The following is a 56,922-nucleotide window of genomic DNA, read 5'->3' as shown; positions in this document are numbered from 1 at the left end:
GCTCGTCCACAAGCAGCCCCGCGGACTTCTCCACCCAGTTGACGAGGACGCGCCCCGAGAGCTCCACGCGCTCGGGGCCGTCGCGCCAGACCAGGGCCGGTGTGGGCCGCTCGGAGACCGCTGCGAGGGCCCCTGCGAGATCGTTCGGTGTGCGTCCCACGCAGAAACTCCTTAGGGTAAGTGACCGGGCCCCGGGTGCGCGGGCGGCGCGCCGGTGAACCCGGGAAGCCCAGGATACTCGGCTTGACTACCCGGGACTTACACGCGTGTAATTAGGGGGTCCACCTGGCAGGCAGGGGTGCGTCCCGTCACGCGAACCCACTCGCAGCCGGGACAACCGGGCTGGTTGAGGACACCGAGAAGACGAATCCGCGGGACGGAAGGACAGACATGGGAGAGGCCGCACGCCGCCGCCACGACGGACGCGAGGACTCGGATGCCGGTTCCACGGACGGCACCGTCCCCGTCGACTGGTTCGTGGATCCCGTGGACCAGGCCCGCGGCACCGTCGGCGTCACCACACTGGACGACCTCGCCTCTGCTTTCCTGGCCGCTCACCCCGAGGTGGCCGGGGACGTGCTCCTGCGCTCCGACCGCAAGCAGCCCCGTGAGCCCGAGCCTCCCGCGCACACCCCCCAGGAACTGCACGACATGGAGGTCCACGACGTCCAGAGCGTGGACGCGTCCGTGTGGCAGGCCGTGGCCGGGGTGTACTCCGTGAGCGAGGGTGACGCCGAGGGCGAGCTCGCCTGGCAGACGGATGCCCTGTGCGCCCAGACGGACCCGGAGGCGTTCTTCCCCGAGAAGGGCGGCTCCACCCGGGACGCCAAGCGCGTGTGCGAAGCGTGTCCCGTGAGCGGGCAGTGCCTGGACTACGCCATGAGCAACGACGAGAAGTTCGGCATCTGGGGCGGTCTCTCCGAGCGCGAGCGGCGCAGGCTGCGCCGCCGGGGCCGGTGAGCCGCGTGGCCCAGGATCTTGCTCCGCGCCGCAGCTGCTCACGGCAGACGTGCAGCCGGGACGCCGTGTGCACACTGACCTACGTCTACGCCGACTCGACCGCGGTGATCGGTGCGCTGTCCGCGCGCAGGGAGCCGCACGCCTACGATCTCTGCCCCGTGCACGCGGACGCCCTGACCGCGCCCCGCGGTTGGCGCGTGGTGCGCCTGGAGTCCCCGGACGGCTGGGGCCGTGACGACCTCGACGCCGTGGTCCAGGCCGTCCGCCCGGACGAGGAGCCCGTGGTGCGCCGCGGCACCCGCGGCGCGTCCCTCGGTGCGGCCCAGCCCGCCGGCGCGGCCTCACCCGGGGTCCGCGTGCTGCGCGACGTCTCCTACCGGCCCGAGCCCTCGGACGAGGACGCCTCCCGTCCCGGTGCACGCGGCCACGACCCCCGCGCCGACGACGCCGCGCGCGGCGGGCAGCGCGCCGCCGACGGTCCTCGCGGCGCCGCCGATAGCGGTGTTTCCGCAGCGCATACGGAAGGGTATTCTGGGTACACCCGCCCAATTGCGAACGCAAACAGGCGTCCGCCCGAGTCAGAACGTTTCGTGCCCCTTCCGGAGGAGCTGCGGACCCCGCACCTGCGGCGGCCGTAGCAGCCGCCCACCCACGGGTGACCGGGACCGCCACCCGAAACCGGCCCTCAGCCGGGGCCGCCCGGTACCGGGCCCGTGGCTCCACCCCCGGCTTCACCCCAGTGAGGTATCCATGACCGCTTCCCACAACTCTTCTGGAACGAGCCCCGAGGGTTCCCGCCCCGGCGCATCCTTCTCCCCGTCCTCTGCCAGCCCTGCCGCCACGCCCAGCGGGGCCGACGCCGCGCGCGGCCTCACGCGCCGGCGCCTCGCCCTCGGCTCCGTCGGGCTGCTCGCTGCCGTGGGTTTGAGCGCGTGCGGCGCGGACTCTGGCGACGAGGGCAGGGCCGAGGCCTCGGGTTCCGCGGGTGCGTCGTCGACGGCGAAAGCCCCCGGCGTGACGGTGATCCCGGCGGCCGACGCCTCGATGGTCAACCCCGTGGACCCCGTGGTGGTCACCACGGACGCGGGGACGCTCACGGAGGTGACCGTGACGGCGTCGAACTCCGGTGAGAAGGCCGAGGGCGCGATCGGCAAGAACGGCACCGAGTGGCGCTCGGCCAAGCCCCTGGCGTTCAACGAGACCTACACCGTGGACTACACGGCGCGCAACAGGGGCCGTGACACCACTGGACAGAGCGTGTTCAGCACGGTGGACGCCGCGCACGAGGCGGACGTGAGCATGAACGTCAAGGACGGGCAGACCTACGGCGTGTGGCAGGTCGTGGAGTTCAACTTCTCAGAGCCGGTGAGCGCCAAGGACGCCGTGGAGAAGGCCATCTCCGTGGAGGGTGCGCACAAGGACGGTGCGTTCCGCTGGTACTCGGACCAGAAGCTGCGCTTCCGCCCGAGCGAGCCCTGGACGCCCAAGTCCACCGTGAAGGTCAGCGCGAACATCCTGGGCACGGACCTCGGCAACGGCATGATCGGCAACGGCAACAAGACGGTGTCCTTCACCACCGGCCCCGAGCAGCGCGCCTACGTGGACAACAACACCAAGACGCTGGTGGCCTACGTGGACGGCAAGGAGACGGGCACGTGGCCGGTCACCCTCGGCGACGCCGAGTGGCCATCCACCACCGGCAAGAAGGTCATCCTGGAACAGGCCGCCTCGTACAAGTTCAACGCCGGCTCCCTGAACCTCAAGCCGGGGGACTCCCACTACTACCCGCCGTTCGACGCGTCCAACGTGTCCCGGCTGACGTGGAGCGGCGAGTTCGTGCACCAGGCTTTGCCCTCCGCGTACTCCGTTCTGGGCGTGGCCAACGTGTCCCACGGCTGCGTGGGCATGCCCCCGGAGGGCGCGAGCTACATCTACAACACGTTCCGCCCGGGCGACATGGTGGAAGTGGTCAACACGAACTACCCGCAGGCGGACCCGGACGACGGGCTCGGGGACTGGAACATTCCGTTCCAGAACTACCCGAACGAGAAGTGGCACGGCAACTGGTGAGCACTTCCGCGCCCGTGCCCGCGGCCTCCGAGCCGGCCGCTTCGGCCGAAGATCCCGGCGGCTGCCTGGCAGCCTCGAACCCGGGCTCCGCGGGGGACTCCCGCGGGGCCCGGGACCCCGGCGCCGAACCGGCGCCCTCGCTGCCCCGCCGCACCGTAGTGCAGCGGTTGCTCCAGGCAGTCCTGGCGCTGTCCCTGCCCGTGCTGCTGCTGGGGCTGGGGGCGCGTCTCGTGGCGACCCCGGTCTTCCTGCAGCTCGAGTACCACCGGCCCGGCTTCCCCGCGGACCACTGGGGGATGAGCACCGAGGAACGGATGACGTTCGGCTCCTACGGGATGGACTACATCATGAACCTGGCCCCGCCGGAGTACCTGGGCGGTCTGGTGAGCCCGGAAGGCGGCCTGGCGTTCACCCCGGCCGAGGTCTCCCACATGAGCGACGTGCAGCACGTGATGCACTGGGGGCTGATGAGCGCCTTGGTGCTGCTCGTGGTGAGCGTGCTCGTCGGCTGGTGGCTGCACCGCCGCGCACCGGGGGCGGCCTCCGCGGCATGGTTCGCGGGCGCGTGGCTCACGGTGGCGCTGCTCGTGGTGGCATGCGTGGCGGCCGTGTTGGGCTGGCAGAACTTCTTCGCCGCGTTCCACTCGCTGTTCTTCAGCTCGGGCACGTGGACGTTCAGCATCTCTGACACGCTGATCCGGCTCTACCCCACGCAGTTCTGGATCGACGCCGCCATCGCGGTTGCGCTGATCACGCTCGTGGGTGCGTTCGCAGTCATGCTCGTCACTACCCGACGACGACGCCGCGCGGCCACCCCGCGGACGGCCCCCTGGGCGGGCGGCCGGGGCCGGCTCAGATCCAGGACCTGAACCACATCCGCCACCGCCAGTGCTCGTACGGGATGGTCTGGGCGGTCCACACGGGCCAGAAGAACACGGCAAGTGCCACCACGAGCACCAGGAACACGAACGTCACGGTGCACCAGCGCCGGGCCCAGCGGGCAGACACCACCCGCTCATCCGTCGCGGCCTCTGGCGTGCCCGCCGTCGCCCCGCCCCGGGGCACCGCAAGACGCCCGGTGAGCACCCCTATGGCGCCGGTGATCAACAGCACCAGCGCGGGGAAGTAGGACAGCGCGTAGAAGAAGAACATGGTCCGCTCCGGGTACAGGAACCACGGCAGGTACCCCGCCGCGTAGATTCCCACCAGGGCCCCGAAGCGCCAGTCGCGGCGCACTGCCCACAGCCAGATCCCGAACGCCAGCGCCAGAACGCCCACCCACCAGATCGCGGGATTGCCCAGGTTGAGGATCGCCTGGCTGCACGAGTCCACGGTGCACCCGTCCGTGCCCGCGGAGGGTGACTCGTAGTAGTAGGACGTGGGCCGCTGCATGAACAGCCAGCTTGCGGGACCGGCCATGTAGGTGTGGTGGGAGTCCAGCCCCGTGTGGAACGAGTACGCGGCCACGTGGTACTCCCACAGGGAGCGCAGCGCCGAGGGCAGCCACTGGGGGCCCTGCCCGGGGTTCAGCTCTGCCCAGTTGCGGTCGTAGCCGGTGCTCGTGAGCAGCCACCGTGACCACGTGAGCACGTAGGTCACCAGCCCCACGCCGATCATCGTGAGGAACCCCCACGGACCGTCCTTGAGCAGCGTCCCGGTGAACCACCGGCGGACGCCCGCCACCCGGCGAGCGTTCATGTCCCACAGCACCGCCAGCACCCCGAGCGCCGCAATGCTGAACAGCGCGTTCCACTTCACTGCGGCGGCCGCACCGCACGCGACACCCGCCGCGACCCGCCACCACCGCACTCCCAGCCACGGTCCCAGGGCGGAGCGGTTGAACCGGGCGACGAGGCGGCGTCGTCCATCGTCCCGGTCCAGCAGCACGAAGACGAACGCGAGCAGCAGGAAGAACATCAGGAAGATGTCCAGCAGCGCGAGCCGCGACTCCACCAGGTGCAGCCCGTCCAGGGAGGTCAGCAGCCCGGCCACGGTGGCGAGGCTCACAGAGCGGAACAGCAGCCAGCCCGCGAACCAGATCAGCGCAATCGAGGCCGTGCCGAACAGCGCCGCGGAGAAGCGCCAGCCGAACGGGTCGTCCCCGCCGAAGAGCCACAGTCCGACCGCGATCAGCCACTTTCCCAGCGGCGGGTGCACCACGAAGGAGGGGTGGTCCTCGACGTCCGGGATGCTGCCGGAGACGAAGCCGGCGTCCGCGCCGGAGGGCCACTGCTGCTCCGTGCCGTGCAGCAGCAGCGAGTACGAGTCCTTGAGATAGTACGTCTCGTCGAAGACCACGGCGTGCGGCGAGGACAGGCTTGTGAAGCGCAGCACCCCGCCCAGCAGGGTCACGAGCGCGAGCGGGACCCACCAGTACCGGGGCAGGCGGGTGACGGCCGGGAGAAGGAGCTCGTCCAGCGGGCGCGCGGGGGACCCGGCGCTCGGCCGGGCGGCGGGGGAGGCAGCGGTCGAAGGCACGGACCCCATGGTAGGGCGCCGGACTGGACGGGGTTCGTACAGTGGTCCTGTGACTTCGCAAGCATCTGCCCCAGCCCAGGACTCCGCCCACGGTGCGCTGGTCATCGTGGGCACCCCCATCGGCAACCTCTCCGACGCCTCCCCTCGGCTGCGGGAGATCCTGCAGAGCGCGGACGTGCTCGCCGTGGAGGACACACGCACGCTGCACCGCCTGGCCTCCGGTCTGGGCGTGGGTGTGGCAGGGCGCGTGGTCACCCACCACGAGCACAACGAGTCCGCGCGCAGCGCCGAGCTGCTGGACGAGGTGCGCGCGGGGAAGACGGTGGCCGTGCTCTCCGACGCCGGGATGCCCACCGTCTCCGACCCCGGCTTCCCGCTCGTCCGCGCGGCGGCCGAGGCGGAGCTGCCGGTGACCGTGCTGCCCGGGCCCTCGGCCGTCCTCGCGGCGCTCGCGGTCTCCGGGCTGCCCACGGACCGGTTCACGTTCGAGGGGTTCCTGGCGCGCAAGAAGGGTGAGCGGGCCGCGCAGCTCACCGACCTGGCCGCCGAACCCCGGACCATGGTGTTCTACGAGTCCCCGCACCGCCTGGCCGAGATGCTCGCCGCACTGCGGGACGCCATGGGCGGGGAGCGCCGCGCCGCGGTGTGCAGGGAGCTGACCAAGCTGCACGAGGAGGTGCTGCGCGACGACCTCGACGGTCTCGTCGCGTGGGCCGAGGGCAACCAGATCCGCGGAGAGATCGTGGTGGTCCTGCACGGGGCGGCCCCGGCGCAGGCGCCGGAGCCAGAGCAGCTGACCGCGGTGGTCGAGGAGCTCGTGGCCACCTCGGACATCAAGCTCAAGGCCGCCGCGCGGCAGGTCGCCACCGAGTACGGGGTCAGCACCCGCAGGCTCTACGACGCCGTGATCGCCGCCCGAGCCGAGCAGGGCTGAGCACGACGCCTCCCTCTCCCCGTGGTGCTGCGGGGAGCGGGCGGCGTCGTCGCACCGGGCTCAGTGGGTTCAGTGAGTCCGGTGGGCTCGTGCGCTTGGGTCTCAGCGGCGGGAGCCCCCGCGCAGCGAGGCCGGCCACCACGCGGCCCTCATACGCTTTCCCCGCGTGGCCCGGCGGCGGAACTCATTGCGGATCCGGGTCAGGTCCTCCGGGGTGGTCCGCGGCGTCCAGTCCGCGTGCGGTACCCCGTAGCCCGAGGTCTCAACGTCCTCGACCAGCCGCTCAACGGCCGACGCCGCCGCCGGGATCCCCGCGGAGAGTCTCCGTGCGGCCACGCGTGGCGTGTCCGAGGGCCGGGCGGTCACGCCGTGGTCCGCGGCGAGGGCCAGGAACTCGTCCCAGGCGGCGTTGGCGCGGCGCTGGGGCGGGAGGTTCTTGTCCTGCAGCGCGGCGATCCGCGCACGCCGGCGGCGTCGCCGCAGCCAGCGGGGCAGCGCGGCCAGGACGAGCAGCACGACAACGACGACGCCTCCGGCCAGTGCCCACCAGGGAACGACCAGGGTGGCGGGCCGCTGATCCTCGGGCGCGCCCTCCTCCGACGGCTGGGCGTCCGGGGACTGCTGGTCGGCGCCCGGGGTACTGGGCTGCTGCGACGGCTCGTCCGCGGACTGTGAGCCCTGGGACTGCGAGTCGGAGGGCTGCGCGTCCGAGGACTTCCCACCCGCGGACTCGCCCGGTGAGGGGGAGGACCCGGCGGAGGCGTCCTGCCCGGAGTCCGGCGCGTAGTCCGGGGTGCTGGGCACGCCGGGAGTGGGTTCGAAGCGCACCCATCCCACGTTCTCGAAGTACAGCTCCGGCCAGGCGTGCGAATCCCCGGTGCCCACCGGGTAGGAGCTGCCGCCGTTCGCGTCCACCGTGGCGGCGGTGGGGAGATAGCCCACGGCCACGCGGGCAGGGATGCCCAGCTCTCGAGCCATCAGTGCCATGGCCGGGGCGAAGTGGCCCGAATAGCCCGTGCGCGTCTGCAGGAACTTCTCGAGCGAGCCCATCCCGCCGGCATCGTAGCCCTGGGCCAGCGGTGCGTTGACGTCGTAGTGGAAGTCGCGGCGCAGGTGGTTCTGGAGGGCCAGCGCGCGGTCGTAGTCGGTGCCCGCGCCCCGCGCGAAGTCGCGCGCCGCGTCCGCGAGGGCCTGCGGGCGGTCCCGGGGCAGCTTCAGGTAGTCCTTCATGGCGTCGTCGGACGAGGCCGACGGCGCGCGGCGCAGGGTCTCGGGCGTGGCCTGCGGCGTCGTCGACGTCACGGTGTAGCTCGCCCCGGACATGCCCGTCGACTCGCTGTGGACGGAGAGGTCCTGCGGGTTCCAGGCCCAGCCCTGCTCACCCAGTCCGGCGACGCCCACCGGGGCGTAGGGAGCGGGCAGCCAGTGCTCGTCGTACTGGTCGAAAGTGACCTTGGTGGTGACCTCGGCGCCGCGGGGCACCGGGTTGCGGGACGCGTCCGAGAGCCCGGAGAGGTCCCCGTCCAGTCCGTCCGTCGTGGGGAACCACTCGTCCGAGGAGAAGTCCGAGAGGGTGAGAAGACGCATGTACTGCGCGCGGTCGTCCGAGGCGGTGTAGCTGAAGCGCTGCGTGTGCTCCTGCGAGCGCAGGTCCTGGCCCACCGCCCGCAGGGGCCCCACACCGGCGGCCCGCTGGGACGTGAGAGAGCTGCCCTGGGGGAACGCGCCGTTGAAGAAGCCGGGCATCACCGAGGGCACGAACAGCACCACGGCCAGCACACCGGCCACCACCAGCAGCGCACGCGGCAGGCCGCCGGGCGTGGGGGCGATCCTGCGGGCACGCGTGGCGCCCAGGCTGCGGGAACCGGCCAGCAGGGCGAGCGCGGCGAGCACCGCGGCGGCGAGCCCCAGGGGCGTGACGCTGCCCGGCAGGGTCAGCGCCGGGACCACCAGCAGGGCGACGATGCCCAGGCACGCGAGCCCCGCCATGCGCAGCCCCACCAGCACGGTCTCCATGAACACGGTGACGAGTCCCACCAGGGCGCACAGCACGAACGAGAAGCCGGGGTGGAACGGGTACGGCGCGGCCGTGCCGGCCACGAAATCACCGGAGGAGCCCCACAGCTCGGACGCGGCGCTCAGCGTGCCGGGAACGGGGATGAAGCCGAGCAGCGCCGCGGAGTGCAGGTGCACCACGGTCAGCGCGAGCAGCAGCGCGGCCAGGCCCAGCACGGTCACCACGGCGGAGGGCAGGCGCAGCCAGCGTGCCGCACCTGTCACGACTAGCACCGTGACCACGGTTGCGGCCACGGGGGCGATCCACCAGCCGCCGTCGAGCGCGCCCCCCATCCCCACGCAGCCCAGGGCGACGGCCCCGAGCAGCAGCAGGCACAGCTCCATGACGCGGGGCCGGGGCGGACGGGACAGGGGGCCCGACGCCGCTGCGGGAGCGGAGGCGCCCCGAGCGGTGGGTGACGCAGAGGGGGAATCGGCCGCGGCGGCGTCGTCGTCCCAGGGTGTCGAGCTGGGTGTCGAACGGGGGGTCGATTGGGGCGTCGAGCGGTGGGAGGAGTCGGGGGGTGTCATGCGGTGGTCCTGCCTCGGGTGCGCGCCATCATCTCGTCCATGCTCAGGCGCCGTTCACCCGGCGCGGGGGGAGGCGGTGCCATCAGGGAGCCGCCGCCCACCACGGCGAGCCACGCGGCGTCCACGTCCGTCCAGCGCGTCACGAGCACGACGGACCAGCCCGCGGCCTCGAAGACGTCGGCGCTCTGCGGTCGGGCGATGGGTGGGTCCACGACCATGACCACGGAGTGGGAGGCGCTGCCCGCGGCGGCCCGGACGTAGCGCTGCGCGCCCTCGGGGGAGAGCTTGCCGGTGAGCAGCAGCACCGGGTGGGTGAGGCCCTCGCGGTCCAGCCGCGCGGCCAGCTGGTCCTCCGCGAGCCTGGGCTCGGGGCGCTTCACGAGCGCCACCCGGGACAGCCCGTGGACCACCTCCGTGGCGGTGTCGTCCGTGACGGCGGTGTCCCGCAGCTCGGCGGTCTCGGACTCGCCCCGGGGCAGGGCACGGCCCTGGTCCTCCAGGGCGTACACCACCGTCTCGCGGCGCGTGAGGTGCTCAAGCACGGAGGCCGCCGCACCGACCGCCCACTCGAACTCCTCCGTGGACTCCAGCACGCCGGCCCACACGCGCTCGCCGGGCCAGTGCTGCTCCACGGTGTCCAGGACCAGCACGGTCCTGCGGGTGCTGCGCGGGTCCTCCTGGCGGACCATGAGCTGCCCGTGCTTCGCGGAGGCCGCCCAGTGCACCCGGCGCATGGGGTCACCGTGGCGGTACTCGCGCGTGGTCACGTTGTCCGGGCCCGGCTGCGGCTGGGCGCGGCGGGACGGGTCGCTGCCGGACTCGTGCGCCAGTGCGGCGCCGTGCTCCGTGAGCTCCTCCGGGTCCGGTGCCACGTGCAGCGACGTCCGCTCGGCCACGTCCAGCAGCTCGGAGACCACGCCGAACGGGTCGCTCACGCGCACCGTGGCGGGTCCGAGCTCGTGGATCCCACGACGCCGCGGCCGCACGGTGTACGCCACCGGCACCCCGGAGACCGGGACCGAGAAGTCCTGGTCCCGGCCCAGCAGCGGGTCCACCTTCTCGTGGACGTCCACCGCTGCGCGGTCCGCGGACGCGGTGCGACGCCACGACGCCGCGCGGGTGCCTCCCGCGGGGTCCGCACCGTTCGCGGGGCCCCCGGCCGCGGACGTGCTGCCGGGTGCGTCGCCGTCCGTCGAGGTGCCGTTCGCGGAGGCGACGTTTGGGAAGGTGCCGGGGACGGCGGCGTCGCCGGCCGAGGTGCGGGAGCGGGAGGGGAACGCCGAGCGGCGTCGCACCCGCAGGGAGACCTGCGCCGCGTCCCCCAGAGTGACCAGGGGCGGCTCGACGGAGCGCTTGAGCAGCACCCGCGGCTTCACGAGCCACATGGCCAGCGAGGACAGCAGCGGGACCATGCCGAGAAACAGGGACAGTGCGAGAACGTCCTTGCGCCCGAGCCACGTGGCCAGGGCCAGGCACACCACGGCGGCCGCCAGGAAGCACCAGCCGCGGACCGTGAACTTGGCGCGGGAGTCCACCCGCGCCTTCGAAGCGGCGGTCCTCATCGGGTGCGGGGCGCGTCTTCGGTGGGAATGCGGACGTCGTCGAGGATGGTGCGGACGATGTCCTGGGCGCTGTCCGCGCCGGAGCGGCGCTCGAGGATCAGCCGGTGGGAGAGCACGGCCACGGCGACGTCCTTGACGTCGTCCGGCAGCACGTGGGAGCGCCCGGCGAGCGCGGCCTGTGCGCGGGCTGCGGCCTGCAGCTGGAGTGCGGCGCGGGGGCTCGCGCCGAGACGCAGGTGCGGGTGCGAGCGGGTGGCCTGGCACAGCGCCACGATGTAGCGGCGCACCGCGGTGGAGACGTGCAGGGAGGCCACGTGCTGGACGAGAGCGCGAGCCTGGTCGATGTCCAGCACCGGTTCGAGCCCCTCCAGCGGGGAGCCGGAGCCGTGGTCGGTGAGCATGGCGACCTCTGCGTCAGCGTCCGGGTAGCCCATGGAGATCCGGGCGGTAAAGCGGTCGCGCTGCGCCTCCGGCAGCGGGAACGTGCCGTCCATCTCCACAGGGTTCTGCGTGGCGACCACCATGAACGGGGTGGCCAGGCGGTACGTCGTGCCGTCCGCGGTGACCTGGCCCTCCGCCATCGACTCCAGCAGCGCGGACTGCGTTTTCGCGGACGCCCGGTTGATCTCGTCCCCGATCACGATGTTCGCGAACACCGGGCCCGGCTTGAACTCGAACTCCCGGCGCACCTGGTCGTACACCGAGACACCCGTGATGTCCGTGGGCAGCAGGTCGGGGGTGAACTGGATGCGGCTGACCGTGCCGCCGATCGCCCCCGCCAGCGTCCGCGCCAGCATGGTCTTGCCCACACCCGGGACGTCCTCCACCAGCAGGTGGCCTCCGGCCAGCAGGACCGTGAGGGCCGTGCGGGTCTCTGCGGACTTGCCGTCGATGACCGCGTTCATGCGGTCCAGGACAGCCTTCGTGTGGGCGGCGAACTGCTCCATATTTCCTCGTCTCACGAGCACGGGGGTGCCAGGGGATGGCATTTCCACCATGTTCTCAGGAATTCATGGACTCGGCGGTATTGCCCGGGCACGTGGCGTGCGGTGACGGCGCGGTGACGATGACTGCTGTACTGACCGGGGACGTTGGCCAACCGTGAGAACGGCGGCTGGTTGCCGCAAGCCATGTGTGGCCGGTGGTGGTTGTCGTAGTCCAGCCGTCGAGCTCGTCCCGGCGTTCGGCTTCGGAGGCGTAGCAGCGGGCGTAGGCCCGACCGTCGGCCAGGGTTCGGTGGAAGCGTTCGATCCTGCCGTTGGTCTGCGGCCGATACGGACGGGTCCGCTTGTGCGTGACGCCGAGGTCGGCGTAGGCGACGCGGGAGTGGTCATCGGTGACGGTGTGAACCAAAGCCTTGCCCATCAACGGATGGGCGTACTTGTTGCGGGGCTTGCCCTGTGTGGCGGCCCGGTTCTTCTCGCCTTGACGGCGGCCGACGTAGCGCCAGCCTCCGCCGTCGGGGATGTTGCCGAGCTTCTTCACGTCGACGTGGAGCATCGCCCCGGGGTGGTCGTGCTCGTAGCTGCGGACGGGTTCACCGGTGGAGCGGTCGACGTGCGAGAGCCGGCTCAGGCGGGCATCGACAAGGTTCCGGTGGACCGTCGATGGCGCGATCCCCAGCCGACTGGTCAACGGGACCGGTCCTTAGCGGAGACGCAGCCGGAGCTGGATGCAGCGCTTGGTCGTGGCCTGGCTGGTCTTGTTCGGTGACCGGCCAGCCCTCCTCAACCACGGGACGGTCGGCAATCAGGCAGTGGTGGGGTGTGAGAACGGCGTTGGGGGCGGAACACGTAGAGCCATTCAGATGCGAAGTGGCCGGCGACCTTGCGGTCGCCGGCCAGCTGGCCGGTGCTGTCGCGCGGATGGTCCAGCCCCGAGACATGCACCCGCACGTCGTTTCGGCACACTGGGGGCATCCGGGCGTGGGCCGGCGGGGCGTCACCAGGTGGGAAGCTCGCCCCGGCCTGGGGTGACGCGTCGCTCCTCCTGGCCGATGGGACGGTCGTTGATGCTGGCCTCGCGATGGGTCATGTAGCCCTGTGCGTCGAAGCGCCACAGTTCGTTGCCGTAGGAGCGCCACCACTGTCCGTCATGGCCGTGCCATTCGTACTGGAATCGCACGGCGATCTGGTCGTCGGTGAACGCCCACAGGTTCTTGCGGAGTTGGTAGTCGAGTTCCCGATCCCATTTGGCGGTGAGGAAGGCGATCACCTGGTTGCGGCCGGTGATCGTCTGGTCACGGTTTCGCCAGACGGTGTCGACGCTGTAGGCCTGCGCGACCTTCTCGGGCTCGCGCGTGTTCCACGCGTCCTCGGCGGCCTGTACCTTCCGGGCGGCGGTTTCGGCGGTGAACGGTGGGATGGGGTTACGGGTTTCGGTCATGTGAGTACTCCGTGATCTGGGAATGGGATGTGTCAGTGGTTTGTGGGCATTGGCGACGTGCGCGGCGCCGGGTGGTACTCGACACCGTCCTGTACTTGTCGGGCGCGTTCGGGGCTGGCGAGTCGTCCGACGAGGTGAAGGGCCATGTCGATGCCTGCCGAGACGCCGGCGGCGGTGACGATCTGCCCATCGTCAACCCAGCGCTGGTCAGGGCATGGCGTGATGGTCGGGTCGAGGGCGAGGAGTTCCTCGAACGCTGCGTGGTGGGTGGTGGCGGGGCGTCCGCGCAGGAGCCCTGCGGCGGCAAGTACCAGGGCCCCGGTGCAGACACTGCTCACCAGGGCACGGTTCTCGGCGGCATCTTGTAGCCACCGCAGGTGATCAGTGTCCGCGAGGCGTGCCCTGGCGCCGCGTCCTCCCGGCTCCACGATGAGGTCGGGGCGCGGCACGTCGGCCTTGGCTCCGGTGGGCACCACCTGGAGTCCCTTGGCGCACCGGCGGGTCTGGCCGTCATCGGTGACGAGGTCCACCCGCCAGCCATCCTCCGGATACGCCTGGGTCCAGTACGACAGCACTTCCCACGGGCCGACGGCGTCGAGTTCCTCCGCACCGTCGAACAGGTCGATCACTATGCGCTTGCTCATGGCCTCAACCCTGCCGGGGCACCCCGTCCACTGCGAGCAGCTGGAATGACGCAGTGCACGCAATTCCTGCCATGATCGCTGCATGCCACACCACGTCGTCGCCCTCGCCCTGCCCGGAGTGGTTGCCTTCGACCTGTCGACGGTTGCCCAGGTCTTCGGGCACCCCGCGGAGGAGGAGTACACCTTCGAGGTGGTGACGCCCGATGGTGACGACGTCATGACCTCCAGCGGATTCAGCATTGGTGCCGTCCATGGCCTGGATGCGCTGGACCACGCCCACACGATCATCATCCCCGGCTACCGACCTCACGAACGGCCACAGCTCGCGACACTCGAGGCAGTTCGCGATGCACACCGGAGGGGTGCGCGCATCGCGTCGGTGTGCACTGGCGCCTTCGCCCTCGCTGCAACCGGGCTCCTTGACGGGCTGACGGCCACCACGCACTGGCAGGACGCCGTGGAGTTGCAGCGGTTGTACCCCAACTTCACGGTGCAGCCCGATGTGCTCTACGTCGACCACGGACAGGTCGCCACCAGTGCCGGCGTGGCCGCCGGAATCGACATGTGCCTGCACCTGGTGCGCGAGGACCTTGGGGCGCGGGTCGCCACCCGTATCGCCCGCCGCATGGTGGTACCGCCCCACCGGGCAGGTGGCCAGGCCCAATACATCGAGCCAGCGGCAGCTCCCACAGCACATGGCTTCGCCGAACTCACCGACTGGATCGTGGACCACCTCGACCAGAGCCTCACCGTTGCCGACCTGGCCCGCCATGCGCACTTGTCCGAGCGGCAGCTCGCGCGATGCTTCGCTGCCGAGACGGGGCAGAGCCCCCTGCAATGGATCCTGCACCAGCGAGTCCTTGCCGCCCGACACCTGCTGGAGAACAGCCACCTGCCAGTCGACGTCATTGCCCAGCGCACCGGCCTGGGAACAGCCAGCACGCTACGGCGTCACCTGCGGCGAGAGATCGACGTGACTCCCACGAACTACCGGCGCACGTTCCGCGCTGGCTAAGGACGGGTCGATCAACCTCTCCGGTCAGGACATGGTCGCCTATCGTGGGAGGGTGATCGAGACGCCCCTGACCGAGACCGTGTTCCGAGCCGATGCACCCCGCGAGGCGGTGGTCGGCGAGACCCCGTGGGCCTACCGCCCGGAGCGCTACACGCTGGACGCCGGGGAGGATGTCGCCAGCGGCGAGGGCACCGAGCGGCGGGCGCACACCGACCCGCAGGGCCAGCGCCGCAACCTCGTGTTCCCGGCACTGCCGGCGCCGCTGCCGCACCCGGTGGTGGACAACCACACGCACCTGGACATGCAGGACGGACTCGTGCGGGTCTCCGTGGCGGACGCCGTGGGCACCGCGCGGGGCGCCTCCGTGGCCGGGGTGGTGCAGGCGGGGTGCGACGTCGAGTCCTCCCGCTTCGCCGTGGACGCCGCCCAGGCCGTGCCCGGTGTGCTCGCCGGGGTGGCAGTGCACCCGAACGAGACACCGGAGCTCGCGCTCGTGGGAACCCTCGAGGACGCGCTGCGGGAGATCGACGCGCTGGCCGCCGAAGACCGGGTGCGGGTGGTCGGGGAGACCGGCATGGACCGCGCCCAGACGTCCGAGCAGGGCATCCCCGCGCAGGAGGAGTCCTTCCGCGCGCACATCGAGATCGCCAAGCGCCACGGGCTGGCCATGCAGATCCACGACCGGGACGCCCACGCGGACGTGCTGCGCGTCCTGGGCGATGCCGGGGCACCCGAGCGCACGGTGTTCCACTGCTTCTCCGGGGACCCCGAGCTTGCGCGGGTGTGCAACGAGAACGGGTGGTACATGTCCTTCGCCGGGACCGTGACGTTCAAGAATGCGAAACCCCTGCAGGCGGCCCTGCGGGTGGCTGACCCGGTGCTGGTGCTGTGCGAGACGGACGCCCCCTTCCTCACTCCCCACCCGTTCCGCGGCCGCCCGAACGCCCCCTACATGGTCAACTACACGGTGCGGGGCATGGCCGAGCAGCTGGAGACGGACCTGGAGACTCTGTGCGGGCGGATCTGGGACAACTCGGAGCGGGTCTACGGGCAGTTCTAGAGGGGCTTCTGAGATCTGCGACAGCTGTGCCGCGTTCCACAGTGACGGGGTCCTCTGGGTAGCAAAGCGGCGTGTGGACAGGTGGCGGGTCAGCCACGTCAGCCACTCGTCACGAGGCGGGGTCCCTCAGGTCATCGTGGACCAGCATCCCCGCAAGGCCCACCTCTCGTCCCGCAGGACTTCCAGCCTGTGCATCTCGTCCTTGCAGGCGCCGTGGTCCTGGCCGTGGACCCGACCGTTGAACTCGAGAGCGGTCATGCTCTGCAGCCAGGCGAAGTCCAGGTGCCGGTCGCCGTAGCCGGTGGCCACTCTGTGGTCCATGATCGGTGGGGGAAACCCCGCGTGCACCGAGATCAGCCGCACGAGCGTCTTCATGGGCGACCACGTCCCGGCAGCGCTGCGCTGCAGTGCCGCACGGACCGCCACGACAGCTCGGGAGGCGGGCGGCAGCCGGAGGAGACGGTTCTCGATGAGGCAGACGGACCACGCCGGGGGTCACCACCAGAGCCTCCCCTGGATCGGTCAGCAGGGTTCCTTACGGGCCCCTCACCGGATCCAGGCCGTAGGACCTGGTGCTGCGGACCCCCTCGAGCCCGCAGTGGTGTCGGGTGCGCCATGCCAGGTGCACCCACCACTCCCGGGCCCGCCTGAGATCACTGCCCCGAGGAGGATGTCTCTCGCCAAGGAGTTCCATCACCCACCGGCCACCCCCTGCCGGTCGCTGCCGGAGTCCGACGGGGGTGCACCAGACCGGGCTGGATTCCGCAGTGCCCCCGCTGCGGAACATCTACGGCACGAAGTGCCCGCTGCATCGAACGCCTGCCGGGCGTTTCGCGCCTCGGGTGTTGCACGGGCCCCGGGCAACCCCACCGTGCCCTGCCCGCCCTGCCCGCCCTGCCCGTAGGATTGTCCGGTGACCGAGCACAGCACAGACGGACCGCTCCTGGGGCCCGCGGAGATCAGGGAACTCGCCGAGCAAGCGGGCATCCGCCCCACCAAGACCCTGGGTCAGAACTTCGTGATCGACCCGAACACCATCCGGCGCATCGTGGCGGCCGCCCACCTGGGACCTGAGGAGCACGTCCTGGAGGTGGGGCCCGGGCTGGGGTCGCTGACGCTGGGGCTGCTGGCGGCGGCGTCGTCCGTGACCGCAGTGGAGATCGACCCGCCCCTGGCCCGGCAGCTGCCCGCGACCGTGGCCCGGTTCTTCCCGGAGGCCGCGGACCGTCTGACGGTGGTGGAGGCCGATGCTGCCCGCGTCCGGGACCTGGGGGACGGCCCGGAACCCACGGCGCTCGTCGCGAACCTGCCCTACAACGTGGCCGTGCCCGTGCTGCTGCACATCCTGGAGACGTTCCCCACGGTGCGCCACGGGCTGGTGATGGTCCAGGACGAGGTCGCGGACCGTCTGGCCGCCGGTCCCGGGTCCCGCGTGTACGGCGTGCCGTCCGTGAAGGCCTCCTGGTACGCGGACGTGCGCAAGGCCGGGGTGATCGGCAAGAACGTGTTCTGGCCCGCGCCCAAGATCGCGTCCGGGCTCGTGCGCCTCGACCGCCGGGAGCCTCCCGCCGACGAGAGCCTGCGCGTACCCACGTTCGCCGTGGTCGACGCCGCGTTCGCCCAGCGCCGCAAGACCCTTCGCGCGGCCCTGAGCGGCTGGGCGGGCTCCGGTGCGCGGGCCGAGCGGGTGCTGCGCGCAGCGGGGGTGGAGCCCACCGAGCGCGGAGAGAAGCTGGACGTCGCGGACTTCGCGCGCATTGCCGAGGCCGACGCCGCCGTCCCCGAAGATGCGCCGGACGGCACCGCTGCACCGCTCGCCTCCACCGCGCCGCTGGACGCCCCCACCCCGTCGTTCACGTCCGACGAGCACCCAGAGGAAGGGGCATGACCGGGGCCGCCGCAACCGCCGCCGAGACCCACCCCACCGTCACGGCGAGCGCACCTGCCAAGACGAACCTCGTCCTCCACGTGGGCAGCCCCACCGCGGACGGCTACCACCCGCTGGAGACGCTGTTCGTGGCGGTGGACCTGCGGGAGACGGTGTCCGCGAGCCTGGACCCGGCTCTGGCGCGGCGCGGCAGCGGCGCCGTCGTCACGGTCGAACCGGCTCCGGGCAGCGCGTACGAGCGGATGGTGGAGGAGGGAACGGCCCGCCTGGCTGACATTCCGCTGGACGAGAGCAACCTGGCGGTGCGTGCCGCGCTCGCGGTGTGTGCGGAGCTCGGGATTCCCGTGCCGGGGCTGCGCCTGCACCTGCGCAAGGCGGTGCCGGTCGCGGGAGGAATGGGCGGCGGGTCCGCGGACGCGGCGGCCGCTCTGGTCGCGGTCAACCAGCTGCTGGCCTCCCACCTGGGAACCCGGCCGCTGACGGCTGAGGAGCTGCACCGGATCGGGGCGGCGCTCGGCGCGGACGTGCCCTTCATGCTCCTCGGGGGTGCGGCGATCGGCCGCGGCACGGGCACCGAACTTGAGCCCGTTGCGGCGCACGCCCGGTTGCACCTCGTCTTCGTCCCCCAGGACCAGGGGCTCTCGACGCCGGCGGTCTACCGGCAGTGGGACGCGGCGAACGGCGTTCCGGGACTGACCTCGGGAGACCGCACCGTCATGATCCCCCGCATCGTGGAGCAGCAACCCGCCGGCACCGCCCCGGACCCCGTCTCCGCCGAGGTCCTCGACGCGCTGGCCCACGGCAGCGCGCCCCGGTTGGCAGCTCTCGTCCGCAACGACCTCCAGGCCCCGGCAGTCCACCTCCTCCCCGAACTGGCGACCCTGCTGGAGCACGGGGTGGAACTGGGAGCTGTGGTGGGGTGGGTCTCCGGATCAGGGCCCACGGTGTGCTTCCTGGCCGCCACGGCCGAGGACGCGCAGGCGTTCGTCGGCGCGTTCGGGCGGGAAGGACGTCGTGCGCTCGCCGTGGTCGCCCCGGCACCGGGCGCGCGGGTCGAATCCGCCGGGTGACTGGTGGCCCGGCGCGGGCGGGGGCACAATCGGGACAGCACGGCCGCGTCACCACGGTGTCGGGTCCCGGGGCCTGACCCCGGTGCCCGGTGGGGCGCGGTTCCGCCGCCGGTGAGGAGTCAGCATGGCCATCCGTCCGCAGCAGGCCCGTCCCGTTCCGCCACCGCTCGTCGCCGCGCTGGACGCCCTGCGTCGTGAGCTGGGCATCCCTGACGACTTCCCGCCGGAGGTCCACGCCGCCGCCATCCGGGCCGCAGCCGCATTCCCACCGGGTGCTCCGGGCTCCCCGGTCCGGAAGGAGGAGCGGGCCGACCACACCGACCTCGCCCTGGTGACCATCGACCCCGAGGGATCTCGGGACCTCGACCAGGCGGTGTTCATCGAGCAGACGGAGGGCGGTTTCACGGTCTGGTACGCCATCGCGGACGTCGCGGCGTTCGTGACGGCGGGGGACCCCGTGGACCTCGAGGCGCACCGCCGCGGCCAGACCCTCTATGCGCCGCACCAGCGCACACCGCTGCACCCACCGGAGCTCTCGGAGGACACGGCGAGCCTGCTGCCCGGGCAGGACCGTCCCGCCGTGCTGTGGTGCCTGGGGCTGGATGCCCGCGGCGAGCTGCAGAGCACCTCCGTCACGCGTTCGCTGGTGCGCAGCCGTGTCCAGCTGACCTACCGCGAGGTGCAGGAGCAGCTGGACGCGGGGACCGCCCCGCGGGCGTGGCAGCTGCTGCGCACCGTGGGGCAGCTGCGGGAGCGGATCGAGCGTGAGCGCGGCGGCGTGAGCCTGCGCATCCCGGAGCAGGAGGTGGTGGTGGAGCAGGAACAGTGGCACGTGGTGCACCGCAGCGCCCTGCCGGTGGAGGGCTGGAACGCCCAGATCTCCCTGCTCACGGGGATCGCCGCCGCACGTCTGATGCTCGACGCCCGCGTGGGCCTGCTGCGCACGCTGCCACCCGCCGCGGAGTCCTCCGTCCGCAAGCTGCGAACCACGGCCGAGGCCCTGAGCATCCCGTGGCCCGGGGACATGAGCTATCCGGACTTCGTGCACGGACTCGACCCCGAGATTGGGGCGCACGCCGCAATGCTGTACTCGTGCACCCTGCTGTTCCGGGGCGCCGGCTACGAGGCCTTCAACGGTGCGCTCCCCGAGCAGCGCGCCCACTCCGCACTGGCGACGCCGTACGCCCACGTGACCGCGCCCCTGCGCCGTCTCGTGGACCGCTACGGCAGCGAAATCTGCCTGGCGATCAGCGCGGGGCGCCCCGTTCCCGACTGGGTGCTCGCCGCCCTGCCGCAGCTTCCGGCGGAGATGGCCGCGTCCAGCCGCACGGCCTCCGCCTACGAGCGGGGCATCGTGAACATGGTCGAGGCCATGGCCCTCGCACCCCACGCGGGGGAGGCCTTCACAGCCACGGTCGTAGACGTGAAGCCGGACGGCTCGCGTGGCACCATCGTGATCCGGGACCCCGCGGTGGAGGTCTCCCTGGCCGTCCCCGGCCTGCCGCTGGGCGGCGCCATCACCGTGCGGCTCGCCAACGTGGACGTCTCCGAGGGACGCAGCGAGTTCGAGCTGGTGCAGGGGACGACGCCGCGGCAGGCCCCGGAGGCGACGCCCGGTCAGAGCCCTGTCCCGCAGCACTGAGTGCCCCCTACCGCACAGGAGGACCACATGCACAAGATCACCGCTGGAGAACAGGCACCGCTGCTTGGCAGCCACGACGTCGAGGTCGTCGGGGCCGGAACCTCCGGGCTCACCGCCGCCGATCTGCTCGCCGCGAGCCTCGGGCTGCAGACCTTCACCATGTACGACGACGACGACGACGACGACGCCGCCCGGTCCGGTTCCGCCGCGCACCTCACGCCAGCTCGTGGGGGCTGTGCCTACAGTGGACGGGTCAGCACACCGACGAGGAGGCACAGATGTCCGTCGTGAAGATCAACGCCATTGAGGTCCCGGAGGGATCGGGCCAGGAGCTGGAGGCGCGCTTCGCCGCCCGCAAGCACACAGTGGACGGCCAGGCCGGTTTCGAGGGCTTCCAGCTGCTGCGGCCGGTGGCGGGGGAGAACCGCTACTTCGTGGTGACGACGTGGGCCACGCAGCAGGACTTCGAAGCGTGGCGTGACGGCAACGCCAAGGCCGCCCACGCTGGCGGGAACGGCGGCGGCAAGAAGCCCGTGGCCACGGGGGCGTCCCTGCTGGAGTTCGAGGTCGTGGACCTCGGCGCGTAACACCCACCCACGCACAACCATCGAAGGAGAACCGACATGACAGATACCGTCGCAGGAATCGCGGTGCCGGACACCGCACTGACCCGCGAGATCACCGAGTACATCCGTGACACCGAGGACGACCTGCTCTACCACCACTCCCGCCGGGTCTTCTTCTTCGGTGCGCTGGTGGGTCAGGCGCAGGAGCTCAGCGTCGACCATGAACTGCTCTACGCGGGTGCCATGTTCCACGACCGCGGTCTCACCCAGGACCACCAGGAGTCGATGCTGCGCTTCGAGGTGGACGGCGCGAACGACGTCTTCGAGTTCCTCATGGAGCGCGGGGCGTCCCGGGACAGGGCGCACAGCGCGTGGCTCGGCATCGCCCTGCACACGACTCCCGGGATCCCGGAGTTCATGGCCCCGGAGGTCGCCCTCGTGAGCGCGGGCGTGGAGACGGACGTGCTGGGCATGCACTTCGACGAGGTGAGCGAGGATGCCCGCCGAGCCGTGGTGGAGCTGCACCCGCGCCCGGACTTCAAGAACCGCATCCTCTCCGCGTTCCACCACGGCATGGCGCACCGCCCGGGCTCCACGTTCGGCACCATGAACGCGGACGTCCTCGCACACTTCGAGCCCGGCTTCGAGCGGGACGACTTCGTGGAGATCATCAAGGGCAACGGCTGGAGCGAGTGAGTCTCCCTTCAGCCCTGCGCGGCCCCGCTCGGAACTCGCCGGGCAGGGGCCGCGATTTCTGGTGTCGCCCCTGGCAGGAATTGTGGGAATAACTATCAAGCACCGACCGGACTCGACCCGGTCGGTTCCGACAGCCAGAAGGCACCCATGGACCTTTTCGACGTCGTCGCCGTGGTGGGCGGCTGCGATTCGGGGCGCTGGCGGCACACGGCCCGCGCCCTGCTCAACGTGGAGGACGGCCCGTCCCTGACGGACCCCCGCGTGACAGCCCTGCGCTCGGAGAACGTGCGGCCCCTGCGCCCCGGACGGCTGAAGCGGCTGCTGGCCCGGCGCATCGAGGTCGGGGAGGTCGGCACGGTGGGTTCGCTCGGTGGGCTTCTGCCGCTGCGCCACTCGCTCGCGCGTCACCGCCCGCGGGAGCCACGTGGGCCGCCCGATCCCCTTCTCGCAACTCGCCACCGGTCCCGTGGCGCGGACCGAAGACCGTGATCCGTTTCCGGCGTGGTCGGTGGTGTCCGAGCGGCGCGACTGGGCGGGCGCCGCGCCCGCGCCCGCCTGTCGGGTAGGGGCTCCTCTACTCCAGCGCCTCGCCCAGTTCGAGCCAGCGCATCTCGAGCTCGTCGACCTGCTCCTGAAGCTCGGACTTCCGGGCCGCGAGCTTGCCGAGACCCTCGAAGTCGGAGGGGTCCGCCTCCGCCATGGTGGCGTCCAGCGACTCGGTCTCCTTCTGCAGCTTCTGCAGCCTGCGCTCCACGGCGCCGAGCTCCTTCTGGGCCGCACGCGCCTCGGCGCCGCCGAGCGCGGGACGCGACGGTGCGGCGTCGTCGCCGGACGAACCGGCACCCGAGGCCGCCGTGCCCGGGGCTGCGGAGCCCGCGGATGCAGAGCCGCCCGCCAGCGGGTTGGACGCGCCCTTCGACCCGGCCGCGGAGCCCGAGGCCGAGGACGCCGAGAGCTTGAGGTACTCCTCCACCCCGCCGGGCAGGTGGCGGAATCGGCCGTCGATCACCGCGTACTGCTGGTCCGTCACACGTTCGAGCAGGTAGCGGTCGTGGGAGACCACCAGCAGCGTGCCCGGCCAGGTGTCCAGAAGGTCCTCCATGGCAGCGAGCATGTCCGTGTCGAGGTCGTTGGACGGCTCGTCCAGGATCAGCACGTTGGGCTCGTCCAGCAGGATCAGCAGCAGCTGCAGGCGCCGCTTCTGTCCGCCGGAGAGGTCCTTGACCGGGGTCTTCAGCTGCGCGGAGGTGAACCCGAGGCGTTCCAGCAGCTGCGTGGGCGTCATCTCCTTGCCGCCGGTGAGGTAGGAGGTCTTCTTCTGCGCGACCACGTCGGAGACACGGTCCTGCGCCACGTCAGCGAGCTCGTCCAGCTGCTGCGTGAGCGTGGCGATCTTCACCGTCTTACCCCGCTTGACCCGCCCGGAGGTGGGCTCCACCTCTCCCGTGACGAGGCCCAGCAGCGTGGACTTGCCCGCCCCGTTGACGCCCAGGATGCCGGTGCGCTCGCCGGGGGCGATCAGCCACGTGACGTCACGCAGCACCCGGGTCTCGCCGGAGCCGTCCTCGGCAGGGAAGGCGACCGAGACGTCCTCGATGTCCACCACGTCCTTGCCGAGCCGGGAGACGGCCATGCGGGACAGGGACACGGTGTCCCGGGGCGGGGGGACGTCCTCGATCAGGGTGTTGGCCGCCTCGATGCGGAACTTCGGCTTGGAGGTGCGCGCCGGGGCGCCGCGGCGCAGCCACGCGAGCTCCTTGCGCATCAGGTTCTGCCGCTTCTGCTCCACCACGGCGGCCTGGCGGTCACGCTCTACGCGCTGCAGCACGTACGCCGCGTACCCGCCCTCGAAGGGCTCCACGAGGCGGTCGTGGACCTCCCACGTGTCCGTGCACACGGCGTCGAGGAACCAGCGGTCGTGGGTCACCACGGCCAGCGCGCCCGAGGTCCTCGACCAGCGCGAGTTCAGGTGCCTGGCGAGCCACGTGATGCCGTCCACGTCCAGGTGGTTGGTGGGCTCGTCCAGGAAGATCACGTCCCAGTCCCCGGTCAGCAGGCTCGCGAGCGCCACGCGGCGCCGCTGCCCGCCGGAGAGCCGGCCCACGGGGGTGTCCCAGTCCACGTCCGCGACGAGGCCCTCGACCACGTCCCGCACCTTGGCGTCCGCGGCCCACACGTAGTCGGGGACGTCGCCGACGACGGCGTGGCCCACCGTCTGCTCCGGGTCCAGGGTGTCCGCCTGGTCCAGCATTCCCACGGTGGTGCCCGAGCGCACGGTCACCCTCCCGGAGTCCGGCTGGATCCGCCCCGCCAGCAGGCGCATCAGGGTGGACTTGCCGTCCCCGTTGCGCCCGACGATGCCGATCCGGTCACCCTCGTTCACCCCCACGGTGACCGCGTCGAACACGGTCTTGGTGGGGTACTCGAGGTGCAGGTTTTCTCCGCCGATCAGATGAGCCACCCGCCAAGGATACAAGCGCGGGGGGAGAGCGGTCCGTGCCGCGGTTGCCCGCCCTGGCACCCGGGGGGACGTCGGTGCGCGCCCGTGGGCTCAGGGGCACGGCGGGGCCCCGGCGCCACGCCCCGTGCGTGTCGTGGGACACTGGGTGCCATGCAGGAGACAGGTGCGGGCGCCGGACCCGCGGGAACAGTCTTGGACGAGGCCCAGGACCTCGCGGGGGCACTCGCCGCTGTGGCGGGGCGCCCGGGACCGGTGGAGATCACGATCGGCGGCGACCGCCCGGTGGGCCCGCAGATGGGCTCCGTGGTGCGCCGCCAGGCCGGGGAGCGGCTGCGGGCGGCCGGGGCCGATCCGCTGCTGCTGCGCGCCCCCGTTGCCGTGGACGACGACATCCCGGACGAGGGCGTGATCGCCGCCGTGGACGACGCCCTGGACCTGTGCCGCGGCGTCGGCGCGGGCATGCTCGTCCTCGCGCTGGGAGGTGTGGCCCACCGCGGCCGCCAGCGCCAGCGCCTCTACTCCATGCTCGCCGCGCTCGCCGAGGCCGCCTCGGACCGCGGCGTGCGGCTCATGGTGCAGAACAGCGCCGAGGTGGACGAGGTGGGGATGCTGCTGGCCCTGCTGGACCGCGAGCACGACCAGGGCACCCTGGACGTCAGCGCCCCGGGCACCACCTCCCTGGCGTGGGACCTCTCGCGCTCGCGGGCCGCCGGACAGTCCGACGACGACGCCTGGGCCGTGGTGCGCCGGGCCGCCTCCCGCGCCCCGGTCTTGGTGCGCGGACTGCGCGCAGAGGACGACGCCGAGCTGCTGCGCACCCTGCCCGGATACCGGGAGTGCCGGGCCCTGGGGAGCGTGATCACCGTGCTGACGGCGGATGACCGGATGATAAAGTGACCTCTCGTGTGCCCGCGGGCACACACGTGTGTTGCACCCCGCGGGGCGCAATGCTCCGCCATGGTGTAATTGGCAGCACACCGGCCTTTGGAGCCGTGAGTCTAGGTTCGAGTCCTAGTGGCGGAACGCACGACACATCGAGGCGCAGATGGCCCCCCACCGCCTCACGAGCAACCAGAGGAGTCTGCTCCGTGAGCACCGTTGACACCGTGGAAGGTGGGGAGACCCCCGCCGCAATCATCGTCCTGGCCGCGGGAAAGGGCACCCGCATGAAGTCCAAGGTCCCCAAGATCCTGCACCCCATCGGCGGCCGGTCCATGGTGGGCCACGCACTGAAAACGGCGCGGGAGCTCTCGCCGCAGCGCGTCGTCGCCGTGGTGCGTCACCAGCGGGACCTCGTGGCGGAGCACATCGGCGAGCTGGACGCGGACGTGCTGATCGCGGACCAGTCGGACGTCCCCGGCACCGGCTCCGCCGTGGATGCCGGGCTCGACGTCCTGGACGCCGAGATCCCCGTGACCGGCACCGTGCTGGTGACCTACGGGGACGTCCCCCTGCTTACCGCGCAGACGCTGCGCGAGTTCACCTCCCACCACGTGGCCCACGGCAACGCCGTGACTGTGCTGAGCGCGGACCACCCGGAACCCGGCAAGTACGGCCGGATCCTGCGGGACACGGACGGGCAGTTCACCGGGATCAAGGAGTTCAAGGACGCAACGGACGCCGAGCGTGCCGTGAGCGAGGTCAACTCCGGGATCTTCGCGTTCGACGCCGCTGTGCTGCGCGACGCGCTGTCCCGCGTGGACACGGACAATGCCCAGGCGGAGAAGTACCTCACGGACGTCCCCCGCCTGGCGCGCGAGGCCGGCCACCGCGTGGACGCCCTGAAGATGGCGGACTACATGGAGCTCGAGGGCGCCAACGATCGCGTCCAGCTCGCCGCCCTCGGCCGCTACCTGAACCAGCGCACGCTCGAGCGGCACATGCGCAACGGGGTGTCCATCGTGGACCCCGCCACCACGTGGATCGACGACACCGTGGAGCTCGAGGCGGACAGCACCGTGCTGCCCGGCACCCAGCTCCACGGGCGCACCGTGGTGGGGGAGGACGCCGTCGTGGGCCCGGACACCACCCTCACGGACGTCACCGTGGGTCGTGGCGCCACCGTGGTGCGCACCCACGGCAGCGATGCGCAGCTCGCCGCCGGCTCCATCGTGGGGCCCTTTGCCTACCTGCGCCCGGGCACGGTCCTGGGCGAGGACGCGAAGATCGGAACGTTCGTGGAGACGAAGAAGGCCGAGATCGGCCGCGGCTCCAAGGTCCCGCACCTGTCCTACGTGGGGGACGCCACCATCGGGGAGAACTCGAACATCGGCGCCGCCTCCGTCTTCGTCAACTACGACGGCGTGGCCAAGCACCACACCACCGTGGGCAACGACGTCCGCATGGGCTCGGACAACATGTACGTGGCACCCGTGACCGTGGGGGACGGCGCCTACTCCGGCGCTGGGACCACGGTGCGCAAGGACGTCCCCGCGGGCGCCCTGGTGCTGACCGAGGGCAAGCAGGTCATTGTGGAGGGCTGGGTGCAGAGGCACCGTCCCGGCACGGCGGCCGCCCGCGCGGCGGAGGCCGCCACCCAGTCCGACCGCAACGACCACGCCTGAGCCCGGGCGCACGCTGCGCGAGCAAGTGATCCAGCAGGAATCCTAGGAAAGCGAGTCCACATGACCGGCATCACCAACACGGGTTCGAACCGCATGGTTCTGCTCTCGGGTCGGGCGCACCCCGAACTCGCGCAGAGCATCGCGAGCGAGCTGGGGACGGAACTGGTTCCCACGGACGCGTACGACTTCGCCAACGGCGAGACCTACGTGCGCTTCGGCGAGTCGGTGCGCGGTGCGGACGCGTTCCTCATCCAGTCCCATCCCGCACCCATCAACCAGTGGCTGATGGAGCAGCTCATCATGCTGGACTCCCTCAAGCGGGCCTCCGCCAAGTCCATCACCGTGGTCAGCCCCTTCTACCCCTACGCCCGCCAGGACAAGAAGCACCGCGGCCGCGAGCCCATCTCTGCCCGCCTGATCGCGGACCTCTACAAGACCGCCGGAGCGGACCGTCTGATGTCCGTGGACCTGCACACGGCGCAGATCCAGGGCTTCTTCGACGGCCCCGTGGACCACCTCATGGCCATCCCGCTGCTCAGCGACTACGTGCGCTCCGCGGTGGACGTGGACAACGTCACCGTGGTCTCCCCAGACACCGGCCGCGTGCGCGTGGCCGAGCAGTGGGCTGAGCGCCTGGGCGGTGCACCGTTGGCGTTCGTGCACAAGACCCGTGACATCACCGTGCCCAACCAGGCGGTCTCCAAGGAGGTCGTGGGCAACATCAAGGGCCGCACGTGCGTGCTCATCGACGACATGATCGACACCGGCGGAACCATCACCGGCGCGGTGCAGGTCCTCAAGGACCAGGGCGCCACCAACGTGATCATCGCCGCCACCCATGCCGTGTTCTCCGGGCCGGCCGTGGAGCGCCTGGCCAACTGCGGGGCGGACGAGGTCGTGGTCACCGACACCCTGCCGGTGCCCGAGGAGAACACCTTCGAGAACCTCACGGTGCTCTCCATTGCGCCCCTGATCGCCCGGGCCATCCAGGAGGTTTTCGAGGACGGCTCGGTCACGAGCCTGTTCAACGGCAACTCCTGAGCGGGCCCGCCCAGCGGGTGCACGAGAACGGCGGGCGGTCCCCGGACCAGGGGACCGCCCGCCGTCGTCATTGGCGCGGTGGGATCAGCCGCGTGTCACAGCCTGACCACCCGCGTGACACCGGTCGCGGTGTCGTAGCCGATCATGTAGCCGTTGGAGAACTGCTGGCGGACCTCGGTGCCCGCCCGGTACTCGTCCGTGGTGGGGAAGCCGTAGCCGCGCTCCATGCCGGCCTTGGCCCAGCGCTGTCCGATCGCGCCGAACTCCTTGACGGCGTGGGACCCGGTGCGGCTGCTCCACATCACCTTGGTGTTCTTGCCCGCGGTGGTTCGGAAGACCTGGTAGGCGCCGCCACTCGTGCTGCGCTCCTGGTTCAGGGGGAAGCCGTAACCGCGCTCTCGGCCCGCGGAGATGAACTTCTTGCCGATGCTCGTGGTGTTGCGCAGCATGTGCCCCCCGGTGCGGCTGTGCCAGTACCCGGTGGACTTCACACCGTTGCGGGAGAACTCCTGGTAGCGCCCGCCGTACGCGGCGTTGCCCTCGCCCGTCACCGGGGAGCCCCACGTGGCGGCGCCGCCCGTCGAGTTGTACACGGCCCCGATGCCGCCGCTCACGCTGTACCCGGAGGCGCGGCCACCCAGGGGCTTGTAGGAGCTGGAGGATGCCAGGGAGGCGAACCGCGCCCAGGACCCGCCATAGACGTTGGAGTCGCCGGAGAACGGCCCGTTGTCCGTGAACTGCCAGATGTCGTGGGTGGACCAGCCGTTGGGCATCCGCCCCGGGCTGGCCACGCCGTAGGACGCGAGGTGCAGGGGGTGGTTGTTGAACTGGGACGTGTTGCCCGTGCAGGTCTGCCACCAGTCCGTGGTGGTGTAGATGGCGGGCAGGCGCCCGGTGCGCTGCTTGTAGCGGTCCGAGAAGGACTTGATCCACGTGTTCATCTGCGCGGCGGACATGTTGTAGCACGTGTTGCCCAGGGACGAGTACGGGTTGTACTCGATGTCCAGCAGCCCGGGCAGGGTGCGCCCGTCCGCGGACCAGCCTCCGCCGTTGTTCACGAAGAAGTCCGCCTGCGCCGCTCCGGAGGACTGGGACGGCAGCGCGAAGTGGTAGCCGCCGCGGTTCATGCCCACCTCGTAGGAACCGGTGTACTGGTCGTTGAACGCCTCGGAGCGGTAGTTGATGCCCTCCGTGGTCTTCACGTACGCGAAGCGCGCGCCCGCGTTGTACTCGGCGCTCCAGTTGATGGCGGGCTGCCAGCCGGAGACGTCCATGCCCGCGATGCCCGCGGGGCGCCAGGTGCTGGCCCGGATCACCAGCGACATCGCGCCCGCCGGGCCCACGGCCGTGGGCCCGGCCGCCTGGGCGGAGGAGGACGACGTCGCGTCCGTGGTGGGCTCCGCCGAGGCCTTTCCGGTGGCCTTGTCGGACGCCTTGCCCGACAGCGTGGCGCTGGGGGAGGCGGCGTCGGAGCCGAGCACCGTGGCCGCCACCTTCTCCACCTCCTTCTCGGAGGCGCCGGAGAGCTTGGTGGTGTCCGCCATGGACTTCAGTTTCTGGCCCATGGTGGCGCCGGGGTTCTTGTCACCGGTCTTGGGGGGAGTGGCCGGGAGCTTGGGGTCCTCGACCACCGTCGCGAGCTCCTTGGTCTCCACGGAAACCACGTCGCCCTTGGCGGGGTTGAGGTTCTCGTGCGGGTCGTCCGCCGCTGCGGCGGGCATGAGGGTGGACAGTGTCAGCACGGCGGCCGTGACGGCGGCGGGCAGGACGGATCGTCTGGGGGAGATCATGCGTGATGCCTTTACTGCGTGGGGGGAAAGCCACTCGATGGGGGAAGAGGAGTGACCTGGGGGGACGCACTAGAAAGTGTAAATGTTCACCATGAAAATCGATGTATCTTGCGTCCCCTGATTGATAACGGAGTCATTTCGGGACGGAAAAGTTTCGATTTCCGAGGCCCCGCGGCCCAGCAGGCCCTCATGGCACTGCCGATGGCCTCGGGCGCCCTGGATGCCGTCGCGGTGCTCCGGGCGCCGTTGCGGCGGCTCGGGCGGGCCCACGACGGAGGACGCCGCCCTCCCCGTGGTGGGAGAGCGGCGTCCTCTACGGGCGGGGTGCGGGTGACGCTCAGTAGGCGCCGTCCGAGGCGAAGACCGCGCGGACGGTGCGCAGCATGATGACCAGGTCCTGGACCGGGGACCAGTTCTCCACGTAGTACAGGTCCAGGCGCACGCTCTGGTTCCAGTCCAGGTCCGAACGGCCCGAGACCTGCCACAGGCCGGTGATTCCGGGGCGGACCCGCAGCCGGCGGTAGACGTGCTGCTCGTACTTGTCCACCTCGCTGGCCAGGGGCGGGCGTGGGCCCACCAGCGACATGGTGCCGTTGAGGACGTTGATGAACTGGGGCAGCTCGTCCAGGCTGTAGCGGCGCATCCACGTTCCCGGCTTTGTCACGCGGGGGTCGTCCTTCATCTTGAAGAGCACCCCGCCCTCGGACTCGTTGGTGGCCAGCAGGGCAGCCTTGCGCTCCTCCGCGTCCACGTACATGGACCGGAACTTGAGCATGCGGAACCGGGTGCCGTCGATGCCCACGCGCTCTTGGGCGAAGAGGGCGGGCCCGCCGTCGTGCGCCCTGACCAGAACGGCCAGCCCGATCATGACCGGCGAGAGCAGCACCAGTGCGGTCAGTGAGCCCACGATGTCGATCAGGCGCTTGACGGTCTTCTTGGCGCGGGTGAACCGGGGCGTGGCCACGTGGATCAGCGGCAGACCAGCAAGCTGCTGCGTGTGGATGCGCGGCCCGGCAATGTCCGTGAGGCCGGTGTTCATGACCAGGCGGATCCGCTCGTCCGCGAGCGCCCACCCCAGGTGCCGGATCTCCGTGGTGCTCAGGGGGACGGCGGCGGCCATCACCAGGGTCTCGACGTCGTGCTCACGGCACGCCTGCACGATGCCCGAGACACTGGGGCGGTCCTGCGCCGCGAGGGCGTTTTGCGGCAGCCGCACCGAGGAGAGCGAAGCGGGGAGGCGGTGGTGGGACGTGGGCATGTAGACGGCCACGGGGTCGAAACCGGCGTCCGGACGCTCCTGCAGCTCGCCCACGAGCTCCACGGCACCGGGGAAGCGGCCCACGACCATGGTGCGGGACATGTTCTGGCCCTTGGCGCGGCGCAGGATCAGCTGGCGCCGAGCCGTCATCCGACCCGCCAGCAGCACGACGGTGCCGACCGGCAGGGCGATCAGGATGTAGCCGCGGGCCGTGGGCACGTCCAGCGCGTAGGAGGCGATCGCAATGGCCGCGAAGAGCGTGAGCGAGGCGGTGACCACCTGCTTGGCCTCCTCGGCGCCGTTGCCGATCAGCCGGACCTCGCGCGTGCCCCGCAGCTCGAGCCAGCCCCACCACACCACCGCGAGCACGAGGCCCACGAACCAGTACGGCACGGGCAGCAGCGTGTCCACGTGCAGCAGGCCCTGGAGCCAGCCGAACCGCAGCGCCTGGGCGAGACTCACCGCCAGGAGCAGCGCCACGGCGTCGTAGAGCCGCAGCTTCTGCTGGTAGCTGTGCCGCCACGAGACGTGCCTGTGCTTGTGCTGTGCTTTTTGGAACACGGTCGACGAACCTTCCCCCAGAACCGTTCGACGGCGAGACACCCCACGCGCTCGCTCGGATGCGGTGACCGAGTCAGAGGCGGCCCCCGCACCACGGTGTTCATCTCCCCCGAGATTTACGCCCGCTAAGCACCGAATATACCCTCCCACGTGGGCGAATACTGCCGAAATGCATGATTCGGTACGCAATTGTGGACATCCGACAGGCCGGGATCGCGGGGTTCGTGGCCCGGTTGGGGGTCACGTGCCTCCGAGTTGTGGACACCGCCGCGCCGGGTGCCTGCGCCCCCAGTGGAGCCCACGCCCCGCTGTTTCCGCGGCTCATGGGCGGCGCACGTGTGCCGGCCCTGCGGAGGGCGACGACGGCGCTCCCCACGGCGGCGGGGAGGGTCCCGTGGGCGGCGGGCGCGCGGCGTCGTCGTGGTACCGTGGGCGGGTTGCCAAGGCGAGGGGGCAGGACTCTGCCCCGTTATCGACGACGGCCTGTGGATCCCGATCCGCCACCCCGGTGAACACGCCCCGGGGAGCGTGAGTGGGGTGCCGCACCACGTCGATCGGAAGTCGTTCGGACACGCGGTGCGAGAGCACCGGAGCTCCGAACGGTCCGAGGTGACCATCCGGACCCACGATCGAAGGAGACCCACCATGGTGGACGTCATCACCATTCCCGCCACCCTGCGCACCGAGTTCGGCAAGGGCTACGCCCGCCGCGTGCGCGCCAACGACCAGATCCCCGCCGTGATCTACGGCCACGGCGCCGAGCCGCTGCACGTGATCCTGCCGGGCCATGACATGATGCTCGCGTCCCGCAACCCCAACGCCGTGCTCGAGATCAACGTGGACGGCGAGGGCCACCTGGCCATGATCAAGGAGGTGCAGCGCCACGCGGTGCGCCCCGAGATCCTGCACATCGACCTGCTGACCGTGCGCCGCGGCGAGCGCGTCGAGGTCGAGGTTCCCCTGTCCGTCGCGGGCGAGGTCGCCCCGACCGCCGTCCACAACCTCGAGGAGAACGTGCTCCTGATCGAGGCGGACGCCCTGAAGGTGCCCGAGCACTTCGAGATCGACATCGAGGGCCGCGAGCCCGGCGAGCACATCTACGCCGCGGACGTCACCCTGCCCTCCGGCGTCACGCTCGTCTCCGACCCGGAGCTGCTGGTCGTCAACGTCTCCGAGCCCGTCGAGCAGGACCTCGGCGAGGAGCCGGAGTCCGAGGAGACCGAGGGCGAGGGCTCCGAGGAGTCCGCCGAGCAGTCCGAGGACAGCGAGTAGGAACCACCCGTTCGCCGCGTCCACCCGGGTGCGGCACGGCCCGTGCGGCGGCAGGCACCCTGGTGTGTCTGCCGCCGTTCGGCGTTGCGGGGCCCTGCACCGCTCTGGCGGTGGCTGGCCCCACTGCAGAGCGCTCGAGGAGAGGGAGAACGAGATGACGGACCGGACCCTGGTGGTGGGACTGGGCAACCCCGGCGACGCGTACGCCGGAACGCGCCACAACATCGGAGCGATGGTCGTGGCCGAGCTCGCGGGGCGGGCGGGGGAGAAGCTGTCCGCGCACAAGGCCCGGGCCGCCGTGGCCGAGACGCGGATGCGCCCCGGGTCGCCGCGGCTCGTGCTCGCGCAGCCGCTGAGCTACATGAACGTCTCCGGCGGGCCGGTGAGCGCGCTGGCGAAGTACTACTCCCTGGGCCTGGAGGACCTCGTGGTGGTGCACGACGACGTCGACCTCCCGTTCGGCGCCGTCAAGCTCAAGCGCGGCGGGGGCGAGGGCGGACACAACGGCCTGCGGGACATCACCAAGGCCATGGGCGGCCGGGACTACGTGCGGGTGCGGGTGGGGGTGGGGCGGCCCCCGGGACGGATGGACACCGCGGACTACGTGCTCAAGCGCTTCTCCGGCGCCCAGGCGAAGGAGCTGCCCCTTCTGGTCTCCGACGCCGCGGACGCCGTCGAGATGCTCACCGAACAGGGCCTCACCGAGGCGCAGCAGCACTTCCACGCGCGCAACCCGGCCTGAGCGGGCGACGTCTCGCCATTGCCCGCCTGCAAAAACTGAGCAGGTGCACTCTGGGGTCTCCAGATGTGCACCTGCTCAGTTTCTGCAGGGGTGGGCGGGCACGCCCCGCCCTGCGGTCAGTCCAGGGTGTCGGGGTCGTTGCCCGCCGCGCGCATCGCCTTGTACTTGGCGTTGCGCGGTGCCATGAACGCCGCACCGATCGCGGCCGCCAGGAGGGAGCCGCACAGGATGCCCACCTTGGCGTGGTCGCTGTGGGGGCTGCCCTCGCCGAAGCTGAGCTCCGCGACCAGCAGGGACACGGTGAAGCCGATGCCGGCGACGAACGTCATGCCGAGCATGTCGAGCCAGGTGTAGTCCTTGTCCTTCTCCGCGGACGTGAACCGGTCCATCAGCCACGCGGCCCCGAAGATGCCCAGGGGCTTGCCGAGCACCAGACCGGCCACGATGCCCAGGGCCACAGGGTCCATGGCGGCGTCCTTGATGCCGCTGAGACCGCCCACGGCCACGCCGGCCGAGAAGAACGCGAAGACCGGGATGATCACGCCGTTGGACAGCGGACGGAAGCGGTGCTCCAGGGTGGGGGCCAGGCCCAGCCGGGGGTCCTCCTCGCGGATGATGCGCGGTTTCTCCTTGAGCACGGGGACCATGAAGCCCAGCAGCACACCCGCGATCGTGGCGTGGATGCCGGACTCGTACACGAGCCACCAGGTGACCAGACCGATGGGCAGGAGAATGACCCACGCCGCCCAGTGCTTGTCCATGAACCAGGTCATGTACTTGTGGGTGAGGAACCAGAACAGGGCGAGCAGCACGGCCGCGCCGATCAGGAACGGGAACTTGACGCTCTCGGTGTACACGAACGCGATGATCGCGATGGCAATGAGGTCGTCCACGACCGCCAGCGTGAGCAGGAACGTGCGCATGGCCACGGGGAGGGACGAGCCCACCACGGCCAGGACGGAGACGGCGAACGCGATGTCCGTGGCGGTGGGGATCGCCCAGCCGTGCAGTGCCGTGGGCTCGCCGCCGGAGGCGAGGTTGACCCCCAGGAAGATCAGCGCGGGCACCAGCACACCGCCGGCGGCCGCCACCACCGGCAGGATCGCCTTGCGGATGTTGTGCAGCTCGCCGTCCACGAACTCGGCCTTGAGCTCCAGGCCGGTCAGGAAGAAGAACACCGCGAGCAGCCCGTCCGCGGCCCAGTGCCCCACGGTGTGCTGCAGTCCGGCCACCTCGCCGGGGCCCACCTCGGCGTCGCGCAGCCCGAAGTAGAAGTCACTCCAGGGAGAGTTGGCCAGCACCAGGGCGAGCACCATGGCGATCAGCAGGAAGAGGCCACCGGTGGTGTCCTTGCGGAGGAAATCCATGACGGATCCACCGGATTCGGAGGACGTCTGCGTGTCCGTACTCACAACAAAAAGCTCCCGTCGCGTGGTTCGGTCGTGAACCGCGATCGTCGTGTCGAATGGAAATGGGTCGGGCTGCGCCGTGTGCGCAGCCCGACCGTCCTGTCAGCGGTGGGTCTCAGCCCTTGGAGATCCACGCCTCGGCCTCGCGGGCCTGCAGGGTGAGCGCCTTGCCGATGTAGGGCTCTGCGGCGGCGGCGATCTTCTTGCCGACCAGCGGGATGTTGGCCTGGACCTCGCCGGTGACGTCCACCGAGGTCTCGTTCTCGCCGAGCGGCTTGATGCTCTGCTGGGCGGTGGCGCCCACGGGCAGCCCGCCGGCCTTGATCTCGGTGCGCACGGTGCGCGAGCCGTCCGCCGCGGGGGCGTCGTAGGTGTCCACCTGGGTCAGCTTCACGCCGCCCTTCACGAACTTCTGCACAACGTCCGGCAGCTTGTCCGAGCCCATGCTGCGCACCGTGGTGACCGTGAACGCGGTGGAGGTGTCCCCGTTGACCTCGAAGGACTCGAGCTCGGTGCCGGCGCGGTCGCTGACGTGGCGGACGAAGATCTCGTCCACGAACGTCTTCAGGACGGTGTCCACGGGAGCCTTGATGGTGGTGGATGCGTTGACGGACATGGTGCTCCTTCTGGGTCGGTTCAGGGGCGTGGGTCCCCGTGCGGGCGTGCACCCGTACGGGCTACTGCCCTCATCCTAATCGCGTGAGTCGCATGGGGCCCCGCCGCACGGGCGGAGCAGGCGCTGCCGGGCCCCACTCGGAGGTGCAGGCGGGCCCGGTCTACTGTCCGCCAAAGAAGGGGCAGTGATGATGCACTCGAACGCAGGATAGCCCGGCTTCCGCTCCCTAGACTGGGTATCGGCCCCCGCAGAGTCTTCGCGGAGGAGCCGGTCCCGGCGGGATGGGGATCCCGCCGCAGGCGCAAGGTTGCGCTTTTCTCAGGGGCGCGCCGCAATTTTTCCGGCGGGCGTGAAGTCATCGGGGGACTCATGTATCTGCAAGAACCGACGTCGGCCGGGCAGGCACCGGACCGCGCTCCGACGTGCGTGGACGACATCGCCACCACGGCCGGGGGCGGCAGTCCCGGCCACCCGCCGGTGGTGCTGCACGTGGTCGAGGCGTTTGGCGGGGGAGTCGCCGCGGCCGTGCGGGACTACGCCCGTGCCACGCCCGAGTGCGAACACCACCTGTTGTGTAACCTGCGCCCCGAGGCCGTAAACCTCGAGACCAACTGGGACGATGACTTCTCATCGGTGCGCTCCCTGCCTGGGGGACACCTGGCGAACATCACCGCCACGCGCTGGGCCATCAGGGAGGTCAAGCCGGATGTCATCCACTCCCACTCCAGCTACGCCGGGGTCTACGCGCGCCTCGCCGTCGGGCACCTGCCGCGGCGTCGCAACGACACCCTCTCCCCGCTCAATGCACCGGGAGCGCCCACGACGCGCGCCGAGCGCCAGGGGTACCTGCTGAGCGGTACGGGCCTGGAGCCTGCGGCAGGCGGGGGAGGCGGCGGCGTCGCGTCCGGCACGGGGAGCCCCGCTCGGCGCGGCTCGGGCGCCGCGCGGTGGTCCCGCGCCGTCCACGAGCTGACCAATAACAGGTACGTGGACCTGTCCCTGTCCCGGATCAAGCAGGTGTACACGCCGCACGCGTGGTCCTTCTCGCGCCTGGACCGCTCGCGTGCCACCCGGCTTGGGTACTGGTTGCTGGAGGGGGCGCTCGCGGCCCGCACGGACGTCCTTGCGGGCTGCTCGAAGGCAGAGAACAATGTGGCCCACTGGGGGCCGATCGCCCCGCACACCGTCTACGTGCCGAACATCGCCCCCTCCTACGGGGCCCGCAAGCCGCGCCCCGGTGTCGGTGAGCCGCTCGTGCTCGCTGGCGCGGGCCGGCTCGCCGCGCAGAAGGACCCTGTGTTCTTCGCACAGGCGGTGGACGCCATCCGTGCGGCCGGCCACGACGTCCGGCCCCTGTGGATCGGCGGCGGGGACGAGGACGTCGAGCGGATGCTGCGCGAGCACGGCGTGGAGGTCACGGGGTGGGTGGGCCACGAGGACGTGCGCCGGCACCTGCAGCGCGCGGACGTCTACCTGCACACGGCGCGCTGGGAGGGCTTCCCGATCACGGTGCTGGAGGCGGCTCTGAACGACATTCCGGTGATCGTGCGCAGGATCCGGGTCTTCGACGACGCCGGACTGCCTGTTGTCGTGGACACGCCGGAGGAGGTCGCGGCGCGCTGGGAGGAGATCACGGACGAGCGCGCGCGCAACGAGGTCACGCGCTGGGCCGGGCAGGCGCTGTGGGAGAACTGCCGTGCGGTGCAGCGCCGCCGGCTGGGAGAGATCTACGGGCTGCGGGTGCCGCTCGTGGAAGGCGCCACGACGCGGTGACCACCCGGGGCGGCCAGACTGCCCGGGGGAGCACGGAACGCTCGTGGAGCACACAAGGGGAGAGACATGACGGAGACATTGGAGCAACGACAAGCGGCCACGGCTGGGACCGCGGACTCCGCGCCGGCGGGTGTGCTGGGCACGGGGATGTGGACCGGGACGGGGCGAGGCGCCACCTTCACATGGGTGCACACGCCCGAGAACGGCAGGACGCGGGGCCTGGTGGTGCTTGCGCCGCCCGTCGGCCGGGAGGCTGTGCAGGGTTACCGCGCGCTGCGCCAGCTGGCCATGCTGCTGGCCGGGGCGGGGTACTGCGTGGCCCGGGTCAGCTACCGGGGCACGGGGGACTCGCACGAACTGCAGCCGCAGGACGACGTGCTGCGCGTGTGGGAGCGCAACATCCTGGACGCCACCGCGCAGGCGCGGCGGGTATGCGGTGTGGAGCAGCTGCCGGTGTACGGCATCGGCTACCGCGTGGGCGGCGGACTGCTGGCGCGGGTGGCGGAGCGCTTCGACCGCGTGATCGCGTGGGAGCCCGTGAGCGGACGGACGTTCGTGAACCAGTGGTCCCGCCTGCGCCGGGCCACCCTGCCCGAGATCCCCGTGACGGACGGGGTGGACCTGATGGGGCTGTGGCTCACGGACGAGCAGGCCCGCGAGCTCTCCTCTCTCCCGGACCCCCGCACCATGGGCGCCCGGCCGGAGAACCTCGAGGTCCACCGCGAGAAGGATCAGCCGCGCGCCAAGATCATGTACGGCGTGGATTCCCTGGACGTGCGCGTGCACTACGACGTTCTCGAGGACCTGCTGCGGCAGCTGCCGCGCGAAGAGCTCGTACCGCTCACGGGCACAGGTCGCGGTCCGCGGCGCAACGAGTTCCGTGCCGCGGGCGGCACCGCCTGCGCGGAGGAGATCGTGGCGGTGACGCCCAGGGGCTACCCCGGGATCCTCACGGGTCCCCTGACAGGTGAGGGTTCGCTGACGGACGGCGGCCGAGCTGCACATGACGGCGCGCACGCCGCGATCGCGCCCCGGCCGGGCATGCCCACCACATTCTTCGCCCCCGGTGCGTCCGAGCCCCGGGACGGCTCCGCGCTGTGGTCCGAGACCGCACGTCGGCTCGCGGGGCTGGGCGTGGCGAGCCTGCGGGCGGACCGTGACGGCGCGGGCGACCGCGCTCTGCTGTGGTCCGACCGGGACCCGAACCCGTACCGCGACCTCAACGCCGAGGCGCTTCGGGAGCAGGCTGCGTGGCTCGCGGAACGATTCGACGCTGACGTCGTGTCCACCGTCCTGTGCTCCGGTGCCTGGGCCGCGCTGCGTGCCGCCCGGGAGCCGGCCGGTCTGCCGGTGAAGGGCATGGTCCTCGTGAGCCAGAACGAGTGGCGCATGAACCAGGCATTCTTCGACCAGCAGCGCACCGCCTACGACGGGGACGCCAAGCTGCGGGCCAAGGCAAATGCCACGACAAGTGCGACGGTGGGCGCCACGGCCGAGCGTGCGGCGTCGACGTCGGCACGCTCCGCGCGCCCTGCGGGCGGTGCAGCTGACGGCAGCGGGGCCGGCAACAACGCGGTGGCCAACGGGATGGTGGCCAACGGCGTGGGGGGCGACGACGGCGCCCGCCCGGGTGCCGCGTGCCGGCTGGCGACCACGGGCAGAGCTGCAGCGCGCCGGGCACTCGCCGGGGCGACGTCGTGGGGCAGGGAGCTGCTGACGAAGGGCAAGCGGGCCGGATCGCGGGCGCTACGCCGGCACGCGCCCGAGAGCGTGTGGAACCTCATGGGACGCAACCCGGCGGCGTCGATCCCGGACCACGTCCTGGACCGTGCGAGCCAGGACCGCTGCGTCGTGCTCATCGTGGGCCCGCAGGACGAACCCCGGTACCGGGAGACCACCGCGGACCGCGCCGTCGCCCGGCTGCAGCGCCGCGGGCGCAGCATCGACGAGCGCTTCTCCCCGGGCGTGGACCACTCCGTGCTCTCCCGCACCGCCCGCAACGAGCTCGCGGGCCACCTCGACGAGCTCTTCGCCCATTGGAAGGCCCAGTAGCAACCCCATGACAGACACCCGCTCCAGCCCCGTACCCGCCGCCGAAACGCAGACGTCCCGGGTGGGGACCAACATCCTGTGGAACTACATCTCGGGTTTCACCAGCGTGTTCGGACTCCTGCTGCTCTACCCCTTCGCGATCGCCATCGTGGGGGCCGAGTCCTACGGCCTGTGGGTCATCACGTTCAGCGCCATCCAGCTGCTGACCATGTCGGACTTCGGGCTGGGTACAGGGATCGTGCGCACCCTCGCGGACATCCCCGACGACGATCCGGGCGCCCACGCCAAACGCCGCAGCTTCGTGGGCGTGGCCCTGCTGGTCTTCCTGGTGCTCGCCGTGGTGCTCACGGCGCTGTACTTCGCGGTTTTCCCGCTGTACCTCACGACGGTGGCCGTCCCCGAGCGGGACCGGCACGCGGTGACGCCGCTGCTGCTGGCTGCGGGGGTCACGCTGTTCTTCTCCGTGCTCGGACGCGCGTGCAACTCTCTGCTGTGGGGCCTCAACCGCCCGGACATCGAGCGCAAGGCCGCCGTGGTGGCGATCCTGGGCCGTGCGGCCGGCTACGCCCTGCTCATCCCGCTGCACGGCGGGCTGATCGCGCTCGTCCTTGTGGAGTGCGCGTCCCTGCTGCTGCCGCCCATCGTGTGCTTCTGGGCCGTGTACCGCCGCTTCGGGCTGGCGCGGCCGCTGCCCGGTGCCTGGAAGGAACAGGGCCGACCGCTGCTGCGGATGTCCTCGGTGCTCTCCATCGGGTCCCTCTCGCTGCTGGGCGTGTACCAGCTGCCGCTGTTCATCGTGGGCCCCACCCTCGGGCTGCAGGCCGCCACGGCGTTCGGTGCACTGATGCGGGTGAACCAGAGCGCACGGCTGGTCGTGAGCTGGATCTCGATGCCCTTCGCCTACCCCATCAAGAAGTCGCGAGGTGCCGAGGCTGCGGAGCACATCCGGGTGGCGACGACGGTCGCCCTGCTGGTGGGCCTCATGCTCAGCATCCCGCTGCTCGCCATCCCCACGGAGCTGCTGACCGTGTGGCTGGGCGCGGGCATGGCCTTCGCAGCACCCGCCCTCGCCATGGTGGTGCTGGGTGTGCTGGGGGAGTCCCTGGGCCAGGTCCCCAACCTGGTGATGACACTGCGGGGCAACCCCCTGGTGGCGTCCCTCATCAGCCTGGGCGTCCTGGTGGTTACGCTGCCCGCTGTGTGGCTCGCCGCCGGCACCGACAGCCTGGAGCTCGTCATGGCTGCTTCCGTGGCACCCCTGCTGCTCGCGGTTCCGGTGCAGCTCTACTTCAGCGAGCGTGCCGAGCCCTCGGGGGTCACTGGGGCGAATCTGCGCACGTGGGCGCTGATGGCCCTCGGGTCGGCCGGGGCCGTGGGGGTCTTCATGCTCGTGGGCCGTGTGCTGCCGGACGTGGTGACGATCGGTGTGTGCGCGGCCGCGCTCGGCGCCGTCTTCGTCATGGCCTTCCGCCGGATCCGCCGCCGCGACCGGGAGATCAACGAACGCGCAACGCAGGAGCACGGCGGGCGTCAGGAACCGTCCGTCAGCTCCTCGTAGAGCTCACGGTAGCGCCGGGCGGTGCCGCGGCTGTCGAACTCGGTGCGTCCGAGCTCCCAGCTGCGACGCCGCCACTCGCCACGCTCCGCGGCCGGGAGGTCCACGAAGCGGTTCATGGCACGGCCCAGGGCTTCCGGATCGCGGACGGGCACCACGGCCTGCGGGTCCACGGCCAGCAGCTTCGCGTCGCCGGTGTCCGTGGTGATCACCGGCACGCCCTCGCTCAGCGCCTCCAGACCCGCCATGGGCAGGGCCTCGTGGTTGCTCGCGAAGACCACGGCGTGGGCGGTGCGGATCAGCGCGTGGACGTCCGAGACCGAGCCCAGCAGAGTCACGGCCTGACCGATGCCCAGCGTCTCCAGCTCGATGGTGAGTGCCTCGTTCCCGGGGTCCACCAGGTGGCCCGCGCAGAACAGCCGCGCGTCGGGGTGCTCGGCGAGCACGCGCGCGAAGGCGCGGAAGAGGGTGGGGTGGTCCTTCTGCTCCACGCAGCGGCCCAGGTGCACGAACACCGGGGGACCGGAGGGCTCAGGGGCGGGAACCGGCGAGATTCGCGTGCCGTTGTGCACGACGCGGATGTGCTCCGTGCCGAAACGGTAGTGCGACTCCGCCGCGAAGCCGAGGGCAGAGTTGGAGCACGCGACCACGGCGTCGAGCCGGGCGGAGGCCTGCGCCGCAAGCCACCAGGTGACCCGGGTGACGGGCTTCTGCGCCAGGTGCAGGCTGTTGTGCAGGGTGGCCACGCGCCTGGCCCCGTGCGGGGTGACCTCGTTGACCAGGTCTGACTGCTGCAGGTGGGAGTGCACCACCTGGATGCCGTGCTCCGCGACGAGCCTTCGCAGCGCGCGCATCGCCCTCAGGGGCACCACGTCGCGGCGGGTCATGCCCACGTAGGCGGTGCTCGTGGCGGCGGCCTCCAGCCGTGGCGAGAGCGCTCCCTGGCCCATGAGGACCAGGAGGTGGGCGTCGTCGCCCTCGGGGCGCGCGAGCATCAGCTGCTCGATGAGGGTCTGCGCACCACCGGTCTCGGCGTCGTTGACAATGTGGAGAACGCGCACGGGGCGGGCCTTTCTGGGGAGAACGGAAGAGTTCGGGTGCCGTGGGGGAGATGCCGCCGAGGCGTGCGGGGATCACAAGTGGGGTGACGGGCCCGCTGGGCCGGTCGGCGCGGCGGTGGGAGCGCCGATTGACTCGGCGCCCTCCGGAGCCCACGGGGCTGCGGTCTCCCGGGTGTCCTCGGAGCGGGTGATCTCCAGCCCCAGGCACACGCCGGCGGTGCCCCACACCCAGAAGGCGGAGTCGTAGCTCGTGGTTCCGCCGGCGACCACGATCCACACCACCAGCGTGCACAGCCCGAGCCACAGCGGGTTGCGCCCGCCGGACCTCAGGCACATCACGGCCATGAACAGGACGAGGGCCAGTCCGAAGACCATGCCGTCCTCGAGCACCACGCGCCCGATCACGGAGTAGATGTCCGGGAGAGGGTTGTAGTGCTGCAGGTCGCCCAGGGGCATCCGGCCCGCCAGGAACAGCTCGTTGGACCGGCCCCTGCCCACACCCAGGAGGAAGACGAGGGGGTCGGAGAAGAGGTAGCGGACGGATGCCGTGATGGAGGAGCCTCGGTCCGCCCAGGACCAGTTGAAGGACTCCTGCCGGTCCTGCAGCACGCCCACGCCCACCCACACGGCGCCGGCGAGCCCGGTGGGCACCAGCAGCACCGCGGCCCACGCATGGCGCACGGCGTAGGGGGCGATCGCGGCCACGAGCACCACGCCCAGCACCACCACGGCGGCACCGGAGCCGGAGATTGCCACGGCCCACAGCACCAGGGCGAGGGCGACGACGTCCCGCGCCGTCATCCGTCGCCGGTAGTGGCGCGCGAGGAGCACCAGGGCCATGGCCATGAGCGAGAGGGTGCCCACCATGAAGGAGGTCTCCGGGAAGAGCCCGAAGGGCCGGCGCACGTACTGCATGAACGTCTCGCTGAAGTCGGAGACGTTCGCGTAGCCGGGGAGGTCGTAGAGGCCCTCAAAGGGAATGGTGTCCAGCACGTCGAAGAACACGTACTTCTGCACGAGCGTGAAACCGGCGCTGAGGAGCATGGCCCAGCTGAGCCAGGGGATGGTGCGCGCTCCCAGGAACACGGTGGCTGCCGCGGTCCCGGCCAGGGGGAGGGTAAACACGAGCCAGGTGATGGACCCCGGGATCTGCAGCGGCTGGGACGTGAAGAACATCCGCAGGAACGAGGCCGCGAAGGGCACCGCCCCCACCAGCAGGGCGGTCCACATCACGGGCATGTGGCGCCCGCAGCGCACGATCAGGACCACCGCCACGAGGCTGGACAGTGGCAGGTTGGTGTTCGAGCCCAGGGGGACCGCCGCGTAGGGCAGCACCGAGAGCACGATCAGCACCGCGGCCAGTGCGCGGTCCAGCCGGGTGCCCCGTGCGCCGGTCACGGGCGGGTCCCGACGCGCGGCGGCGCGGGCGGCACGCCGGGTGCGGGACCGGTCCGTGGGGGGCACGGCGGTGGGGCTCATGCGACCTGCACTCCCAGGACGGCGGCCACGGAGGGCTCCCAGTCTGTGTGGTCGACCGGGGCAGGCCCGGTGCCGTGGGAGGGGGCGACGCCGCTCGCTCCGGCACCCGCGCGCGGTCCAGACGCCACGGCGTTGTCGAACGCCGCGCGCAGGGCGCGCCCGAAGGCGGCCGGGTCGCGGATGTCCGCGGCGGTGAACCCGGGGTAGTCCCCGGCTTGCTCGCGCAGCGAGGCGAGGTCCGAGGCCACCACGCGGGTGCCCGTGCCGATGGCCTTGGCGAGGACGCCGGAGTGGGCGTCGAAGTGGGTGTAGGGCAGCACGATGACCGCGGCGTCGCGCACGTGCCCGGCGAACTCTTCGCGGCTCAGGAAGCGGTCCTCGAAGTCCACGGCGGGGTAGCGGGTGGCCAGGCGGGTGAGCTCCGCGCCCAGCTCCGGGCTCTCGGCCGCGCCGCGCACGAGCAGCGGCACCCCGGCCTCACCGGCGGCGACGACGGCGTGCTCGATGCCCTTGTTGGCGCGGACCTCACCGATGCACAGGGCGTGCGGCCCCGCGTCCGTGCCGGTGGTCGCGGTGGGCACCTGCGGATCGAGCCGCGAGGACACCGGCAGCGCCACGGCGCTCACAGGGCGGTCCGTATAGCCCCGAACGATCTCGGCCTGCTCGGCGCCGTGCGTGATGACGCGGTCCGCCCGGCGCGCGCAGGCCCGGTCCAGCCACAGCAGCACCTTCTCGCGGACGGAGGCGCTGGCGAGGTCGAAGTGCGGCTGGGCGTTGTGCACGAACACGGCCGTGCGCTGGGTGCGCCGAGCGCGCAGAGCCCCGGGGACCGGGTACTTGGTGGAATCCAGGGCGAGAACGGCGTCCGCGCCCGCGCGCCGGGCCGCGGCGCGCACCGCTAGGTGCTCGCGCAGCAGGTCCGCCACCTGCAGGCCGGCGCGCAGCACCTTGCCCGGGGACGAGGCCGGAACGGTGGTGCGGCGCGGCGGAACGGTCTCCACTACGCGCACGGGGTGCCCCGGACCCCAGCCCAGGTACTCCCGGGCCCCCGGGCGGGAGACGAGCGCCACGGCGGCGACGTCCGAAGACGCCTCCAGTGCCAGCGCAAGGTCTGCGGCGTGCTCAAGCTGTCCGCCGTACTCGGTGGGGCACACGACGACGACGTCGCGCGGGTGCCCGGGGCGGGAGCGCTCAGTGCTCATGCGAGTCGTCCACCGCGGCACGGGCACGGCGGGTGGCGCGGTGCTCCGCTCCGGCGCGTTCGCGGGCGCGCAGGGACCGGCCGCCGCGCAGGAGCACCAGGAGCAGACCCGCGATCAGACCCACGAGAGCGCCGAGGGCCGCGTTGACGGCGGCGGAGGGGCCCGAGGACTTCTGCGGCACCGCGGCCTTCTGGACCACGTTCAGCTTCACGTTGGCGGGCTGCTGGCCGTCCTGCGCCTGCGGAATGGTCTCGAGCGAGCGGCTGACCTCCACGAGGCTGTCCGCGGTGGCCTGGGCGATGTCCGCGGCCTGCTGAGCGGAGGTTCCGGTGGCGGTGAGCGTGATCATCGCGGTGTTGGGCTGGTTAGTGGCGACGACGCCGGACTCCGCAAGCTCCTCGGGCGTCTCGTCGAGGTGGACGCTGTCCACCACGGGCTGGAGCACCGAGTTGGTGGTGGCCACCCGTGCGTAGGACGCGGCGCGGGCCACGGCGAACTGCTCGCCCATCTGCAGGTCCGTGACGGAGCGGGGATTCGCGACATTCACGAAGACCTGTGCCTGGGACTCGTAGGACTTGGGCATCAGCAGGCCCGCCGCGGTCCCGAGGAGCACCCCCACCACCGTGGTGAGCACCACGAGCAACCACATGTCCTTCAGACAACGGACGTACTGACTAAGATTCACGCTTCTCCCCCTTGACCGATGAGCACACTGCCTCGGTCCTTGCGAGCCCACGGCTCTCCCCTTGGACGTGGCCAACTGCAGAAAAATCCTACCGAGGGGCTACGGCAGGGAGCCCCGAAAACACGTCGTTCGGGGCAAACGTGCCCCTATGTGTGGACGGATCCCAGCGGGGGCGGCTCTGCGCGATTCCTAGACTTGGACGGGTGCCAGGTCAGGAGACCGGCGCCGCACTTCGGGGGCGGGCAGCACGCCGAGCTCCACGGTGAGCCACGGGCCGCACGGTGTGGCAGCGAGCCACGACCGTGAGCAACGACAGGGGAGAAATGGCACACGAGAGCACGCCCGGTACCGAGGGCGAGGTCCCGCTCGTCAGCGTGGTCATCGCCGTCTACAACGGCCAGGACCTGGTGGGGCAGGCGATCAGCAGCGTGCTGCGCCAGACGCACCCGCGTGTGGAGGTCTTCGTGGTGGACGACGGGTCCACGGACAACACCGCGCATGTGCTCAGGGGCTATGAGGCCGTGAACCGCCCCGGCAGGACGGTCCGGGTCATGCGCCAGGACAACGCGGGATGCGGTGCAGCCCGCAACCGGGCGCTTGGACTCGTCGCGGGGGACTTCGTCACGTTCCTGGACGCGGACGACCAGCTGCTGCCGCACCACCTCGAGACACTGCTGGCCCGGTACCGGGAGCTGCAGCGCGAACCCGGACGCGAGCGCACCGTGGTCTACGCCAACGGCTGGCAGTGCACGCCTTCGGGGATCAACGCGGAGCGGGTGCAGTACCGCGAGCGGATGCCCGAGCCGCAGCAGCAGCGCAGCGTGGTGCTTGAGTACAACATCGGCAGCCTCTACGGCCTGTTCCCGCGCCGCTTCTTCGAGGAGGTGGGCGTCTTCGACCCGGAGCAGGTCTTCGTGGAGGACTGGGAGCTGTGGCTGCGGGCCGTCTACTCGGGGTGGCGCTTCGACCGGGTGGACGATGTCACCTCGATCATCGCGTGGTCGGGCGGCTCCATGCAGTCCCAGCGGGACCGGATGGCCGCGGGGGAGGAGATGGCGCTGCGCAAGACGCTCACCCGCTTCGAGCGGGAGCTGAGCGAGGAGGAGCGCCAGAAGCTGCTCACCCGGTTGCGCAAGGGCTCCCCGCTCGCCGCCGTTTCGGACGCCGAGCAGGCCCTGCGGGAGGGGCGCGCGGCGGATGCGCGTCGGTATCTTGAGCTCGCGGCCCGGATGATGCCGAGCCAGCGCCGCGTCACGGTCAAATCCCGCCTGGCTCGCCTGCCGGGCGGGACGGCGTGGCTCGTGCGGCGCCAGCGCGCCGTGGACCGCAGCGTGGGGTACACGGACGCCATGCGGCGCTGAACCAGGCCGGTCGGCGGCACAATGGACCGGGTGAGCACCTCCACTGAACCAGCCCCCGTCCTCCTCGCGTGCGCGCACGGTACCCGTGACCCCGCAGGCCAGAGCGCTGTCGCCGCGCTCGTCGCCGAGGTGCGCACCGCACTTCCAGACGTCCCCGTGGTGGACACCTGGGTGGACGTCCAGGAGCCGGACCTCGTGGCCCGCACGGCGCAGCTCGCCGGGGACGACGCCGTGGTGGTCCCGCTGCTGCTCTCCGCCGGCTACCACGTGTTCGTGGACATGGCCCGCGCGGTGCGGGGCACCCCGCGCCACCGGGTGGCGGCGGCGCTCGGTCCGGACCGCGGGCTCGCCCGCATCATGGCCCGCCGGCTCGCGGAGGCGGTGCGCGTGAGCGGCGGGCCCGACGTCGGCCCGGGAGACAGGATCGTGATGGTGGCCGCCGGCTCCTCGGACCCCCGCGCGGGCGAGGACTGTGAGCGCACCGCGCGGCTGCTCACCGAAGAGGTGGGCCTCCCGGTCACCCCCGCCTACCTCTCCGCGGCGCGCCCCACGCTGCCGGAGGCCGTCGCGGAGGCCAGGCGCGAGCTGGGCACCCCGCCGGAGGACCGGGCGGGGGACGACGCCGCGGCGGAGCGACGTGGCGACCCCGGCTGCCCCGAGGCGCCGACCGAGTCAGAGATTCGCGCGGCCGCCGCGGGTGATGCCGCCGTGCCGCCGCCGTGCCCCGTGTCACCTGCACACCAACCCACCACGTCCGCGACGCCGCGGTCCGGGCACGGCGGGGCCGCGGGTCGGGTTCTCGTGGTGCCGTACCTGCTGGCCCCCGGGTTCTTCCACGGCCGCGCACTTGCCGCGGGCGCGGACGTGACCGCCGAGCCGCTGCTCGTGGCCGGGGGCGAGGTGCCCCAGGAGCTCGTGGCGCTCGTCGTCGAGCACTACCGGGAGGCGGCCGCCCTCGCGTGATCGCACACGGCCTTGACCATGGCCCCGAGGCGGAAGCGCTCGGGGACCACGGCGTTCGTGATGCCGGCCTCCTCGAGCGGCTGCACGCAGACGGGGCCGATTGCCACGGCGGTGCAGCGGCCCTCCCGCAGCGAGGCCACGACGCCGTCGCGGCAGCCCGCGGCAGTGGCGGCATCGAGCACCGCGTCCACCGCGGGGGCTGCCGTGAAGGTCACATAGTCCAGGTCCCCGGCCGCGATCTCGCGAACGAGCCGGGACAGCCGTGAGCCCTCGTCCGCAGACTCCCAGCGGTAGGGGGCGAACACGCGCACGTCCAGTCCGGCGGATCGCATCCGACCGAGCTGCTGCTCGTCCGCCGTGCCGTGCAGCTGGAGCGTGACGGTGCCCGGGGAGGGCATCTCGAGCACCCGGTCCACGAGCTCGGCGGTGCGCCCGGAGGAGCCCGTGTACGCGCACGGGATCTCGAGTGCCTGCAGCTGGCCCTTCGCCTTGGCGCCGCGCGCGTACACGGTGCTCTCGCGCAGAGCCGCGAGCAGCTCCTCGCGCAGGCCGTGCTCCTCGGCGACGGACAGCCAGCGCTTGACCCCGTAGCCGGTCGTGACCAGCACGGTGCCCGGCGCGGAGGCGACGGTCTCGCGGACGGCGGCCACCACGTCGTCGTCCTCGTCCGTGGGCGTGATCTTCAGCGCGGGTGCGTACTGGACGCGCGCGCCGTGGCGCTCGAACGCACCGCCCTGTTCTTGGGCGCGGCGGTGCGCCGTGATGGCCACGGTGAGGCCGGTCAGGGCGTGGGGCTGGGACGTCGTCATGGACTCCAGGGTACGAGCCGACGACGGGTGGCTGCACCGGTGTGCGTGTCGGGACTCGCGGGTAGGCTGAAACGCGATCAGGGGGGCGGCGTCGGCGGGAGCACCACGGCTCGGCGCGCCGTCCCGCCCACGATCCCCGTCACTATTCCTCATCACGATTTCTCGGCACGGACCCGGTGACGGCGCCGCTCACCGCCCCTGCCCATTCCGTCCGCTCATCCCGTCGACTCACCCAGGAGCCACCCACCCATGTCCCTGACCGGTCTGCTCACCGCCCTCTGCGAGGACCGCGGTTTCGCCAACATCCGCTCGCAGGCGTCACGCCCCCTCGCGGAGCGCTCGGCGGAGACGATCATCAGTGCCACGGACGGACTGCGCGCGCCAGTGCTCGCGCAGATCGCGAGCGGCCTGGAGCAGGCGCACGGGGCTGTCTCCAGCGGGGCGGCGGCGAACGGTGTCGCGAGGCCGGTGCTGCTCGCCGTGACCGCCACCGGGCGGGAGGCTGAGCAGGTGCAGGCCGCGCTCGAGTCCTACCTGCCGGCCGGGGGCATCGCGAACTTCCCGTCCTGGGAGACCCTGCCGCACGAGCGGCTCTCCCCCCGTTCGGACACCGTGGGCCAGCGCCTGGGCGTGCTGCGCCGGCTCGCGCACCCGGACGCCACCGCTGAGCCCCTGCGCGTGGTCGTGGCCCCGGTGCGCTCGGTGCTGCAGCCGGTGGTCGCCGGGCTCGGTGAGATGGAGCCCGTGACGCTGCGCACGGGGCAGGACTACGACTTCCAGGGGCTCGTCAAGGACCTCGCGGCCGCCGCGTACGCGCGCGTGGACATGGTCACCAAGCGCGGCGAGTTCGCGGTGCGCGGCGGGATCGTGGACGTCTTCCCGCCCACCGAGGACCACCCCGTGCGCCTCGAGTTCTTCGGGGACGAGCTGGACGAGATGCGCTGGTTCGCCGTCGCGGACCAGCGCACGCTCGCGGACGCGGCCCACCCGAGCGTCGTCGTCGCCCCGCCGTGCCGCGAGCTGCTCGTGACGCCGTCCGTGCAGTCGCGCGCCGCCAAGCTCAAGGAGCAGCTGCCCGGGGGCCGGGAGATGCTGGAGCGCATCGCCGGGGGACAGTACGTGGAGGGCATGGAGTCCCTCGCGCCGCTTCTCGCGGACGACATGGTCCAGGTGCTGTCCCTGCTGCCGGAGGGCTCCATGACCGTGGTGCTGGAACCGGAGAAGGTCCGGGCCCGCGCACACGACCTCGTGGCCACCAACGAGGAGTTCCTCATGGCGGCGTGGGAGTCCGCGTCCGGCGGCAACGACGCGCCCCTGGACCTGAACACCGCGCTGGACACGGACGACGGCGCCACCCGTTCGCTGGCCTCAGGCTCCTTCCACACGATTGCCGAGGTGCGCGAGCTCGCCCTCGACCGCTCGGTGGGCTGGTGGTCCGTCACGGGCCTCAACGTCAACGCCGTGACCGCCTCCCAGATCGACGCCGACACCTCAGAGGAAGAGGTGCACCTCGCGGACACGGACGCGGACACCCTCACCGTGGGTGGACGCGAGCCCACCCGGTTCGCCGGGGACGTGGAGGCCATGCTGAGTTTCCTTGCCCAGCGCGTGCGCGAGGAGTGGCGCGTGGTGCTCGTGACGGACGGGCCCGGGCCCCTGCAGCGGCTGAGCGAGCTGCTGCACGGCGCGGAGATCCCCGCGGCACGCTACGAGACCCTCACCGAGAGCCCGCAGCCGGGGCTCGTGGAGCTGACGACGGCGCGCGCGGGTCGAGGCTTCGTGCTCGAGGCCACGCGTACCGCCCTCCTGACGGAGGCGGACGTGCTCGGCCGGGCGAGCACCTACGACACCCGCGCGGAGCGCAGGCTTCCGCAGCGGCGCAAGCGCAACCAGGTGGATCCCCTGGCCCTGCAGAAGGGCGACTACGTGGTGCACGAGCAGCACGGCATCGGCCAGTTCGTGGAGCTCGTCCAGCGCCCGATCGCCGGTGCAATGACCGTCCCGGGCCAGCCCAAGCCCGTGCGCGAGTACCTGGTGCTGGACTACGCGCCGTCCAAGCGCAACGGTCCGAGGGACCGGCTGTTCGTGCCCACGGACCAGCTCGACCAGGTGAGCAGCTACGTGGGCGGTGAGGCACCGTCGCTGTCCAAGATGGGCGGTGCGGACTGGAGCAAGACCAAGCGCAGCGCCAAGAAGGCCGTCAAGGAGATCGCGAACGAGCTGATCCGGCTCTACTCGGCGCGCATGGCCTCCAAGGGCCACGCGTTCGGCCCGGACACCCCCTGGCAGCGCGAGCTGGAGCAGGCGTTCCCGTACGTGGAGACACCGGACCAGTTGACCACCATCGACGAGGTCAAGGCGGACATGGAGCGGCCTATCCCCATGGATCGGCTGATCTCCGGAGACGTGGGCTATGGCAAGACCGAGGTGGCGGTGCGCGCGGCGTTCAAGGCCGTGCAGGACGGCAAGCAGGTGGCGGTGCTTGTGCCCACCACGCTGCTCGCCCAGCAGCACACCGAGACCTTTGCTGAGCGCTTCTCGGGCTTCCCCGTGCGCCTGGCAACCCTCTCCCGGTTCCAGAGCGCCAAGGAGTCCAAGGCCACCATGGAGGGGCTGCGCAGCGGCGCGGTGGACGTGGTGATCGGCACCCACCGGCTGCTGAGCAAGGAGATGCAGTTCAAAAACCTGGGGCTGGTGATCATCGACGAGGAGCAGCGCTTCGGCGTGGAGCACAAGGAGAAGCTCAAGGCCATGCGCACGGACGTGGACGTGCTGGCGATGTCCGCCACGCCCATCCCGCGCACGCTGGAGATGTCCATGACGGGCATCCGCGAGACCTCCACGCTGGCCACCCCGCCGGAGGAGCGCCACCCCGTTCTCACGTACGTGGGTCCCTACACGAACAAGCAGGTCTCGGCCGCGGTGCGCCGCGAGCTCATGCGTGAGGGGCAGGTGTTCTTCATCCACAACCGGGTGTCCACCATCGAGGCGCGGGCCAAGGAGCTCGCGGAGCTCGTCCCGGAGGCGCGGATCGCCGTCGCCCACGGGCAGATGAGCGAGTCCCGCCTGGAGCAGATCATCGTGGACTTCTGGGAGAAGAAGTTCGACGTGCTGATCTGCACCACCATCGTGGAGACCGGCCTGGACATCGCCAACGCGAACACGCTGATCGTGGACCACGCGGACCGCTACGGCCTCTCGCAGCTGCACCAGCTGCGCGGTCGCGTGGGGCGCGGGCGCGAGCGGGCGTACGCCTACTTCCTGTACCCGGTGGAGAAGCCGCTGAGCGAGACCGCGCTGGAGCGTCTCAAGGCCGTGGCCGCGCACAACGAGCTCGGCTCCGGCATGCAGCTGGCCATGAAGGACCTCGAGATCCGCGGCGCCGGAAACCTGCTGGGCGGCGAGCAGTCCGGGCACATCGCCGGCGTGGGCTTCGACATGTACCTGCGTCTCGTGGGCGAAGCCGTGGCCGAGCACCGCGGGGACCAGGACACCGGGCCCGCGGAGATGAAGATCGAGCTGCCCGTCAACGCGCACCTCCCGCACGACTACGTGCCGGGGGAGCGGCTGCGCCTGGAGGCCTACCGCACCCTGGCCAACGCCGCCACGGAGCAGGCCGTTGTTGAGGCCGCGGAGGAGCTCGAGGACCGCTACGGACCCGTGCCCACCCCCGTCGCCAATCTCCTTGAGGTCGCGCGGCTGCGGATCCGCGCCCGCGCCGCGGGCCTCACGGACGTGGCCACGCAGGGAAACATGATCCGCTTCTCGCCCGCGGACCTCACCGAGTCCCGCGAGATGCGCCTGCAGCGCCTCTACCCGGGATCCCAGGTCCGTCCCGTGCCGGGCACAGACGCGCGCATGGTGCTGATCCCCAAGCCCAAGACCGCGCGGATCGGCGGCAAGGATCTCGTGGACGGGGACATCCTCGCGTGGGCCGGCGAGGTGCTGGACGCGATCTTCCCGGTGCTCGAGACGGCCGGGTCTGGCTCCGAGGCCGGGTCCGCTTCCTAGGGACGCAGGGGGACGACGACGCAGCTCGGCAGGGGTCGGGGACGCCGCACGTCCCGCGGTGCCCACCTCCCGGCCGCTCCGTGACGAACAGTCATGGGACATCTGCTCGTGACCGGTGGCGCCGGCTCCATCGGCGCCACCTTCGCGCAGCAGAACATGTCCTTCAGCGGCACCCGGGGCACCACGCGCTGCATCCACGCCGAGCCGTGGGACACGGACGACTCGGTCGTGACCGGCCGGGTCTTCGGCGTGTGGGTGGACCTGCGTGAGGGGCCCGGCTGCGGCGCCGTCGTCGCACGGGAGATCACTCCCGCCACTGCCGTGCCCGTGCCCCGCTACAGCGCGGTGGTCAACGCGGCCGCGTTCACCGCCGTCGACGCCGCCGAGACGGACGAGGGTTGCGGGGAAGCGTGGGTGGTCAACGCCTAGGGTGCCGCCGCGCCGGCGCCTGCGGCCGGGCGGTGCACCAGGCCGACGCGCGGGGTCCGAGCTCCGAGTCTGACTTCCAAGTTCCCGGCGGCTGCCGGTGCGGCGTCTGAGGTGTAGAAGTGCCCGGCTTCCCTGAGGGTTTCGTGGTTTGTCCACACCTCAGATTCCTCCACGGGGGTGCGCCCCGGGCAACGGCCAGGTGGGGCCGACCGGCCGTGGACTGAGAGACGGCGGGGCGAAGCGGGGGCACCCCCGACAACGCGAGAGCCCCGCTCGTCCGTGGACGGGGCGGGGCTCCTACAGGTGCGCGGTGCGCTCAGCTGGTGACGCGGTCCTGGCGCTGGCCCACGGGACCGGTGCGCTGCGCCATCTCGGAGGCGTCGCGGGGAAGGTCCAGGGTGAGCTCGGTGCCGCCCGTGGAGTGCTTGGCGGTGCTGCCGTTGAGGAACAGGGTGGGGACCATCAACGCCAGGCCGTAGACCAGGATGCCCACCAGGAAAAGCACCCAGCTGTCCGGGTAGGTGCTGAAGAGGTACAGGCTCAGCACAACGGTGATGAAGCCGCCCACGAAGAGGATCGCGTTCTTCACGACGTCCCCCTGGCCGGAGTACTCATGACGGTTGCGGGTGTTGGCCCCCCGGTGCGAGTGGGCGGTGCGGGCGTCCGCGTCCGCGTCCACGGCGTGGCTACCGTCCTCCACGGTGCGCCCCGCAGCGTGCCCGGAGGAGTGCGCAGCACTCGTGGGAACGTCGGCTTCCGATCTTCTGACCATGACTTCACCCTTTCGGACCGCCACTGCGGGCGCATTGCTGTCTTGCGGTCAGTCTAGTGCCTGGGACCCGCACTTGGTGACATTCCGTCTGTGGCCCGCGCGGGGGACGTCGGGGGACGACGCTGCGGGTCCGTGACGGGGCGCGGAACCTGCCTCAGAGCTGGGCGACGACGTCCGCGAGCAGCCGGGAGATGCGCGGGCCCGCCGCGCGCCCGGCCTCCAGCACCTCCTCGTGGGAGAGGGGCTCGGGGCTGATCCCGGCCGCGAGGTTCGTGACGAGGGACATCCCGAGCACCTCGAGACCGGCCTGGCGGGCGGCAATGGCCTCGAGCGCCGTCGACATGCCCACGAGGTCCGCGCCGAGCACCTTGGCCATCTGGACTTCGGCCGGGGTCTCGTAGTGCGGGCCTGGGAACTGGGCATAGACGCCCTCGTCCAGTTCCGGGTCCACACGGTGGGCGATCTCCCGCAGCCGGGAGGAGTAGAGGTCCGTGAGGTCCACGAACGTGGCGCCTTCCAGCGGGGACCGGGCGGTGAGGTTCAGGTGGTCGCTGATCAGCACGGGTGTCCCGGGGCCCCACGCGGGGTTCAGCCCGCCGCAGCCGTTGGTCAGGATCATGACCTGCGCACCCGCGGCTGCAGCCGTGCGCACCCCGTGGGCGACGGCGCGCACTCCCTTGCCCTCGTAGAAGTGGGTGCGGGCACCGATCACCAGGGCGTGCTCGTCGTCCGGCAGTCGAATGGAGCGCAGCGTGCCGCCGTGACCTTCCAGTGCGGGCTTGGAGAAGCCGGGGATCTCGTGGGCGGGAACCTCGGCCACGGTCTCACCGAGCAGGTCCGCGGCGCCGCCCCACCCGGAGCCCAGCGTCAGCGCGATCCGGTGGCTCTGCACACCCGTGCGCTCGCGCAACGCCTCGGCCGCCTGCCGGGCCAGGTCGAAGGGGTCCGTGGTCTCTGTGGTGGTGGTCATGGGCCCACTGTAGGACAGCCATCGCGCGGCGTCAGCGTGTGGGAGCCCCCGGTAGGCTGGTGCCCATGGCAGACATGACTGTGCAGAGGGAATTCGCGGACCAGAAGCTCGTGATCATCGGCGGTGGCCCGGGCGGCTACGAGGCGGCGCTCGTGGCGGCGTCGCTGGGGGCGGACGTCACCGTGGTGGAGGAGCAGGGCATGGGTGGTGCCGCCGTGCTCACGGACGTGGTGCCGTCCAAGACGCTCATCGCCTCCGCGGACACCATGAACCGCTTTGCGTCCGCCAGGGACCTGGGTGTGCACGTGGGGGACGACCTCGATGCCACGGAGGAGCTCAACAACCTCCGCGTGGACCTGGACAAGGTCAACGTGCGCCTGCTGCGTCTGGCTGCCACGCAGTCTCGTGACATCAAGCGCGGCCTGGAGCGGGTGGGTGTGCGCGTGGTGCAGGGCCGCGGGCGCATCGTGGACCGCCACACCGTGGTGGTGGAGCCCAGTGACGACGAGCCCTACGAACTGAGGGCGGACGTTGTACTGGTCTCCGTCGGCGCGCACCCCCGCGAGCTGGAGACCGCCAAGCCGGACGGCGAGCGGATCTTCAACTGGAAGCAGATCTACCAGCTCACCGAGATCCCCGAGAAGCTCATCGTCGTGGGCTCAGGTGTCACCGGCGCCGAGTTCGCCTCGGCCTACAACGGCCTGGGATCGGACGTCACGCTGATCTCTTCGCGCGAGCAGGTGCTCCCCGGTTCGGACAAGGATGCCGCCCAGGTGCTGGAGAACGTCTTCGAGCGCCGCGGGCTGCGCGTGCTCTCCCGTTCCCGCGCGGACGCGGTGGAGAATACCGGCGACGGCGTCCGGGTCACCCTCTCAGACGGCCGCAAGATCCGTGGCTCGCACTGCCTCCTGGCGGTGGGGTCGATCCCGAACACCGCGGACCTGGGCCTCGAGGGGGCGGGCGTGGCGCTGACGGACAGCGGCCACATCCGGGTGGACACCGTCTCCCGCACCACGGCCCCCGGCATCTACGCGGCCGGTGACTGCACCGGTGTGATGCCGCTGGCGTCCGTGGCCGCCATGCAGGGACGCATTGCGATCGCGCACATCCTGGGCGACACGGTGCACCCGCTGCGCACGGACGAGGTGGCCTCCAACATCTTCACCTCGCCCGAGATCGCCTCGGTGGGCATCACCCAGCAGGATGTTGAGGACGATCCCGCCATGTTCGTGGGGATGTCCATGAACCTGGCCACCAATCCCCGCGCCAAGATGATGGCGGTGGATGACGGCTTCGTGAAGATCTTTGCCCGCCGCGGCAGCGGCACCGTGATGGGTGGCGTGGTGGTGGGCCCGCGCGCCTCCGAGCTGATCTTCCCGATCGCCCTCGCCGTCACGCACCGCCTGGGTGTTGACGACCTCTCGGACACCTTCGCGGTCTACCCGTCCCTGTCCGGCACGATCGCCGAGGCCGCCCGCCGCCTGCACGTGCACCGCTGACGCAGCGGCCCCGGTCCTTCCCCGACGGGGCTGACCGCCCGGGCTTCCCGTGACGCCTCGGCCGGGGCGAGTACCGCGTGCTCGGCTACGACGACGCCGCGGTGACCTTCAGGAGAAGGTCACCGCGGCGTCGTCGTAGCGAGGGAAAGCGGCCCTACGGCGTGGGGGTGCCCACGGCGTACATGTCCACGTGGCGGGTCTCCGGGGAGAACCACAGGGCCACGAGCGTGATGACCGCCGCGAAGGACAGGTACAGGCCCACCGAGCCCACCCCGTACGAGGAGTTGAGCATCACCGCGATGTACGGGGTGATGGCCGCGCCCAGGATGGAGGCCACGTTGTACGCGATGCCAGAACCGGTGTAGCGCACGTTGGTGGGGAACAGCTCCGGCAGGATCGCGGACATCGAGCCGAAGGTCAGGCCCATCAGCGTCATGCCGAGTGTGAGGAAGAACAGGATGCGCGGCAGGGACGCGTCCGTGCCCGTGCCCACGTGCGCCGGGTCCATGATCAGCCCGAAGCTCAGGCCGAAGAGCAGGATGGCGGAGGTGATCACCAGCTGGGAGGAACGGCGTCCGAAGCGGTCCGCGAGCCAGCCGGAGACCGGGACCATGGCCGCGAAGAGAAGCACCGCGAGCAGCTGCAGGATCAGGAACGTGCGGTACTGCACGCCCAGCCCCCCGGCGGCGGGCTTGCCGATGCCGTAGGAGAGGATCCACGCGGTCATCAGGTAGAAGAGCACGTAGGTGGCCAGCATGATGAACGTGCCCTGGACGATCTGCACCCACGAGGTCTTGAAGACGTCGATGACCGGGGCCTTCACCTTCTCACCCTGCTGCTCCGCCCGCTGGAACACGGGGGTCTCCTCGAGCTTGACGCGCACCCACAGACCCAGAAGGACCATGACCACGGAGGCCAGGAACGGGATGCGCCAGCCCCACACCAGGAACGGGTGGTTCGCGCCGAGCTCGTGACCGGCGGTGCCGAACTGCATGGCCACGGTCAGCAGCAGGAAGAAGCCGTTGGCCAGG

General features: G+C 71.3%; 48 protein-coding genes, 1 tRNA gene and 1 pseudogene (2 of these 50 running past the window's edge). 28 read left to right on the top strand and 22 right to left on the bottom strand.

Annotated elements, in window-relative coordinates; translation table 11 throughout:
• A protein-coding gene (locus ABD264_RS10955) for a TIGR03089 family protein (protein ID WP_144942373.1) crosses the window boundary here: on the bottom strand, positions 1 to 160 show its start. Its footprint begins 539 nt before the window's first position; only the first 160 of its 699 coding nucleotides appear in the window; its start codon is at positions 158 to 160; its stop codon lies beyond the left edge, outside the window.
• A 230-nt stretch (positions 161 to 390) separates the two neighbouring features.
• On the opposite strand from ABD264_RS10955, the gene ABD264_RS10950 reads away from it, so the two are divergent.
• The 4 genes from ABD264_RS10950 (at position 391) to ABD264_RS10935 (ending at position 3,899) form a co-directional block, all read left to right on the top strand.
• A complete protein-coding gene (locus ABD264_RS10950) occupies positions 391 to 960 on the top strand; it encodes a WhiB family transcriptional regulator (RefSeq protein ID WP_144942372.1) in 570 nt (189 codons plus the stop codon).
• Positions 961 to 1,025: 65 nt separating this feature from the next.
• A complete protein-coding gene (locus tag ABD264_RS10945) occupies positions 1,026 to 1,598 on the top strand; it encodes a DUF3499 family protein (RefSeq protein ID WP_244944777.1) in 573 nt (190 codons plus the stop codon).
• 112 nt (positions 1,599 to 1,710) lie between these two features.
• A complete protein-coding gene (locus tag ABD264_RS10940) occupies positions 1,711 to 3,030 on the top strand; it encodes a L,D-transpeptidase (protein ID WP_144942370.1) in 1,320 nt (439 codons plus the stop codon).
• The gene (locus ABD264_RS10935; RefSeq protein ID WP_290498638.1) at positions 3,027 to 3,899 is read left to right on the top strand and encodes a TIGR01906 family membrane protein; all 873 of its coding nucleotides are present in this window, start codon (positions 3,027 to 3,029) and stop codon (positions 3,897 to 3,899) included. The genes ABD264_RS10940 and ABD264_RS10935 overlap by 4 nt, the downstream gene beginning before the upstream one ends.
• Here ABD264_RS10935 and ABD264_RS10930 read toward each other — a convergent pair.
• A complete protein-coding gene (locus ABD264_RS10930; protein WP_145010573.1) occupies positions 3,883 to 5,517 on the bottom strand; it encodes a dolichyl-phosphate-mannose--protein mannosyltransferase in 1,635 nt (544 codons plus the stop codon). The two genes, ABD264_RS10935 and ABD264_RS10930, sit on opposite strands and share 17 nt — an antisense overlap.
• A gap of 40 nt (positions 5,518 to 5,557) precedes the next feature.
• On the opposite strand from ABD264_RS10930, the gene rsmI reads away from it, so the two are divergent.
• On the top strand, positions 5,558 to 6,442 hold the full coding sequence (rsmI, locus tag ABD264_RS10925) for a 16S rRNA (cytidine(1402)-2'-O)-methyltransferase (RefSeq protein WP_344206022.1): 885 nt from the start codon (positions 5,558 to 5,560) through the stop codon (positions 6,440 to 6,442).
• A gap of 102 nt (positions 6,443 to 6,544) precedes the next feature.
• Here the strand turns inward: rsmI and ABD264_RS10920 are convergent, their stop codons facing one another.
• From ABD264_RS10920 to ABD264_RS10895, 6 genes and pseudogenes are all read right to left on the bottom strand, one after another.
• Positions 6,545 to 9,028, bottom strand: a complete 2,484-nt coding sequence (locus ABD264_RS10920; protein WP_344206020.1) for a transglutaminaseTgpA domain-containing protein — start codon at positions 9,026 to 9,028, stop codon at positions 6,545 to 6,547.
• Complete coding sequence (locus ABD264_RS10915) at positions 9,025 to 10,590, bottom strand: DUF58 domain-containing protein (RefSeq protein WP_303106022.1); 1,566 nt, start codon at positions 10,588 to 10,590, stop codon at positions 9,025 to 9,027. The genes ABD264_RS10920 and ABD264_RS10915 overlap by 4 nt, the downstream gene beginning before the upstream one ends.
• Positions 10,587 to 11,537: an AAA family ATPase gene (locus tag ABD264_RS10910; protein ID WP_145010567.1), complete on the bottom strand. Its 951-nt coding sequence runs from the start codon at positions 11,535 to 11,537 to the stop codon at positions 10,587 to 10,589. The genes ABD264_RS10915 and ABD264_RS10910 overlap by 4 nt, the downstream gene beginning before the upstream one ends.
• A 149-nt stretch (positions 11,538 to 11,686) precedes the next feature.
• Positions 11,687 to 12,315 (bottom strand): annotated as a pseudogene (locus ABD264_RS10905) (integrase core domain-containing protein); the annotation flags it as partial.
• A gap of 216 nt (positions 12,316 to 12,531) precedes the next feature.
• Positions 12,532 to 12,975, bottom strand: a complete 444-nt coding sequence (locus tag ABD264_RS10900) for a nuclear transport factor 2 family protein (protein WP_144942364.1) — start codon at positions 12,973 to 12,975, stop codon at positions 12,532 to 12,534.
• Between the two features lie 32 nt (positions 12,976 to 13,007).
• Positions 13,008 to 13,619 (bottom strand): DJ-1/PfpI family protein, encoded by a 612-nt coding sequence (locus ABD264_RS10895; protein ID WP_344206017.1) that lies wholly within the window; start codon positions 13,617 to 13,619, stop codon positions 13,008 to 13,010.
• A gap of 82 nt (positions 13,620 to 13,701) precedes the next feature.
• Between ABD264_RS10895 and ABD264_RS10890 the strand changes: the two genes are divergently transcribed.
• On the top strand, positions 13,702 to 14,634 hold the full coding sequence (locus tag ABD264_RS10890; RefSeq protein WP_303106025.1) for a GlxA family transcriptional regulator: 933 nt from the start codon (positions 13,702 to 13,704) through the stop codon (positions 14,632 to 14,634).
• A 55-nt stretch (positions 14,635 to 14,689) separates the two neighbouring features.
• Positions 14,690 to 15,694, top strand: a complete 1,005-nt coding sequence (locus ABD264_RS10885; protein WP_344206053.1) for a TatD family hydrolase — start codon at positions 14,690 to 14,692, stop codon at positions 15,692 to 15,694.
• A 126-nt stretch (positions 15,695 to 15,820) separates the two neighbouring features.
• On the opposite strand, the gene ABD264_RS10880 is transcribed toward ABD264_RS10885, so the two are convergent.
• The gene (locus tag ABD264_RS10880; RefSeq protein WP_344206014.1) at positions 15,821 to 16,069 is read right to left on the bottom strand and encodes a hypothetical protein; all 249 of its coding nucleotides are present in this window, start codon (positions 16,067 to 16,069) and stop codon (positions 15,821 to 15,823) included.
• 538 nt (positions 16,070 to 16,607) lie between these two features.
• Between ABD264_RS10880 and rsmA the strand changes: the two genes are divergently transcribed.
• From rsmA to ABD264_RS10845, 7 genes are all read left to right on the top strand, one after another.
• Positions 16,608 to 17,582, top strand: a complete 975-nt coding sequence (gene rsmA / locus ABD264_RS10875) for a 16S rRNA (adenine(1518)-N(6)/adenine(1519)-N(6))-dimethyltransferase RsmA (RefSeq protein ID WP_344206012.1) — start codon at positions 16,608 to 16,610, stop codon at positions 17,580 to 17,582.
• Positions 17,579 to 18,652 (top strand): GHMP family kinase ATP-binding protein, encoded by a 1,074-nt coding sequence (locus ABD264_RS10870; protein ID WP_344206010.1) that lies wholly within the window; start codon positions 17,579 to 17,581, stop codon positions 18,650 to 18,652. The genes rsmA and ABD264_RS10870 overlap by 4 nt, the downstream gene beginning before the upstream one ends.
• A gap of 124 nt (positions 18,653 to 18,776) precedes the next feature.
• Positions 18,777 to 20,294 carry an RNB domain-containing ribonuclease gene (locus tag ABD264_RS10865; RefSeq protein ID WP_344206008.1) on the top strand — a complete coding sequence of 506 codons (1,518 nt, stop codon included), beginning with the start codon at positions 18,777 to 18,779 and terminating at the stop codon, positions 20,292 to 20,294.
• Positions 20,295 to 20,321: 27 nt separating this feature from the next.
• Positions 20,322 to 20,585: a hypothetical protein gene (locus ABD264_RS10860; protein WP_344206006.1), complete on the top strand. Its 264-nt coding sequence runs from the start codon at positions 20,322 to 20,324 to the stop codon at positions 20,583 to 20,585.
• Positions 20,573 to 20,881, top strand: a complete 309-nt coding sequence (locus tag ABD264_RS10855) for an antibiotic biosynthesis monooxygenase family protein (protein WP_094393589.1) — start codon at positions 20,573 to 20,575, stop codon at positions 20,879 to 20,881. The genes ABD264_RS10860 and ABD264_RS10855 overlap by 13 nt, the downstream gene beginning before the upstream one ends.
• Before the next feature lie 36 nt (positions 20,882 to 20,917).
• Complete coding sequence (locus tag ABD264_RS10850; protein ID WP_055084315.1) at positions 20,918 to 21,556, top strand: HD domain-containing protein; 639 nt, start codon at positions 20,918 to 20,920, stop codon at positions 21,554 to 21,556.
• A gap of 147 nt (positions 21,557 to 21,703) precedes the next feature.
• Positions 21,704 to 22,045 (top strand): hypothetical protein, encoded by a 342-nt coding sequence (locus ABD264_RS10845; protein WP_055084317.1) that lies wholly within the window; start codon positions 21,704 to 21,706, stop codon positions 22,043 to 22,045.
• 85 nt (positions 22,046 to 22,130) lie between these two features.
• Here ABD264_RS10845 and ABD264_RS10840 read toward each other — a convergent pair whose 3' ends face one another.
• Complete coding sequence (locus ABD264_RS10840; protein ID WP_144942354.1) at positions 22,131 to 24,017, bottom strand: ABC-F family ATP-binding cassette domain-containing protein; 1,887 nt, start codon at positions 24,015 to 24,017, stop codon at positions 22,131 to 22,133.
• Between the two features lie 150 nt (positions 24,018 to 24,167).
• On the opposite strand from ABD264_RS10840, the gene ABD264_RS10835 reads away from it, so the two are divergent.
• The 4 genes from ABD264_RS10835 (at position 24,168) to ABD264_RS10820 (ending at position 27,622) form a co-directional block, all read left to right on the top strand.
• Positions 24,168 to 24,914: an apurinic/apyrimidinic endonuclease family protein gene (locus tag ABD264_RS10835; RefSeq protein WP_344206002.1), complete on the top strand. Its 747-nt coding sequence runs from the start codon at positions 24,168 to 24,170 to the stop codon at positions 24,912 to 24,914.
• 54 nt (positions 24,915 to 24,968) lie between these two features.
• Positions 24,969 to 25,040 (top strand) — tRNA-Gln (locus tag ABD264_RS10830).
• Positions 25,041 to 25,105: 65 nt separating this feature from the next.
• Complete coding sequence (gene glmU / locus ABD264_RS10825; RefSeq protein ID WP_145010541.1) at positions 25,106 to 26,581, top strand: bifunctional UDP-N-acetylglucosamine diphosphorylase/glucosamine-1-phosphate N-acetyltransferase GlmU; 1,476 nt, start codon at positions 25,106 to 25,108, stop codon at positions 26,579 to 26,581.
• 60 nt (positions 26,582 to 26,641) lie between these two features.
• A complete protein-coding gene (locus tag ABD264_RS10820) occupies positions 26,642 to 27,622 on the top strand; it encodes a ribose-phosphate diphosphokinase (RefSeq protein WP_144942352.1) in 981 nt (326 codons plus the stop codon).
• Between the two features lie 95 nt (positions 27,623 to 27,717).
• Here the strand turns inward: ABD264_RS10820 and ABD264_RS10815 are convergent, their stop codons facing one another.
• Both ABD264_RS10815 and ABD264_RS10810 read right to left on the bottom strand, forming a co-directional pair.
• Positions 27,718 to 29,412 (bottom strand): GH25 family lysozyme, encoded by a 1,695-nt coding sequence (locus ABD264_RS10815; RefSeq protein ID WP_344205999.1) that lies wholly within the window; start codon positions 29,410 to 29,412, stop codon positions 27,718 to 27,720.
• 337 nt (positions 29,413 to 29,749) lie between these two features.
• Positions 29,750 to 31,231 carry a sugar transferase gene (locus tag ABD264_RS10810; RefSeq protein ID WP_144942350.1) on the bottom strand — a complete coding sequence of 494 codons (1,482 nt, stop codon included), beginning with the start codon at positions 31,229 to 31,231 and terminating at the stop codon, positions 29,750 to 29,752.
• Positions 31,232 to 31,876: 645 nt separating this feature from the next.
• On the opposite strand from ABD264_RS10810, the gene ABD264_RS10805 reads away from it, so the two are divergent.
• On the top strand, positions 31,877 to 32,503 hold the full coding sequence (locus ABD264_RS10805) for a 50S ribosomal protein L25/general stress protein Ctc (RefSeq protein WP_303106038.1): 627 nt from the start codon (positions 31,877 to 31,879) through the stop codon (positions 32,501 to 32,503).
• 154 nt (positions 32,504 to 32,657) lie between these two features.
• On the top strand, positions 32,658 to 33,245 hold the full coding sequence (gene pth / locus ABD264_RS10800) for an aminoacyl-tRNA hydrolase (RefSeq protein ID WP_126874725.1): 588 nt from the start codon (positions 32,658 to 32,660) through the stop codon (positions 33,243 to 33,245).
• Between the two features lie 116 nt (positions 33,246 to 33,361).
• On the opposite strand, the gene nhaA is transcribed toward pth, so the two are convergent.
• Positions 33,362 to 34,612: a Na+/H+ antiporter NhaA gene (nhaA, locus tag ABD264_RS10795; protein WP_222126492.1), complete on the bottom strand. Its 1,251-nt coding sequence runs from the start codon at positions 34,610 to 34,612 to the stop codon at positions 33,362 to 33,364.
• Positions 34,613 to 34,769: 157 nt separating this feature from the next.
• On the bottom strand, positions 34,770 to 35,270 hold the full coding sequence (locus tag ABD264_RS10790; RefSeq protein ID WP_303106040.1) for a DUF2505 domain-containing protein: 501 nt from the start codon (positions 35,268 to 35,270) through the stop codon (positions 34,770 to 34,772).
• Positions 35,271 to 35,639: 369 nt separating this feature from the next.
• Between ABD264_RS10790 and ABD264_RS10785 the strand changes: the two genes are divergently transcribed.
• The 3 genes from ABD264_RS10785 (at position 35,640) to ABD264_RS10775 (ending at position 40,653) form a co-directional block, all read left to right on the top strand.
• The gene (locus tag ABD264_RS10785) at positions 35,640 to 37,043 is read left to right on the top strand and encodes a glycosyltransferase (RefSeq protein WP_083482427.1); all 1,404 of its coding nucleotides are present in this window, start codon (positions 35,640 to 35,642) and stop codon (positions 37,041 to 37,043) included.
• Between the two features lie 66 nt (positions 37,044 to 37,109).
• Positions 37,110 to 39,095, top strand: coding sequence for an alpha/beta hydrolase family protein (locus tag ABD264_RS10780; RefSeq protein WP_344205995.1), 1,986 nt, complete (start codon positions 37,110 to 37,112; stop codon positions 39,093 to 39,095).
• Between the two features lie 7 nt (positions 39,096 to 39,102).
• A complete protein-coding gene (locus tag ABD264_RS10775; protein WP_290498610.1) occupies positions 39,103 to 40,653 on the top strand; it encodes a lipopolysaccharide biosynthesis protein in 1,551 nt (516 codons plus the stop codon).
• On the opposite strand, the gene ABD264_RS10770 is transcribed toward ABD264_RS10775, so the two are convergent.
• From ABD264_RS10770 to ABD264_RS10755, 4 genes are all read right to left on the bottom strand, one after another.
• Complete coding sequence (locus tag ABD264_RS10770) at positions 40,626 to 41,711, bottom strand: glycosyltransferase (protein WP_055084345.1); 1,086 nt, start codon at positions 41,709 to 41,711, stop codon at positions 40,626 to 40,628. The genes ABD264_RS10775 and ABD264_RS10770 overlap by 28 nt on opposite strands.
• A gap of 72 nt (positions 41,712 to 41,783) precedes the next feature.
• Entirely contained in the window at positions 41,784 to 43,190 is a 1,407-nt protein-coding gene (locus ABD264_RS10765; RefSeq protein WP_344205992.1) for a hypothetical protein, read from the bottom strand.
• Entirely contained in the window at positions 43,187 to 44,392 is a 1,206-nt protein-coding gene (locus ABD264_RS10760) for a glycosyltransferase family protein (protein ID WP_144942345.1), read from the bottom strand. Before ABD264_RS10760 ends, ABD264_RS10765 begins: the two co-directional genes overlap by 4 nt.
• On the bottom strand, positions 44,382 to 45,077 hold the full coding sequence (locus ABD264_RS10755; RefSeq protein WP_303106042.1) for a YveK family protein: 696 nt from the start codon (positions 45,075 to 45,077) through the stop codon (positions 44,382 to 44,384). Before ABD264_RS10755 ends, ABD264_RS10760 begins: the two co-directional genes overlap by 11 nt.
• A gap of 323 nt (positions 45,078 to 45,400) precedes the next feature.
• Between ABD264_RS10755 and ABD264_RS10750 the strand changes: the two genes are divergently transcribed.
• Both ABD264_RS10750 and ABD264_RS10745 read left to right on the top strand, forming a co-directional pair.
• Positions 45,401 to 46,438, top strand: coding sequence for a glycosyltransferase family 2 protein (locus ABD264_RS10750; protein ID WP_145010535.1), 1,038 nt, complete (start codon positions 45,401 to 45,403; stop codon positions 46,436 to 46,438).
• Between the two features lie 30 nt (positions 46,439 to 46,468).
• Positions 46,469 to 47,401 (top strand): sirohydrochlorin chelatase, encoded by a 933-nt coding sequence (locus ABD264_RS10745; RefSeq protein ID WP_362860617.1) that lies wholly within the window; start codon positions 46,469 to 46,471, stop codon positions 47,399 to 47,401.
• Here ABD264_RS10745 and ABD264_RS10740 read toward each other — a convergent pair.
• The gene (locus ABD264_RS10740) at positions 47,374 to 48,210 is read right to left on the bottom strand and encodes a uroporphyrinogen-III synthase (protein WP_344205988.1); all 837 of its coding nucleotides are present in this window, start codon (positions 48,208 to 48,210) and stop codon (positions 47,374 to 47,376) included. The genes ABD264_RS10745 and ABD264_RS10740 overlap by 28 nt on opposite strands.
• A 249-nt stretch (positions 48,211 to 48,459) precedes the next feature.
• Between ABD264_RS10740 and mfd the strand changes: the two genes are divergently transcribed.
• Together mfd and ABD264_RS12480 are read left to right on the top strand one after the other, a co-directional pair.
• Positions 48,460 to 52,221 (top strand): transcription-repair coupling factor, encoded by a 3,762-nt coding sequence (gene mfd, locus ABD264_RS10735; protein ID WP_144942340.1) that lies wholly within the window; start codon positions 48,460 to 48,462, stop codon positions 52,219 to 52,221.
• 93 nt (positions 52,222 to 52,314) lie between these two features.
• Entirely contained in the window at positions 52,315 to 52,650 is a 336-nt protein-coding gene (locus tag ABD264_RS12480; protein WP_425554325.1) for a dTDP-4-dehydrorhamnose 3,5-epimerase family protein, read from the top strand.
• 316 nt (positions 52,651 to 52,966) lie between these two features.
• On the opposite strand, the gene ABD264_RS10725 is transcribed toward ABD264_RS12480, so the two are convergent.
• Both ABD264_RS10725 and ABD264_RS10720 read right to left on the bottom strand, forming a co-directional pair.
• Positions 52,967 to 53,422 (bottom strand): hypothetical protein, encoded by a 456-nt coding sequence (locus ABD264_RS10725; RefSeq protein ID WP_144942338.1) that lies wholly within the window; start codon positions 53,420 to 53,422, stop codon positions 52,967 to 52,969.
• Positions 53,423 to 53,576: 154 nt separating this feature from the next.
• A complete protein-coding gene (locus ABD264_RS10720) occupies positions 53,577 to 54,392 on the bottom strand; it encodes a purine-nucleoside phosphorylase (protein WP_144942337.1) in 816 nt (271 codons plus the stop codon).
• Between the two features lie 74 nt (positions 54,393 to 54,466).
• Here ABD264_RS10720 and ABD264_RS10715 point away from each other — a divergent pair, with 74 nt between their 5' ends.
• Positions 54,467 to 55,891, top strand: coding sequence for an NAD(P)H-quinone dehydrogenase (locus ABD264_RS10715; protein ID WP_164497807.1), 1,425 nt, complete (start codon positions 54,467 to 54,469; stop codon positions 55,889 to 55,891).
• A gap of 154 nt (positions 55,892 to 56,045) precedes the next feature.
• On the opposite strand, the gene ABD264_RS10710 is transcribed toward ABD264_RS10715, so the two are convergent.
• Positions 56,046 to 56,922 carry the 3' portion of an MFS transporter gene (locus tag ABD264_RS10710; protein ID WP_144942336.1) on the bottom strand. The gene runs 527 nt beyond the window's last position, so only the last 877 of its 1,404 coding nucleotides appear in the window; its start codon lies off the right edge, out of view; it ends in the stop codon at positions 56,046 to 56,048.

It is taken from the genome of Kocuria salsicia, assembly GCF_039532055.1.
GTDB lineage: Bacteria > Actinomycetota > Actinomycetes > Actinomycetales > Micrococcaceae > Kocuria > Kocuria salsicia.
The sequence above is the reverse complement of the archived record's forward strand: the minus strand, read 5'-3'. Positions and strand labels throughout refer to the sequence as shown.

Excerpts from the sequence above, each read along its gene's own strand:
- ABD264_RS10950 (WP_144942372.1), top strand. The coding sequence starts at position 391 with ATGGGAGAGGCCGCACGCCGCCGCCACGACGGACGCGAGGACTCGGAT.
- ABD264_RS12480 (WP_425554325.1), top strand. The coding sequence starts at position 52,315 with ATGGGACATCTGCTCGTGACCGGTGGCGCCGGCTCCATCGGCGCCACC.
- ABD264_RS10895 (WP_344206017.1), bottom strand. The coding sequence starts at position 13,619 with ATGAGCAAGCGCATAGTGATCGACCTGTTCGACGGTGCGGAGGAACTC.
- ABD264_RS10835 (WP_344206002.1), top strand. The coding sequence starts at position 24,168 with ATGCAGGAGACAGGTGCGGGCGCCGGACCCGCGGGAACAGTCTTGGAC.
- ABD264_RS10790 (WP_303106040.1), bottom strand. The coding sequence starts at position 35,270 with ATGTCCGTCAACGCATCCACCACCATCAAGGCTCCCGTGGACACCGTC.
- ABD264_RS10890 (WP_303106025.1), top strand. The coding sequence starts at position 13,702 with ATGCCACACCACGTCGTCGCCCTCGCCCTGCCCGGAGTGGTTGCCTTC.
- ABD264_RS10740 (WP_344205988.1), bottom strand. The coding sequence starts at position 48,210 with ATGACGACGTCCCAGCCCCACGCCCTGACCGGCCTCACCGTGGCCATC.
- ABD264_RS10765 (WP_344205992.1), bottom strand. The coding sequence starts at position 43,190 with ATGAGCCCCACCGCCGTGCCCCCCACGGACCGGTCCCGCACCCGGCGT.
- ABD264_RS10845 (WP_055084317.1), top strand. The coding sequence starts at position 21,704 with ATGGACCTTTTCGACGTCGTCGCCGTGGTGGGCGGCTGCGATTCGGGG.
- ABD264_RS10785 (WP_083482427.1), top strand. The coding sequence starts at position 35,640 with ATGTATCTGCAAGAACCGACGTCGGCCGGGCAGGCACCGGACCGCGCT.
- ABD264_RS10860 (WP_344206006.1), top strand. The coding sequence starts at position 20,322 with ATGCACAAGATCACCGCTGGAGAACAGGCACCGCTGCTTGGCAGCCAC.
- ABD264_RS10775 (WP_290498610.1), top strand. The coding sequence starts at position 39,103 with ATGACAGACACCCGCTCCAGCCCCGTACCCGCCGCCGAAACGCAGACG.
- pth (WP_126874725.1), top strand. The coding sequence starts at position 32,658 with ATGACGGACCGGACCCTGGTGGTGGGACTGGGCAACCCCGGCGACGCG.
- ABD264_RS10870 (WP_344206010.1), top strand. The coding sequence starts at position 17,579 with ATGACCGGGGCCGCCGCAACCGCCGCCGAGACCCACCCCACCGTCACG.
- ABD264_RS10805 (WP_303106038.1), top strand. The coding sequence starts at position 31,877 with ATGGTGGACGTCATCACCATTCCCGCCACCCTGCGCACCGAGTTCGGC.
- ABD264_RS10880 (WP_344206014.1), bottom strand. The coding sequence starts at position 16,069 with ATGAAGACGCTCGTGCGGCTGATCTCGGTGCACGCGGGGTTTCCCCCA.
- ABD264_RS10715 (WP_164497807.1), top strand. The coding sequence starts at position 54,467 with ATGACTGTGCAGAGGGAATTCGCGGACCAGAAGCTCGTGATCATCGGC.
- ABD264_RS10850 (WP_055084315.1), top strand. The coding sequence starts at position 20,918 with ATGACAGATACCGTCGCAGGAATCGCGGTGCCGGACACCGCACTGACC.
- ABD264_RS10720 (WP_144942337.1), bottom strand. The coding sequence starts at position 54,392 with ATGACCACCACCACAGAGACCACGGACCCCTTCGACCTGGCCCGGCAG.
- ABD264_RS10780 (WP_344205995.1), top strand. The coding sequence starts at position 37,110 with ATGACGGAGACATTGGAGCAACGACAAGCGGCCACGGCTGGGACCGCG.
- mfd (WP_144942340.1), top strand. The coding sequence starts at position 48,460 with ATGTCCCTGACCGGTCTGCTCACCGCCCTCTGCGAGGACCGCGGTTTC.
- ABD264_RS10930 (WP_145010573.1), bottom strand. The coding sequence starts at position 5,517 with ATGGGGTCCGTGCCTTCGACCGCTGCCTCCCCCGCCGCCCGGCCGAGC.
- ABD264_RS10900 (WP_144942364.1), bottom strand. The coding sequence starts at position 12,975 with ATGACCGAAACCCGTAACCCCATCCCACCGTTCACCGCCGAAACCGCC.
- ABD264_RS10910 (WP_145010567.1), bottom strand. The coding sequence starts at position 11,537 with ATGGAGCAGTTCGCCGCCCACACGAAGGCTGTCCTGGACCGCATGAAC.
- ABD264_RS10750 (WP_145010535.1), top strand. The coding sequence starts at position 45,401 with ATGGCACACGAGAGCACGCCCGGTACCGAGGGCGAGGTCCCGCTCGTC.
- ABD264_RS10940 (WP_144942370.1), top strand. The coding sequence starts at position 1,711 with ATGACCGCTTCCCACAACTCTTCTGGAACGAGCCCCGAGGGTTCCCGC.
- ABD264_RS10865 (WP_344206008.1), top strand. The coding sequence starts at position 18,777 with ATGGCCATCCGTCCGCAGCAGGCCCGTCCCGTTCCGCCACCGCTCGTC.
- ABD264_RS10920 (WP_344206020.1), bottom strand. The coding sequence starts at position 9,028 with ATGACACCCCCCGACTCCTCCCACCGCTCGACGCCCCAATCGACCCCC.
- ABD264_RS10855 (WP_094393589.1), top strand. The coding sequence starts at position 20,573 with ATGTCCGTCGTGAAGATCAACGCCATTGAGGTCCCGGAGGGATCGGGC.
- ABD264_RS10760 (WP_144942345.1), bottom strand. The coding sequence starts at position 44,392 with ATGAGCACTGAGCGCTCCCGCCCCGGGCACCCGCGCGACGTCGTCGTC.
- ABD264_RS10815 (WP_344205999.1), bottom strand. The coding sequence starts at position 29,412 with ATGATCTCCCCCAGACGATCCGTCCTGCCCGCCGCCGTCACGGCCGCC.
- ABD264_RS10820 (WP_144942352.1), top strand. The coding sequence starts at position 26,642 with ATGACCGGCATCACCAACACGGGTTCGAACCGCATGGTTCTGCTCTCG.
- ABD264_RS10915 (WP_303106022.1), bottom strand. The coding sequence starts at position 10,590 with ATGAGGACCGCCGCTTCGAAGGCGCGGGTGGACTCCCGCGCCAAGTTC.
- ABD264_RS10725 (WP_144942338.1), bottom strand. The coding sequence starts at position 53,422 with ATGGTCAGAAGATCGGAAGCCGACGTTCCCACGAGTGCTGCGCACTCC.
- nhaA (WP_222126492.1), bottom strand. The coding sequence starts at position 34,612 with ATGGATTTCCTCCGCAAGGACACCACCGGTGGCCTCTTCCTGCTGATC.